The organism is Patulibacter brassicae (genome assembly GCF_033949425.1).
GTDB lineage: Bacteria > Actinomycetota > Thermoleophilia > Solirubrobacterales > Solirubrobacteraceae > Patulibacter > Patulibacter brassicae.
In genome coordinates this window covers 392,107-447,906 of sequence record NZ_JAXAVX010000002.1, presented here as the reverse complement: position 1 = coordinate 447,906, position 55,800 = coordinate 392,107, and the positions used below count along the sequence as shown (strand labels likewise).

The 55,800-nt window shown below is 75.6% G+C and carries 52 protein-coding genes (1 of these 52 only partly in view); 20 read left to right on the top strand and 32 right to left on the bottom strand.

Features of this window, described 5'->3' with window-relative positions:
- Both SK069_RS07155 and SK069_RS07150 read left to right on the top strand, forming a co-directional pair.
- On the top strand, positions 1 to 658 hold the 3' portion of the coding sequence (locus SK069_RS07155; protein WP_319953510.1) for a 3-hydroxyacyl-CoA dehydrogenase. It extends 113 nt beyond the left edge of the window; only the last 658 of its 771 coding nucleotides appear in the window; its start codon lies off the left edge, out of view; the stop codon is at positions 656 to 658.
- 155 nt (positions 659 to 813) lie between these two features.
- Positions 814 to 1,185 (top strand): VOC family protein, encoded by a 372-nt coding sequence (locus SK069_RS07150; protein ID WP_319953509.1) that lies wholly within the window; start codon positions 814 to 816, stop codon positions 1,183 to 1,185.
- 111 nt (positions 1,186 to 1,296) lie between these two features.
- On the opposite strand, the gene wecB is transcribed toward SK069_RS07150, so the two are convergent.
- Positions 1,297 to 2,391: a non-hydrolyzing UDP-N-acetylglucosamine 2-epimerase gene (wecB, locus tag SK069_RS07145; protein WP_319953508.1), complete on the bottom strand. Its 1,095-nt coding sequence runs from the start codon at positions 2,389 to 2,391 to the stop codon at positions 1,297 to 1,299.
- A 108-nt stretch (positions 2,392 to 2,499) separates the two neighbouring features.
- Positions 2,500 to 3,534 carry a 6-phosphofructokinase gene (locus SK069_RS07140; RefSeq protein WP_319953507.1) on the bottom strand — a complete coding sequence of 345 codons (1,035 nt, stop codon included), beginning with the start codon at positions 3,532 to 3,534 and terminating at the stop codon, positions 2,500 to 2,502.
- Between the two features lie 174 nt (positions 3,535 to 3,708).
- Here SK069_RS07140 and SK069_RS07135 point away from each other — a divergent pair, with 174 nt between their 5' ends.
- The gene (locus SK069_RS07135; RefSeq protein ID WP_319953506.1) at positions 3,709 to 4,095 is read left to right on the top strand and encodes a universal stress protein; all 387 of its coding nucleotides are present in this window, start codon (positions 3,709 to 3,711) and stop codon (positions 4,093 to 4,095) included.
- A 6-nt stretch (positions 4,096 to 4,101) separates the two neighbouring features.
- Here the strand turns inward: SK069_RS07135 and SK069_RS07130 are convergent, their stop codons facing one another.
- Positions 4,102 to 5,622: a DHA2 family efflux MFS transporter permease subunit gene (locus tag SK069_RS07130; protein WP_319953505.1), complete on the bottom strand. Its 1,521-nt coding sequence runs from the start codon at positions 5,620 to 5,622 to the stop codon at positions 4,102 to 4,104.
- Between SK069_RS07130 and SK069_RS07125 the strand changes: the two genes are divergently transcribed.
- Positions 5,621 to 6,244, top strand: coding sequence for a MarR family winged helix-turn-helix transcriptional regulator (locus SK069_RS07125; protein WP_319953504.1), 624 nt, complete (start codon positions 5,621 to 5,623; stop codon positions 6,242 to 6,244). The two genes, SK069_RS07130 and SK069_RS07125, sit on opposite strands and share 2 nt — an antisense overlap.
- Here SK069_RS07125 and SK069_RS07120 read toward each other — a convergent pair.
- From SK069_RS07120 to SK069_RS07095, 6 genes are all read right to left on the bottom strand, one after another.
- Positions 6,241 to 6,861: a metallopeptidase family protein gene (locus SK069_RS07120; RefSeq protein ID WP_319953503.1), complete on the bottom strand. Its 621-nt coding sequence runs from the start codon at positions 6,859 to 6,861 to the stop codon at positions 6,241 to 6,243. The two genes, SK069_RS07125 and SK069_RS07120, sit on opposite strands and share 4 nt — an antisense overlap.
- A 63-nt stretch (positions 6,862 to 6,924) precedes the next feature.
- The gene (locus SK069_RS07115) at positions 6,925 to 8,088 is read right to left on the bottom strand and encodes an acyl-CoA dehydrogenase family protein (RefSeq protein ID WP_319953502.1); all 1,164 of its coding nucleotides are present in this window, start codon (positions 8,086 to 8,088) and stop codon (positions 6,925 to 6,927) included.
- Between the two features lie 112 nt (positions 8,089 to 8,200).
- Positions 8,201 to 8,641 carry a Fur family transcriptional regulator gene (locus tag SK069_RS07110; protein ID WP_319953501.1) on the bottom strand — a complete coding sequence of 147 codons (441 nt, stop codon included), beginning with the start codon at positions 8,639 to 8,641 and terminating at the stop codon, positions 8,201 to 8,203.
- Between the two features lie 72 nt (positions 8,642 to 8,713).
- On the bottom strand, positions 8,714 to 9,061 hold the full coding sequence (locus SK069_RS07105; protein ID WP_319953500.1) for a rhodanese-like domain-containing protein: 348 nt from the start codon (positions 9,059 to 9,061) through the stop codon (positions 8,714 to 8,716).
- A 70-nt stretch (positions 9,062 to 9,131) separates the two neighbouring features.
- Complete coding sequence (locus SK069_RS07100) at positions 9,132 to 9,908, bottom strand: LOG family protein (protein WP_319953499.1); 777 nt, start codon at positions 9,906 to 9,908, stop codon at positions 9,132 to 9,134.
- 134 nt (positions 9,909 to 10,042) lie between these two features.
- Positions 10,043 to 11,203 (bottom strand): M20/M25/M40 family metallo-hydrolase, encoded by a 1,161-nt coding sequence (locus SK069_RS07095; RefSeq protein ID WP_319953498.1) that lies wholly within the window; start codon positions 11,201 to 11,203, stop codon positions 10,043 to 10,045.
- Positions 11,204 to 11,325: 122 nt separating this feature from the next.
- On the opposite strand from SK069_RS07095, the gene SK069_RS07090 reads away from it, so the two are divergent.
- Positions 11,326 to 11,793: a peroxiredoxin gene (locus tag SK069_RS07090; RefSeq protein ID WP_319953497.1), complete on the top strand. Its 468-nt coding sequence runs from the start codon at positions 11,326 to 11,328 to the stop codon at positions 11,791 to 11,793.
- 238 nt (positions 11,794 to 12,031) lie between these two features.
- Here SK069_RS07090 and SK069_RS07085 read toward each other — a convergent pair whose 3' ends face one another.
- The 4 genes from SK069_RS07085 to SK069_RS07070 form a co-directional block, all read right to left on the bottom strand.
- Positions 12,032 to 13,183 carry an acyl-CoA dehydrogenase family protein gene (locus tag SK069_RS07085; RefSeq protein WP_406628269.1) on the bottom strand — a complete coding sequence of 384 codons (1,152 nt, stop codon included), beginning with the start codon at positions 13,181 to 13,183 and terminating at the stop codon, positions 12,032 to 12,034.
- Between the two features lie 82 nt (positions 13,184 to 13,265).
- Positions 13,266 to 15,365, bottom strand: a complete 2,100-nt coding sequence (locus tag SK069_RS07080) for an ATP-binding protein (RefSeq protein ID WP_319953495.1) — start codon at positions 15,363 to 15,365, stop codon at positions 13,266 to 13,268.
- Entirely contained in the window at positions 15,362 to 16,906 is a 1,545-nt protein-coding gene (locus SK069_RS07075) for an acyl-CoA carboxylase subunit beta (protein WP_406628268.1), read from the bottom strand. The genes SK069_RS07080 and SK069_RS07075 overlap by 4 nt, the downstream gene beginning before the upstream one ends.
- A gap of 147 nt (positions 16,907 to 17,053) precedes the next feature.
- Positions 17,054 to 18,298 carry a PucR family transcriptional regulator gene (locus SK069_RS07070; protein WP_319953493.1) on the bottom strand — a complete coding sequence of 415 codons (1,245 nt, stop codon included), beginning with the start codon at positions 18,296 to 18,298 and terminating at the stop codon, positions 17,054 to 17,056.
- Positions 18,299 to 18,479: 181 nt separating this feature from the next.
- On the opposite strand from SK069_RS07070, the gene SK069_RS07065 reads away from it, so the two are divergent.
- On the top strand, positions 18,480 to 19,400 hold the full coding sequence (locus tag SK069_RS07065) for a BKACE family enzyme (RefSeq protein WP_319953492.1): 921 nt from the start codon (positions 18,480 to 18,482) through the stop codon (positions 19,398 to 19,400).
- A 33-nt stretch (positions 19,401 to 19,433) separates the two neighbouring features.
- On the opposite strand, the gene SK069_RS07060 is transcribed toward SK069_RS07065, so the two are convergent.
- From SK069_RS07060 to SK069_RS07040, 5 genes are all read right to left on the bottom strand, one after another.
- Complete coding sequence (locus SK069_RS07060; RefSeq protein WP_319953491.1) at positions 19,434 to 21,077, bottom strand: glycoside hydrolase family 5 protein; 1,644 nt, start codon at positions 21,075 to 21,077, stop codon at positions 19,434 to 19,436.
- Positions 21,078 to 21,153: 76 nt separating this feature from the next.
- Positions 21,154 to 23,085, bottom strand: coding sequence for a hypothetical protein (locus SK069_RS07055; protein ID WP_319953490.1), 1,932 nt, complete (start codon positions 23,083 to 23,085; stop codon positions 21,154 to 21,156).
- Complete coding sequence (locus SK069_RS07050; protein ID WP_319953489.1) at positions 23,082 to 24,539, bottom strand: HAMP domain-containing sensor histidine kinase; 1,458 nt, start codon at positions 24,537 to 24,539, stop codon at positions 23,082 to 23,084. The genes SK069_RS07055 and SK069_RS07050 overlap by 4 nt, the downstream gene beginning before the upstream one ends.
- Positions 24,540 to 24,563: 24 nt before the next feature.
- Entirely contained in the window at positions 24,564 to 25,247 is a 684-nt protein-coding gene (locus SK069_RS07045; protein WP_319953488.1) for a response regulator transcription factor, read from the bottom strand.
- Complete coding sequence (locus tag SK069_RS07040) at positions 25,244 to 25,672, bottom strand: calcium-binding protein (RefSeq protein ID WP_319953487.1); 429 nt, start codon at positions 25,670 to 25,672, stop codon at positions 25,244 to 25,246. The genes SK069_RS07045 and SK069_RS07040 overlap by 4 nt, the downstream gene beginning before the upstream one ends.
- Positions 25,673 to 25,886: 214 nt before the next feature.
- Between SK069_RS07040 and SK069_RS07035 the strand changes: the two genes are divergently transcribed.
- Complete coding sequence (locus SK069_RS07035) at positions 25,887 to 26,768, top strand: calcium-binding protein (RefSeq protein ID WP_319953486.1); 882 nt, start codon at positions 25,887 to 25,889, stop codon at positions 26,766 to 26,768.
- Between the two features lie 115 nt (positions 26,769 to 26,883).
- Here the strand turns inward: SK069_RS07035 and sufD are convergent, their stop codons facing one another.
- The 6 genes from sufD to SK069_RS07005 form a co-directional block, all read right to left on the bottom strand.
- Complete coding sequence (gene sufD / locus SK069_RS07030; RefSeq protein ID WP_319953485.1) at positions 26,884 to 28,152, bottom strand: Fe-S cluster assembly protein SufD; 1,269 nt, start codon at positions 28,150 to 28,152, stop codon at positions 26,884 to 26,886.
- Positions 28,149 to 29,600: a Fe-S cluster assembly protein SufB gene (gene sufB, locus SK069_RS07025; protein ID WP_319953484.1), complete on the bottom strand. Its 1,452-nt coding sequence runs from the start codon at positions 29,598 to 29,600 to the stop codon at positions 28,149 to 28,151. Before sufB ends, sufD begins: the two co-directional genes overlap by 4 nt.
- A 3-nt stretch (positions 29,601 to 29,603) precedes the next feature.
- A complete protein-coding gene (locus tag SK069_RS07020; RefSeq protein WP_319953483.1) occupies positions 29,604 to 29,918 on the bottom strand; it encodes a Rieske (2Fe-2S) protein in 315 nt (104 codons plus the stop codon).
- A gap of 281 nt (positions 29,919 to 30,199) precedes the next feature.
- Positions 30,200 to 30,724 carry a cysteine dioxygenase gene (locus SK069_RS07015; protein ID WP_319953482.1) on the bottom strand — a complete coding sequence of 175 codons (525 nt, stop codon included), beginning with the start codon at positions 30,722 to 30,724 and terminating at the stop codon, positions 30,200 to 30,202.
- Positions 30,721 to 31,716, bottom strand: coding sequence for an amidohydrolase family protein (locus SK069_RS07010; RefSeq protein ID WP_319953481.1), 996 nt, complete (start codon positions 31,714 to 31,716; stop codon positions 30,721 to 30,723). Before SK069_RS07010 ends, SK069_RS07015 begins: the two co-directional genes overlap by 4 nt.
- A gap of 38 nt (positions 31,717 to 31,754) precedes the next feature.
- Positions 31,755 to 32,381, bottom strand: a complete 627-nt coding sequence (locus tag SK069_RS07005) for a TetR/AcrR family transcriptional regulator (RefSeq protein ID WP_319953480.1) — start codon at positions 32,379 to 32,381, stop codon at positions 31,755 to 31,757.
- A gap of 132 nt (positions 32,382 to 32,513) precedes the next feature.
- On the opposite strand from SK069_RS07005, the gene SK069_RS07000 reads away from it, so the two are divergent.
- Complete coding sequence (locus SK069_RS07000; RefSeq protein ID WP_319953479.1) at positions 32,514 to 33,965, top strand: MFS transporter; 1,452 nt, start codon at positions 32,514 to 32,516, stop codon at positions 33,963 to 33,965.
- A gap of 58 nt (positions 33,966 to 34,023) precedes the next feature.
- Positions 34,024 to 34,605 carry a TetR/AcrR family transcriptional regulator gene (locus SK069_RS06995; protein ID WP_319953478.1) on the top strand — a complete coding sequence of 194 codons (582 nt, stop codon included), beginning with the start codon at positions 34,024 to 34,026 and terminating at the stop codon, positions 34,603 to 34,605.
- A 70-nt stretch (positions 34,606 to 34,675) separates the two neighbouring features.
- On the opposite strand, the gene SK069_RS06990 is transcribed toward SK069_RS06995, so the two are convergent.
- Positions 34,676 to 35,410 (bottom strand): iron dependent repressor, metal binding and dimerization domain protein, encoded by a 735-nt coding sequence (locus tag SK069_RS06990; RefSeq protein WP_319953477.1) that lies wholly within the window; start codon positions 35,408 to 35,410, stop codon positions 34,676 to 34,678.
- A gap of 117 nt (positions 35,411 to 35,527) precedes the next feature.
- Between SK069_RS06990 and SK069_RS06985 the strand changes: the two genes are divergently transcribed.
- The 8 genes from SK069_RS06985 (at position 35,528) to SK069_RS06950 (ending at position 44,699) form a co-directional block, all read left to right on the top strand.
- Positions 35,528 to 36,352, top strand: a complete 825-nt coding sequence (locus SK069_RS06985) for a HugZ family pyridoxamine 5'-phosphate oxidase (RefSeq protein ID WP_319953476.1) — start codon at positions 35,528 to 35,530, stop codon at positions 36,350 to 36,352.
- 124 nt (positions 36,353 to 36,476) lie between these two features.
- Complete coding sequence (locus SK069_RS06980) at positions 36,477 to 37,949, top strand: prenyltransferase/squalene oxidase repeat-containing protein (RefSeq protein WP_319953475.1); 1,473 nt, start codon at positions 36,477 to 36,479, stop codon at positions 37,947 to 37,949.
- Positions 37,950 to 38,022: 73 nt separating this feature from the next.
- Positions 38,023 to 38,979, top strand: a complete 957-nt coding sequence (locus SK069_RS06975; protein WP_319953474.1) for an ABC transporter substrate-binding protein — start codon at positions 38,023 to 38,025, stop codon at positions 38,977 to 38,979.
- A gap of 4 nt (positions 38,980 to 38,983) precedes the next feature.
- On the top strand, positions 38,984 to 39,979 hold the full coding sequence (locus SK069_RS06970; RefSeq protein WP_319953473.1) for a FecCD family ABC transporter permease: 996 nt from the start codon (positions 38,984 to 38,986) through the stop codon (positions 39,977 to 39,979).
- Positions 39,976 to 40,833: an ABC transporter ATP-binding protein gene (locus SK069_RS06965; RefSeq protein WP_319953472.1), complete on the top strand. Its 858-nt coding sequence runs from the start codon at positions 39,976 to 39,978 to the stop codon at positions 40,831 to 40,833. The genes SK069_RS06970 and SK069_RS06965 overlap by 4 nt, the downstream gene beginning before the upstream one ends.
- On the top strand, positions 40,830 to 42,008 hold the full coding sequence (locus SK069_RS06960; RefSeq protein ID WP_319953471.1) for an HtaA domain-containing protein: 1,179 nt from the start codon (positions 40,830 to 40,832) through the stop codon (positions 42,006 to 42,008). The genes SK069_RS06965 and SK069_RS06960 overlap by 4 nt, the downstream gene beginning before the upstream one ends.
- 8 nt (positions 42,009 to 42,016) lie before the next feature.
- Complete coding sequence (locus SK069_RS06955; RefSeq protein ID WP_319953470.1) at positions 42,017 to 43,147, top strand: HtaA domain-containing protein; 1,131 nt, start codon at positions 42,017 to 42,019, stop codon at positions 43,145 to 43,147.
- Positions 43,148 to 43,352: 205 nt separating this feature from the next.
- A complete protein-coding gene (locus tag SK069_RS06950) occupies positions 43,353 to 44,699 on the top strand; it encodes a hypothetical protein (protein ID WP_319953469.1) in 1,347 nt (448 codons plus the stop codon).
- Positions 44,700 to 44,787: 88 nt separating this feature from the next.
- Here the strand turns inward: SK069_RS06950 and SK069_RS06945 are convergent, their stop codons facing one another.
- The gene (locus SK069_RS06945; RefSeq protein WP_319953468.1) at positions 44,788 to 45,240 is read right to left on the bottom strand and encodes an iron-sulfur cluster assembly scaffold protein; all 453 of its coding nucleotides are present in this window, start codon (positions 45,238 to 45,240) and stop codon (positions 44,788 to 44,790) included.
- Positions 45,241 to 45,349: 109 nt separating this feature from the next.
- Here SK069_RS06945 and SK069_RS06940 point away from each other — a divergent pair, with 109 nt between their 5' ends.
- Positions 45,350 to 46,165: an enoyl-CoA hydratase/isomerase family protein gene (locus tag SK069_RS06940; protein WP_319953467.1), complete on the top strand. Its 816-nt coding sequence runs from the start codon at positions 45,350 to 45,352 to the stop codon at positions 46,163 to 46,165.
- 30 nt (positions 46,166 to 46,195) lie between these two features.
- On the opposite strand, the gene SK069_RS06935 is transcribed toward SK069_RS06940, so the two are convergent.
- The 3 genes from SK069_RS06935 to SK069_RS06925 form a co-directional block, all read right to left on the bottom strand.
- The gene (locus tag SK069_RS06935) at positions 46,196 to 47,434 is read right to left on the bottom strand and encodes an aminotransferase class V-fold PLP-dependent enzyme (protein ID WP_319953466.1); all 1,239 of its coding nucleotides are present in this window, start codon (positions 47,432 to 47,434) and stop codon (positions 46,196 to 46,198) included.
- 5 nt (positions 47,435 to 47,439) lie between these two features.
- The gene (sufC, locus tag SK069_RS06930; protein WP_319953465.1) at positions 47,440 to 48,210 is read right to left on the bottom strand and encodes a Fe-S cluster assembly ATPase SufC; all 771 of its coding nucleotides are present in this window, start codon (positions 48,208 to 48,210) and stop codon (positions 47,440 to 47,442) included.
- An 84-nt stretch (positions 48,211 to 48,294) separates the two neighbouring features.
- On the bottom strand, positions 48,295 to 48,801 hold the full coding sequence (locus SK069_RS06925) for an RrF2 family transcriptional regulator (protein ID WP_319953464.1): 507 nt from the start codon (positions 48,799 to 48,801) through the stop codon (positions 48,295 to 48,297).
- A gap of 111 nt (positions 48,802 to 48,912) precedes the next feature.
- Between SK069_RS06925 and SK069_RS06920 the strand changes: the two genes are divergently transcribed.
- Entirely contained in the window at positions 48,913 to 49,113 is a 201-nt protein-coding gene (locus SK069_RS06920; RefSeq protein ID WP_319953463.1) for a hypothetical protein, read from the top strand.
- Between the two features lie 187 nt (positions 49,114 to 49,300).
- Here SK069_RS06920 and SK069_RS06915 read toward each other — a convergent pair whose 3' ends face one another.
- Positions 49,301 to 50,530 carry an NAD(P)/FAD-dependent oxidoreductase gene (locus tag SK069_RS06915; protein WP_319953462.1) on the bottom strand — a complete coding sequence of 410 codons (1,230 nt, stop codon included), beginning with the start codon at positions 50,528 to 50,530 and terminating at the stop codon, positions 49,301 to 49,303.
- A 105-nt stretch (positions 50,531 to 50,635) separates the two neighbouring features.
- Positions 50,636 to 53,050 carry a putative bifunctional diguanylate cyclase/phosphodiesterase gene (locus SK069_RS06910; RefSeq protein ID WP_319953461.1) on the bottom strand — a complete coding sequence of 805 codons (2,415 nt, stop codon included), beginning with the start codon at positions 53,048 to 53,050 and terminating at the stop codon, positions 50,636 to 50,638.
- Positions 53,051 to 53,290: 240 nt separating this feature from the next.
- Here SK069_RS06910 and SK069_RS06905 point away from each other — a divergent pair, with 240 nt between their 5' ends.
- A complete protein-coding gene (locus SK069_RS06905) occupies positions 53,291 to 54,484 on the top strand; it encodes a peptidoglycan-binding protein (protein WP_319953460.1) in 1,194 nt (397 codons plus the stop codon).
- A 58-nt stretch (positions 54,485 to 54,542) separates the two neighbouring features.
- Here SK069_RS06905 and SK069_RS06900 read toward each other — a convergent pair whose 3' ends face one another.
- Positions 54,543 to 55,649 carry a mechanosensitive ion channel family protein gene (locus SK069_RS06900; protein ID WP_319953459.1) on the bottom strand — a complete coding sequence of 369 codons (1,107 nt, stop codon included), beginning with the start codon at positions 55,647 to 55,649 and terminating at the stop codon, positions 54,543 to 54,545.
- Positions 55,650 to 55,800: the final 151 nt, after the last annotated feature.

The following is a 55,800-nucleotide window of genomic DNA, read 5'->3' as shown; positions in this document are numbered from 1 at the left end:
CCAGGAGGAGAAGGGGCAGGCGCTCGTCGCCGAGCTCGGCTCGCGCGCGACGTTCGTCAAGACCGACGTCACCGACGAGGAGGCGGTCGGCGCCGCCGTCGAGGCCGCCGCCGCGGCCGGGCCGCTGCGGGTGACCGTGTCGTGCGCGGGCACCGGCTGGCCGCAGCAGATCTTCCACCACAAGAAGGGCCCGCACCCGCTCGAGATCTTCCAGAAGGTCATCGAGATCAACCTCTTCGGCACGTTCAACGCCCAGCGCCTGTCGGCCGCGGCGATGGCCGAGAACGAGCCGAACGCCGACGGCGAGCGCGGGGTGCTCGTGAACACCGCCTCGGTGGCGGCGTTCGACGGCCAGATCGGCCAGGTCGCCTACTCCGCCTCGAAGGGCGCGATCGTCGGCACGACCCTGCCGGTCGCCCGCGACCTCGCGCGCTACGGCATCCGCAACGTGACGATCGCCCCGGGCCTGTTCGACACGCCGCTGCTCGCCGCGCTGCCCGAGGACGCCAAGGCGTCGCTCGGCGCGCAGGTCCCGTTCCCGCCGCGGCTCGGCGATCCGGCGGAGTTCGCCGACCTCGCCGCCCACATCGCGACGAACCCGCTGCTGAACGGCGAGACGATCCGCCTCGACGGCGCGATCCGCATGTCGCCGAAGTGAGCCGCTGATCACGACGCGTCGCCGCCGCTTCCCACGGGCGCGGCGGCGCGGAGGCGGCTCGGCCCGCGGGACCCACCGAGCTGCTGGCGCAGTCGCGGCCGACGCCGTTCCCGGAAGTGCAAGACGCCGGTGCCGGCGCTGCGTAGGTTGCGCGCATGGCCCAGACGCTGTTCCCCACCATCCGCTTCCGGGACGCCCGCGCGTCGATCGCCTGGCTCGAGGCGGCGCTCGGCGCCGAGACCCTCGCCCTCTACGAGGAGGACGGGCACGTCGCGCACGCCGAGGTCCGGATCGGCGAGAGCTCGCTCATGTGCGGCGACCGCCCGGAGGGCACCGCCACGCCGCCCGGCGCGAGCGTCGTCTACGTCGTCGTGCCGGACGCCGACGCCGCGCACGCCCGCGCGCAGGCGGCCGGAGCCGCGCCGAGCGCCATCACCGAGCAGGACTACGGCTCCCGGGACTTCACGCTGACCGACCCGGACGGCAACCGCTGGGCGATCGGGACCTACGGCGGCGCCGCGGCCTGACCGCGCGCCGCACGGTAGCTCCCGCGACGGCGCGGGCGGGGCCGGCGCCCGTCGCCGCGGTCGCCGGCCTCGCTCGGCGTCGCCGGCCGTCGCCCGGTCGCGGGCCGCGGATCAGCCGGCGAAGCGCTGCTCGAGCGCGGCGACGACCCGCTCCCCCGCGCGCCCGTCGCCGAAGAGCGGCGGCCGCTCGCCGGACGGGACGGGCTGGGCCAGCGCGTCGAGCGCCGCCTGCGGGTTGAGGTCCACGAGCCGGTTCCAGCCGACCTGGACCGTCTCGGTCCACTCCGTCGTGTCGCGCAGCGTCACGCAGCGCACGCCGGCGAGGTAGGCCTCCTTCTGCACGCCGCCGGAGTCGGTCAGCACGCCGTCGGCGGCGACGAGCAGCGTCGCGAAGTCCAGCGGCCCGACCGGCTCGACGAGCCGGACTCCGGGCGCCGCGCGCAGGCGGGCGTCCTCGCCGTGCTCCCGCAGGCGCGCCGCGGTCCGGGGGTGCAGCGGCAGGACGAGCGGGCGCTCGGGCCCGGCGGCGGCGATCAGGACGTCCACGAGGGCCGCGAGCCGCTCCGGCTCGTCGACGTTGCCGGCGCGGTGCGCGGTCGCGAGCAGGAAGCCGCCGGGGACGAGGTCGCGCTCGGCGAGCCACCCGGCGGCGCGCTCCCGGGCGCGGGGATGGACGTGGAGCGTCACGTCGGTCATGACGTCGCCGACGTCGACGGCGAGGTCGGCCAGGCCCTCGCGCTCGAGGTTGCGCGTCGCGGTCGGCGTCGGGACGAGCAGCAGCTGCGCGAGGTGGTCGGTCACGACGCGGTTGCGCTCCTCCGGCATCCGGCGGTCGAACGACCGCATCCCCGCCTCGACGTGCGCGATCGGGATGCCGAGGTCGGCGGCCACGAGCGCGCCGGCGAGGGTCGTGTTCGTGTCGCCGTAGACGAGCACGACGTCGGGTCGCTGCGCCGGATCGGCGAGCAGCGGCTCGAGCTCGGCGATCATCCGTGACGTCTGGGCGAGGTTCGTCCCCCCGCCGAGGGCGAGCTCGACGTCCGGCGCCGGCAGGTCGAGCTCCCGGAAGAACACCGCCGACAGGGCGTCGTCGTGGTGCTGCCCGGTGTGGATCAGCCGCTCGTCGTGCCGCGCGCGCAGCGGGCGGGAGACCGCCGCCGCCTTGACGAACTGGGGCCGGTTGCCGACGACGGTCGCGATCCGCATCGCGCGGCATGCTCGCAGGTCGCTCCGCGGCGGTCGGCGCCGGCCGCGCCCGCGGTGCGCACGGGGCGGCGGGCGCCCGGCCGGGGACGCCGCGGAGCACCCCGTCGCTCAGAAGAAGACCTTCGCGAGCTCCAGCAGCCGCATGTCGATGCCCTTCACCCCGACGACGTCCGAGAGCGGGATCGTCGTGATCTCGCCGCGCTGCAGGGCGACCATCTTCCCCAGGTCGCCCGCCAGGACGGCCTCGGCGGCGGCGACGCCGTACTGGGTCGCCAGCACGCGATCGTTCGCCGTCGGGGTTCCCCCGCGCTGGATGTGGCCGAGGACGACGACGCGCGTCTCGTAGCCCGTCTCGCGCTCGAGCTCGGCCGCGAGCGCCGCGCCGATCCCGCCGAGGCGCTCGTAGCCGTACTCGTCGGTCTCCTCGTTGGCGACGATCTTCTCGCTGCGCCCGTCGGCGAAGCACAGCCGCGCGCCCTCCGAGACGACGATGATCGAGAAGTCCTTGCCGCGGTCGTGACGGCCGCGGATCGTGGCCGCGATCTCCTCGACCGGCGTCTCGACCTCGGGCACGAGCACGCCGTCGGCGCCGCCGGCGATCGCGGCGGTCACCGCGATCCAGCCGGCGTTGCGCCCCATGACCTCGACGACCATCACGCGGTCGTGGGACTGCGCGGTGGAGTGCAGCCGGTCGATCGCCTCCGCGGCGACGTGGACGGCGGTGTCGAAGCCGAACGTCCGGTCGGTCCCGACGATGTCGTTGTCGATCGTCTTCGGCACGCCGACGACCGGCAGCGCCAGGCGCTCGTGCAGCCGGCGCGTGATGTCCATCGTGTGCTCGCCGCCGATCGCGATCACCGCGTCGACGTCGCCGCGCGCCATCGCCGCCTCGATCCGGGCGGGTCCGTCGTCGTGGCGGTACGGGTCGTAGCTCGACGTCGAGAGGATCGTGCCGCCGAGCGGCAGCAGGCCCGACAGGGCGGCGTGGTCCAGCGGGCGGTGGTCCTGGTGGGCCAGCCCCCGGTAGCCCCGCAGCAGGCCGACCGGCTCGTGTCCCTCCCGCAGGAGCTTGCGCCCCGCGGCCCGGATCACGGCGTTCAGCCCCGGGCAGTCGCCGCCGGCGGTGAGGATCCCGATGCGCACGGCCCCGACGATAGGCGCGATCGGCGCGGGGTCCAACCCTCCACCCGGCCCATGGGCGACCACCGGCGTTGGACCGGGTGGCACCCCGCCAGGCTGCCGGTCGGGTGCCCGGCCAGCGAATACGATGGCCGCGACAGGCGGCGCGCCGCGCCGCACGACGGAGAACCGACACGCATGTACGAGAAGATCCTGGTGGGCACCGACGGCTCGGCGACGGCCGCCCAGGCCGTGCGCAAGGCGATCGAGCTGGCGCGGATCAGCGACGCCGCGCTCGACATCGTCACGGTCCGCGGGACCGACCAGAGCGAGGAGTCGGCCAAGCAGCTGCTGGAGCCCGCCACCGCCGAGGCCCGCGACGCCGGTCTGCAGGCCGTCAACGGCCTCGTGCGCGGCGGCGATCCCTCGGAGGCCCTCGTGTCGGCCGCCGAGCAGCGCGGCAGCGACCTGCTCGTCGTCGGCAACAAGGGCATGACCGGGACGAAGCGGTTCCTCCTCGGCTCCGTCCCGGACAAGATCAGCCACCACGCGCCGTGCGCGGTGCTCATCGTCCAGACGAGCTGAGCGCGGCTACAGCTCGTTGACCGCGGCGGCGGTCGCGCGCTCGACCGGGCTCACGGGGCCGCCCCCGGCGGCCCGCGCCCGACGCGCGCGCCGCTCCACGACCGCCAGCACGACCGCCGGGATCACCGACACGACGGTGATGACGACCGCCCAGGTGAACGCGTCGCCGAAGGCGCCGGCCAGGCCGTCGGCGACCTGCGGCGGCACGGTGCCGACCGGCGAGTGCTCGCCGACGCTGCCGGAGTAGCCGCGATCGTCGAGGGCCCGCGTCAGCGCCACCGTCAGCAGGGCGGTGCCGATCGCGCCGCCGCAGCGCTGCAGGACGTTCAGCGCGGTCGTCGCGCGCGGCACGTCGGCGGGCGAGAGCGTCGCGTACGCCGCCGCCATCGAGGGCATCATCGCGAAGCCGATGCCGAGGCCGCGGACGAAGAGGACCGCGCTCAGCAGCACGTAGGAGGTGTCGCCGCCCACGCCGGCGAGCACCAGCGACGTGACGATGAGGACGGCCACGCCGGCGAGCGTCGGCACGCCGCCGCCGATCCGGTCGGTCAGCGCGCCGCTCGCCGGCATCGCGAACGCCATGCCGAGGCCCTGCGGGATGAGCAGCAGGCCGGCGGTGGTGGCGTCCTCCCCCCGCGCGACCTGGAAGTACAGCGGCAGGAGGATCATCGACCCGAACATCGCCGCGCCGAGGACGAACGTCGTCGCCGAGGCGCTGCTGAAGCCCGGCTTGCGGAAGAGGCCGACGTTGATCAGGGCGTGCGGCGTGCGCCGGGCGTGCAGGACGAACAGCACGATGAGCGTCAGGCCGACGACGATCGGGGCCCACGTGATCGGGCCCTCGAAGCCGCCCTTCTCCCCCGTCTCGGCGAGCCCGAAGACGAGCGCCGCCGCGCCGATGCTCGAGAGGATCGCGCCGAGCCAGTCCAGCCGCATGCCGCCGTGCCCCTCCGAGGCCGGCAGGACCCGCAGCGCCAGGGCGACGCCGATGATGCCCACGGGGACGTTCACGAAGAAGATCCACCGCCACGAGAGGTGGTCGACGATGAGGCCGCCGAGCGTCGGGCCGAAGATCGGCGCCAGGAGCATCGGCACGGCGATGATGCTCATGACCCGCCCGACGCGCTGGGGCCCGGCCTTCTGCGTGAGCATGATCTGGCCGATCGGCATGATCATCCCGCCGCCGACGCCCTGCAGCACGCGCAGGGCGATGAGCTGCTCGACGTTCTGCGCGGCGCCGCAGAGCGCGGAGGTGAGCGTGAAGAGGACGACGGCGATGATCCACACGCGCTTGCCGCCGAACTGCTCCGACGCCCAGCCCGTGAGCGGGATGACGGCGGCCAGGGCGAGCATGTAGCCCGTCGCGACCCACTGGACGGTCTCGATCGGGGCGTCGAGGTCCCGGGAGAGGTCCTGGAGCGCGACGTTGATGATCGTCGTGTCGAGGATCGACATGATCGCGCCGACGATCACGACGGCGGCGACCGCCATGAGCGAGCGGTCGCGCAGGAGCGAGGTGCTGGACATGAGGGAGGAGGTCGCCGCCGGGGGCCTCCCGGGCGCGCGAGCGACGCGTATTGTTAGCACCCTCATGACCTCGGGGCCCGAGCGCGCGACCGACCGACCCGCCGCCGCGCCGAGCGACGATCCGGCGACCGACGAGCTGGCCGAGCAGCTGCGGCAGCTCTTCCGGGCGACGCGTCGCCTGCGCGGCTACGGCAACCAGCACCAGGGCGGTGGCCTGTCGCTGCCGCAGTACCACCTGCTGGAGCCGCTCCTGCGCTGCGAGGCGGAGCTCCCCGTCGGGCAGCTCGCGGAGCGCGCCGGGCTGTCGCCGCCGACGGCGACGACGATGATCCGCAAGCTCGTGGACCAGGGGATCGTCGAGCGCCGACCGGACCCGAGCGACCGGCGCGTCGTGCGCCTCGCGCTGTCGCCCGCGGGTCGCGAGCGCGTCGCGGAGCGGCGCGACGTCGTCGAGGGCTGGCGCACGGCGATCGCGCGCCGCATCGACGCCGCCGATCGCGCCGCCGGGGTCCGGGTCCTCGCCGCCGTCGTCGCCGGGCTGGAGGAGACGGCCGACGCGCTCGCCGCGCTCGTCGAGGAGGAGGCGCGCGCCGGCGGCGCGCGCGACGCGACCGAGCGCTAGAGCCCGAGGTCGCGCACGCCGAGCTCGTCGAAGCCGACGTGGTGGGCGAGCTCGTGGCGGACCGTGATGAGGACCTGCTCGCGCAGCAGCTCCGGGTCGTGCCCGAAGTCGCGGCGCAGCGTGTCGCGGAAGATGAGGATCTGGTCCGACGTCGTGTCGTGCACGGCGCCGTCGCCGCGGTACAGGCCGTAGGCGTGGTGGCGCCGTCCGTCGTCGGAGATGACCACCGCGACGTTCGTGTCGAGCACGCCGCGCAGGAGGTCCGGCAGCTCGTCGAGCGCCTCGCGGACGAGCTCCTCGAAGCCCTGGTCGGCGTACGGGTCGTGCGCGAGGAACTCGGACTCCTCGGGGTCGACCGCGAGGCCCTCGGCGGCCAGCCGCTCCGCGCGCTCGACGACCCGCTCGAAGTCCTCGTCGCTGGCCGGGCTGCGGTAGTCGCTCAGGCGACCGACGCCCCAGCCGACGACCGCCGAGATCGCGCCGAGGGCGGTCAGCGCGGTGCCGAGCGTCTGCACGCCCCGCAGCAGCGGCTCGCCGGCCCAGGCCCCGAGCACCACCGTGATCGTGCACGCGACGCAGAGCCCGACGGCACCGGCCAGCAGGGTACGAGCAGCCATCGTGCAACTGTACGCAACCGCGCCGGGCGGTCGTGCCGGCCGACGCGGAGCGCGAGCGCTCGGTCAGCCGAGCATCGACCGCGCGATGACGACGCGCTGGATCTCGTTCGTGCCCTCGTAGATCTGGGTGATCTTCGCGTCGCGCATGAAGCGCTCCATCGGGTAGTCCTTGACGTAGCCGTAGCCGCCGAGGATCTGGAGCATGTCGACGGTCACGGCCATCGCCGTGTCGGAGGCCATGAGCTTCGCCATCGAGGTCCACTTGCCGACCTCGCGCGAGCCGCGCGGGACGTTGTCGACGACCGAGCAGGCCTTGTAGAGCAGCTCGCGAGCGGCGGCGACGCGGGTCTCGGCGTCGGCGAGCTTCCACTGCAGGCCCTGGAACGTCGCGATCGGCTTGCCGAACGCGATCCGCTCCTTCGCGTACGCGGTCGCGTAGTCGATCGCGCCCTGGGCGATGCCGACCGCCTGGGCGGCGGCGCCGAGGCGCGTGCGCTCGAGCGTGCCGAGCGCGACGGAGAGGCCCTTGTCGACCTCGCCGATGACGTTCTCGTGCGGGACGCGGACGTCCTCGAGCACCGGGGAGCCCGTCGGCGAGCCCTTGATCCCGAGCTTCTTCTCCAGCGGACCCCACGAGAAGCCGGGGCGGTCGGACTCCACGACGAAGGCCGTGATCCGGTTGCTCTCGGGGTTCGTCTTCGCGAAGACGACGTAGAAGTCGGCGATCGACGTGTTCGTGATCCAGTTCTTCGAGCCGTTGATGACCCACTCGTCGCCGTCGCGCACGGCGGTCGTCTTCATCGACGCGGGGTCCGACCCGGCCTCGGGCTCGGAGAGCGCGAACGCCGGCGAGTGCTCGCCCGTGGCGATCTTCGGGAGGAAGCGCTGCTTGAGCTCCTCGGAGCCGAAGAGCGTGATCGGCAGGGAGCCGAGCTCCTGGATCATCTGGATCAGGGCGGAGGAGGCGCAGACCTTCGCGATCTCCTCGACGGCGAGCTGCTGCATGAGCGTGCCCATGTGCATCCCGCCGTACTGCTCCTCGATCGGGAGGCCGAGGATGTCGGCCTCCGCGAGCTGCTTGCGGACGTCCCAGGGGTACTCCCCCCGCTCGTCGATCTCCGCGGCGCGCGGCGCGATCTGCTCCTGCGCGATCTGACGGACCGCGTCCCGGAACTCGAGCAGCTCCTCCGGGATGGTGTAGAGGCCGGAGGACAGATCGGTCGACATGCCGATGATCGTACTTCCTCGCATCTCCCCGGCGGCGCGGGCAGCGGGGCGGGCGCCCCCTGTTCGGGCCGGCCGGGCGGCGCCCGGCGATCCGGATCCCCCGAAACGGGGGTCAGGTCGCCACGCAGGCGGCGCAGAGGCCGCTCACGACGACCGTCGCGGCGTCGACCTGGTGGCCCGCGTCCTCGGCGGCCTTGCGGGCCGCGGCGCGCCCGGCCCGGGTGTCGAGGTCGATGAGCGCCCCGCAGCGGGTGCACGTGAAGTGGTCGTGCGGCGTGGCGTTCGTGTCGTAGCGCGCGGCGCCCGGTGCCGCGACGCGCCGCACGATCCCGAGCTCGGCGAAGAGCTCGAGCGTCGAGTAGACCGTCGGCAGCGCGAGGCCCGGCAGGTCACCGGCGGCCTCGCGCAGCAGCGCCTCGGCCGTGACGTGGCGGGGGGCGCCGTCGAGCAGGCGGTGCAGCGCCAGGCGCTGCGGCGTCACGCGCAGCCCCGCCGCGCGCAGCCGCGCGACGAGCTGCTCGTCCGCGGTGGGCGTGGTCGGGACCGTCTCCATGACCCCATGGTACTAGGACGACCTAAGCTGTAGTCCCTAGCAACAAGGAGCGGCTAGCCGCCAGCCACGCGGTCAGTGCTCGGCGACCGTGCCGCCGTCGGGCTCGAGCGCCCGTCCCCCGGCCGCCCAGTCGAGGATCCCGCCCTGCAGCGACGCCGCCGGATAGCCGTGCTGGCGGAACGCCTGCGCCGCGAGCAGCGAGCGCCCGCCCACGCGGCACTGGAACACGATCGGCTTCTCCCCGTCGAGGGGCGGCCGACCGGAGCGCGGGCCGAGCTGGTCCAGCGGGACGTGGTGCGCGCCGGGGATCCGGCCGGCCTCCCATTCGTACGGCTCGCGGACGTCGACGAGCACGACCTCGTCGCGCGCCAGGGCGTCCTCGAGGGTCGCGGCGTCGATCTCGATCGGCAGCTCGGCCATGCGGATCACGGTACCGCCCCCCGCGCGCCGTGCCCGGGACGCGACGCGACGGCGCGCTCGCGGGCCGGGCTCAGCGCCGCCAGAGCCCGGGAGGCCAGTCCTCGCCCATCGCCCCGTGGAGGTCGCCGGGGCCGCCGGCCTCGCGCACGTCGGCGGCCGCGCGGCAGATCGCGACGATCTCGTCGACGTCGTCCGTGACCCGGAACAGCCGCTCGTCCCCGTCGGAGATCAGCCCGTCGGCGAGCATCCGCTCGCGCAGCCACTCCACCAGCCCGCCCCAGTACGCGGTGCCCCAGAGGACGACGGGATAGCGCCGGATCTTCTGGGTCTGGACGAGGCAGAGGACCTCGAACAGCTCGTCCATCGTGCCGAAGCCGCCCGGCGTGGCGACGAACGCCCCCGAGTAGCGCACGAACGCGACCTTCCGGGTGAAGAAGTAGTGGAACTCGATCGCGAGGTCGAGGTACGGGTTGCCGTGGGTCTCGAAGGGCAGGTCGATGAGCAGGCCGACCGTGCGCCCGCCGCCGTCCTGCGCGCCGCGGTTGGCCGCCTCCATGAGCCCCGGACCGCCGCCGGTGACGACCGTCGCGCCCGCGTCGGCGGCGAGCCGGCGCCCGAGCTCGACGGTCCGCTCGTACTCCGGCGTGCCGGGGCCGAGGCGAGCCGAGCCGAAGACGGTGATGCCGCGGCGGACGTCGCGCAGCGCGGTGAACGCCCGCGAGAGCTCGGCGCGGATCCGGTCCAGCCGCTCCTCGTCGCTGAGCTCGACCACGACCTCGCCGAGGTCGGCGTTCAGGAGCTCCTCGTCGGGGTTGTCGGGGTGGTGCGGTCGGGGGGCCTCGCTCACGGCTGACGAGCCTACGGGGCGTGCGGCACCGGGGTGCGCGGCCCGGAGGCGCCGGCGCGCGGCGCGTCCGGCGACGAGGCGCGGGTGCGCGGTCGCCGGGCCGAGGTGCCGACGGGGCGCCGTGGCCGCGTCCGTCAGCGGTCCAGGAGCGCGGCGGCGACGGCGAGCGCCACCTCGGCGCGATCGCCGACGGTCCGGCCGTCGACGTGCTCGTCGACGGCGTGCGCGCCGCCGCCGAGCGGTCCGAGCCCGTCGATCGCGACCTGCACGTGCTGGGCGAGGTGGCTCGCGTCGGAGGCCCCGCCGCGCGCCGCCGGGACGATCGCGCGCCCGAGCAGCGATCCCGCGCGACGGAGCGCGGGCGCCGCGACCGACCGGTGGTCCATGCCTGGCCACCGGCGACCGAGCCAGGACTCCAGCGCGACGCCGTCGACCTGCTCGGGGATCGTCGCCAGCACCCGCTCGACGCTCGCGAGGTCGTCGGCGCGCAGGTCGCAGATGAGCTCGCCGGCGTCCGGGACGACGTTCAGCGCGCCGCCGGAGCGCAGGATCGTCGGCACGACGCTCAGGGCCTCCGGCCCCCGCGGGTCGTGGCGCCCGGCGAGGTGGGTGGCCACGCGCGCGAGGGCGACCAGCGCGTTGCGCCCGTCGTCCGGACGGCTGCCGGCGTGGGCGGCGCGGCCGGTCGCCGCGACGTGGATCGTCGAGGCGGCTTTCCGGCGGACGACGACGGCCTCGTCGCCGGTGTCGGTCCGCTCGCCGCCCTCGAAGCAGAGGCAGCCCTCCCAGCCGGCGAACCGCGCCCCGTGGGCGAACGGCGCGGAGCGCCACTCCTCGTCGGACACGAGCAGCAACGCGACCTCGGCGTAGCGCTCGCGGACCGCCGGCGCGGCGAGCGCGCCGAGCACGCCGACCGCCAGCGCGTCGCCGCCCTTCATGTCGAAGGTCCCCGAGCCGTCCCAGCGGGGACCGTCGACGACGAACGGCCGGTGCTCGCCGTGCGCGACGACGGTGTCGAGGTGACCGAGCAGGACGAGCCGCGCCCGACCGGTGCCCCGCACGCGCACGAGGAGGTCGGGCGGGAAGCCCTCGGTCGAGCACGGGATCCGCTCGACCGACGCCGCCGCCGGCAGCGCACCGGTCACGAGCGCCGCGCAGCGCTCGAACCCGGCGTGGTCGCCGGAGGGCGAGGAGACGTCGACCAGCGCGGGGAGCAGCGCGGTGGTCGTCGCCGCGACGGCGGGCGCCGCGGCGAGCAGCGGATCGACGGGCGGTGCGGGGACGGCCGGCGCCATCCCGCGACCCTCGCAGGTCCGCTCGACGCCGTGCGTGGCGGGGCCTCGAAGGGCGAGGGAATCGACGGCGCTCCCGCACGCCAGACGCATCCGCCCGGCCCGGGGGACCGTAGGCTTGGACGATGGCCAGCTCTCCGAAGGTCGGCGACCCCGCCCCCGATTTCACCCTCGAGGGGACCGACGGGTCCTTCACCCTCTCCGCGCACCGCGGCACGCGCGTCGTGCTCGCGTTCTACCCCGGCGACGACACGACCGTCTGCACGAAGCAGTTCTGCTCCTACCGCGACCGCGCCGAGGACCTGGCGGCGCTCGACGCCGTCGTCGTGGGCATCAGCGGCAAGGGCGTGGAGAGCAAGGAGGCGTTCCGCGACCACCACGGCCTGACCGTCCCGCTGCTGGCGGACGCCGACGGCGAGGTCGCGCGGCTCTACGGGGTGAACGCCCGCCTGCTCGGCACGAAGCGCGCGACGTTCGTCATCGACGAGCAGGGCACCGTCGCCTGGTCGAAGGTCAACCCGCTGGCGATCAGCTTCGTCACCGTCGACGAGCTGCGCGACGTCCTCGCGAAGCTCCCCGCCCCCGCCGCCTGACGGACGTCGCCGCGGCCGCTCGCGACGGCCGACGTGCGGCCTGGGGCCCGCCCCCCAAGAGCCCAGCGGTCACGGCGGGACGGCCGCACCCGGCCGACCCGTGCCCGAGCGCCGAGACGGCCGACGTGCGGCCTGGGGCCCGCCCCTCAGAGCCACAGCGGTCACGGCGGGACGGCCGCACCCGGCCGACCCGTGCCCGAGCGCCGAGACGGCCGACGTGCGGCCTGGGGCCCGCCCCTCAATAACTCTTCGGCAGGCCGAGGGAGTGCTCGGCGACGTAGTTCAGGACCATCTCGGCGCTGACCGGGGCGGTGCGGGCCAGCCGGGCACCCCACCAGAGGTCCGACATGCCGTACTCGATGCTCAGGCCGTTGCCGCCGAGGGTCTGCATGCCGCGGTCCACGCAGGCGATGCCGGCCTCGGCGGCGGCGTACTTCGCCATGTTCGCGGCCTCGCCGGCCTGGGCGCCGGCGTCGTAGAGGGCGGCGGCCTTCTGGGTCATGAGCCACGCGAGGTCGAGGTCGATCTTCGCCTTCGCCAGCGGGTGGGCGACGCCCTGGTGGGCGCCGATCGGCGTCTTCCACACCTGGCGCTCGCGGGCGTAGGCCGACGCCTTCTCCAGCGCGAGGCGCCCGCCGCCGCAGGCCAGCGCGGCGCCGATGATCCGCTCGGGGTTCAGGCCGTCGAAGATCGGGCCGAGGCCGCCGTTGAAGCCGCCGACCAGGCGGTCTTCGTCGATCTCGACGTCGTCGAAGAACAGGGTCCACTGGTGGTCCGGCCCGAGGTAGGGCATCGGGATCCGGTCGCGGGTGAAGCCGGGCGCGTCGACGTCGACGATGCAGAGCGACGGCAGCCCGAGCGAGCCGTCCTCGTTCACGCCGCGGGCGACGACGAGCACCTGGTCGGCCTGCTCGACGCCGGAGATGTACGTCTTCTGGCCCTTCAGCAGGAGCTTGCCGCCCTCGCGCCGCAGCGACGTGCGGAGGTTGTGCGAGTTCGTGCCGGCGTCGGGCTCGGTGATCGCGAAGGCGATCCGGGTCGTGCCGGCGGCGACGCCGCGCAGCCACCGCTCCTTCTGCTCCGTCGTGCCGTGGCGGGCGAGGATCGAGCCGTTGATCGCCGGCGAGACGACGAGCAGCAGCATGTTGAAGCCGTAGGCGGCGAGCTCCTCGCCGACGGTGATCAGGCCCTGCATGCCGAGACCCCCGCCGCCCCACTCCTCCGGCACGTTCACGCCGATGAAGCCGCCCTCGGAGAGGGCCTGCCAGAGCGCGTCGGGCGACTCGCCCCGCTCGTGGGTCTCGCGCCAGTAGCCGTGGCCGAACCGCTCGCAGATCTCGCGCACGGCCGCGCGGACGGCGCGCAGCTCGTCGCTCTCCAGCAGGGGCAGGACGGGGACGTCGGGGTCGATGGTGCTCATGGCGTCGTCCGGGGTCGGGTGTCGGTGGTCGTGCGGGTCCTCGGGCGCCGCGTCACGCGGCGTCGTCGACGACGGCGAGGACCTGCCCGCCGTCGACCTGGTCGCCGGCGGCGACCGGGAGCTCGGTGACCGTGCCGTCGACGGGCGCGGTGACCTCGTGCTCCATCTTCATCGCCTCGAGGACGACGAGCGCCTGACCGGCGCGCACCGCGTCGCCGGCGGCGACGAGGACCCGCAGGACGGTCCCGGGCAGCGGGGCGGTGAGCGAGCCCGCGGCGAGCTGTCCGGCGTGGTCGGGGAACCGCGGCCGCTCGCGCAGGCCGACCTCGCCCTCGGGCGTGGCGACCCACTGCGCGTCGCGGCCGGCGTGCACGGCGTAGCGGTGCCGGACGCCGTCGATCCGCAGCTCGACGACGTCCGGGTCGGCACGGACGAGCTCGGCGACGAGCGGCGTGCCGTCGACCGCGAGCTCGGCGAGCCGGCCGCGGCGGTCCAGGCGGTAGGCGACGGCGAGGCCCTCCCCCGGGGGCGCGCCGACGACGTCGTAGGCGACGGACTGGGCGACGGCCGGGACGTTGCGCCAGCCGCTCGGCGCCAGGCTCCCGGCGTCGGCGGCCGCGCGTCGGGCGGCCTGGCCGGCGAGCGCGGCCGCGGCCGCGAGCGGGCGCAGCGCCTCCCCGCCCAGCAGCGGGACGGCGAGCGCGTCGCGGACCGGGCCGTCGAGCAGCTGCGTGTCGTGCTCGACCGCGGCGAACGCCGGGTGCTCGAGCGTCCGCACGAGCAGGTCCCGGGCCGTCCGCGGACCGGCGAGCCGGGCGCGGCGCAGGGCGTCCGCCAGGCGGGCCGTCGCCGCCGCGCGGGTCGGCGCGTGGACGACGACCTTCGCGAGCATCGAGTCGTAGTGCGGCGAGACGACGCTGCCGGCCTCCACGCCGCTGTCGAGCCGCAGCACGGTCGAGGCGTCGCCGCGGTCCTCGGCGGGTCCGACGGCGCCCTCGAACGAGAACCGCTCCACGAGGCCGGTCTGCGGCAGCCAGCCCGCCGCGGGATCCTCGGCGACGAGGCGTGCCTCGATCGCGTGGCCGCGGGCGGGCGGGTCGACGGCCTCGGGGGGCAGCGGCTCGCCGCCGGCGATCCGCAGCTGCAGCTCGACGAGGTCCAGGCCGCAGACGAGCTCGGTCACCGGATGCTCGACCTGCAGGCGGGTGTTCACCTCGAGGAAGAACGCCTCCTGCGGGTGGCCGGGATCGGTGTCCGGGCCGCCGGCGAGGACGAACTCGACGGTCCCGGCGCTGACGTACCCCAGCGCCGCGGCGGCGTCGCGCGCCGCGTCGGCCAGCGCCGCCCGGACCTCCGCGCCGAGGGCGGGAGCCGGGGACTCCTCGATGAGCTTCTGGTGGCGACGCTGGATCGAGCAGTCGCGCTCGGGCAGCGCGCTGACGGTCCCGTGATGGTCGCCGAGGATCTGGACCTCGACGTGCCGGGGCCGCGTGACGTAGCGCTCGAGGAAGACCGTGCCGTCGCCGAAGGCCGAGGCGGCCTCGTGACGGGCGGCGGCCACCGCGTCCGCGAGCGCCGTGGGGTCCTCGACGAGCCGCATGCCGCGTCCGCCGCCGCCGGCCGACGCCTTCACGAGCAGCGGGAAGCCGATCGCCGCGGCCTCGTCCGCCAGCACCGCCGGATCGACGTCCTCCGGCACCCGGGCGCCGGGCAGGACGGGCACGCCGGCCTGCTCCATGAGCTCGCGAGCGCGGAGCTTGGAGCCCATCGCGGCGATCGTCTCCGGCGCCGGTCCGACCCAGGTGAGGCCCGCGTCGATCACCGCGGCGGCGAAGCCGGCGTCCTCGGAGAGGAAGCCGTAGCCGGGGTGGATCGCGTCGGCGCCGGTGGCGCGAGCGGCGGCGATGATCGCGTCCGCGCGCAGGTAGGACTCGCCCGGCGCCGCGCCGCCGAGGGCGACGGCCAGGTCGGCCTCGCGCGCGAACGGCGCGTCGGCGTCGGGGTCGCTGTGGACGGCGACGGTCCCGATCCCGAGCCGGCGGCAGGTCGCGAAGATCCGCCGCGCGATCTCGCCGCGGTTGGCGACGAGCAGCCGGCGGACCGGGCGCGCGTCCGCGGGCGGCACGGACCCGGGCGTCGCGGCCGCGCTCACGGGCGGAACACCCCGAAGCCGTCGGTGCCGCGGACGGGCGCGGAGTGGCAGGCCGAGAGCGCGAGGCCGACGACGGTGCGCGTGTCGCGCGGATCGATGATCCCGTCGTCGTAGCCGCGGCCGGAGATCATGAGCGCCACCTGCTCGTCGGAGATCTTCTTGCGGACCATCGCCTTGACCACCGCGTCCTGGTCCTCGTCGTACTCGCGTCCCTTGGACTCCGCCGCCTGCCGGGCGACGATCGACAGGACGCCCGCCAGCTGCTCGGGCCCCATCACCGACGAGAGCGCGGAGGGCCAGGCGAAGAGGAACCGCGGGGCGTACGCGCGCCCGCTCATCGCGTAGTTCGCCGCGCCGTAGGAGGCGCCGACGACGACCCCGACGTGGGGCACCCGGGAGTTCGAGACGGCGTTGATGAACTGCGCGCCGTGCTTGATGATCCCGCCCTGCTCGTACTCGCGACCGACCATGAAGCCGGTCGTGTTGTGCACGAAGAGCAGCGGGACGTCGCGCTGGTTGGCGAGCTGGATGAACTGCGTGGCCTTCTGCGCCTCCTCGCTGAAGAGGACGCCGCGGACGTTCGCGAGGATCCCGACGGGGTGCCCGTGGATCTCGGCCCAGCCGGTCGACAGCGCCGTGCCGTAGCGGGGCTTGAACTCGTCGTAGCGCGACCCGTCGACGATCCGCGCGACGACCTCGCGCGTGTCGAACGGGACCTTCAGGTCGGCGGAGACGATCCCGAGCAGCTCCTCGGGATCGTGCAGGGGCTCCTCCACGAGCGCGGCGGGGGTCCGTGGGCCCGGCCCCTGCTTGCGCCAGTTGAGGCGGCGGACGATGTCGCGGCCGATCCGCAGCGCGTCGGGCTCGTCCTCGGCCAGCGCGTCGGCGAGCCCCGAGACGGTGGCGTGCATCTCCGCGCCGCCGAGCTCCTCGTCGCCGGAGACCTCGCCCGTGGCCATCTTCACGAGCGGCGGACCGCCGAGGAAGACCTTCGCGCCGCCCTTCACGAACACGGTGTAGTCGCACATCCCGGGGATGTAGGCGCCACCGGCGGTCGAGTTGCCGAAGACGATCGCCACCGTCGGGATCCCGGCCGCCGAGAGCCGCGTGAGGTCGCGGAACATCTGCCCGCCGGGGATGAAGATGTCCAGCTGCGTCGGCAGGTCCGCGCCGCCGGACTCGACGAGGTTCACGAGCGGCAGCCGGTTCTCCAGCGCGATCTCGCTCGCGCGCAGGACCTTGCGCAGCGTGAACGGGTTCGAGGCGCCGCCGCGGATCGTCGGGTCGTTGGCGGTGATGACGCACTCGACGCCCTCGATCACCCCGATCCCGGTGACGACGCTGCCCCCGACGGCGAAGTCGCTGCCGTGGCCGATGAACGGCTGGAGCTCGAGGAACGGGCTGTCGCGGTCGACGAGCAGCTCGATCCGCTCCCGGGCCAGGAGCTTGCCGCGCTTCCGGTGCCGGGCGACGTACTTCTCGCCCCCGCCGCCGCGGACGCCGTCGAGGATCGCCTCGAGCTCCTCCAGCCGCTGCTCCATCGCCGCGCGGTTCGCGGCGTGGCTCTCGGAGCGCGGGTCGATCGCGGTCGCCGTCACGCCGCCAACCTAGGCCAGCGGTGGGCCCCCATCCTGTCCGAGTTCCACAGCCTCCGCCGGCCGTGTTGGCCCTCCCCCACGCCGGGGCCGTCAGCGGTCGGGATCGCCGTGGCGCAACCCGTCGCGGACGAGCAGCGCGGCGTGGAGCTCGACGCGCCGCTCGTCGAGCGGCCGGCCGAGCGCCGCCTCGCACTGGCGCAGGCGGTTGCCGACCGTGTTCGGGTGCACGCCGAGCCGCTCGGCGGTCCGCCCCACGTGGGAGCCCTCGCGCAGGAACGTCGCGAGCGTCGCCCGCAGCCGCACCGTGGCGTCGTCGTCGACGTCGAGCCGGCCCAGCTCGCGGCGGGCGAACCGCCGGGCGAGCGCGGGCTCGGCCGCCAGCAGGCCGAGCAGGCCCGAGCGCTGCCACGCGACGACCGTCCCGCTCGGGCGGCCGGCGGCGCGCGCGAGCCGGCGTCCGGCGACGGCCTCCTCGTGCGTCTCGCGGAAGCCGGTCACGCCCGGCCCGGGCTCCCCGAGCGCGACGCTCACCCCGTCGCGGCGCAGGACCCCGCCGCGTGGCGCCGTGCCGCCGGCCGCCGGCGTGATCCACGCCCACGCGACGCGCTGGCTCGCCCGTAGCACGAGCGGGCGGCCGTCCCCGTGCTCGGCGGCCACCTCCTCGGCCGCGCGCTCGAGCCGCGCCGGCGCGGTCGCCGCGTCGTCGCCGTCGGTCCAGAGGACGACGCCCAGGTGGCGCCCGGCGAGATCGCGGCCGAGCGTGCGCCCCGCGGCGTCGACGTCGACGGGCTGGCCTTCGAGGAGGTCCCGCACGACGTCGGCGCGTCGCGCGTCGAGGCTGCGGCGCCAGCGGTCGCGCTCGGCGTGGTACTCCTCGACGATCCGCCCGACGATGACGTCCATGTAGGCGAACAGCAGCTCGCCGGCGGCGTCGCGCGCGGCGAGGCGCACGTCCCGGTCGGGCGTCCGCTCGTCGAGCGTCCGCATCCACAGGCGCCAGAGGACCCCCTGGCCGACGCGGTAGGTCCGCAGCAGCACCGGGAGCTCGATCCCGCGGCGGACGTACATCCGGGCGTGCTCGAGCGTCGCCTCCGGGACGTGGACCTCGTGCGGCGGGATCCCGCGGCGCACCGCCCGTGCGTGCGCGGCGAGCAGCTCCTGCACGCCGCTGGTGCTCTGGCTCGTCACCGCGGCGGCGTCGGGCAGCTCGGGCACGCCCTCGTGGATCTCCGCCGCGGTGCGCGGGGCCAGCTCGGCGGCGGCGTGCTCGAGGAACGCGGCGGCATCGTCGATCGCGCGCTGCACCTGACCGGGCCCGATCGTCGCGTCGCTCACGGCGCGCAGCGTACCGGCGGCTGGGCAGGTGCCACACGCGCACCGGCTCGCGCTGTGGACCTTCGCGGCCGTGCGGGGCCCCGGCGGACGTATCGTCGACAGCGCCGACGCCCCGCGCGCCCGAACCTCCCGGTCCCGCGGCGCGGCCATCGCGATCGTCCGCCGACGTCCTGGAGCCCCGATGAGCACCGACCATCCCGCGATCCTCACCTGCGCGATCTCCGGGTCGCTGGCCGACCGCGACCAGTGCGCGGCGATCCCGTACACGCCGGCGGAGTACGCCGCCGAGGCGCGGCGGATCGTCGACGAGGGCGGCGTGCACATCCACATCCACGCCCGCTCCCCCGACGGCCGGCCGAGCTACGAGATCGAGGACTTCGGCGCGATCTCCCAGGCGATCCGGGACGAGGTCGGCGACGCCGCGATCATCAACTTCTCGACCGGCACGATCGGCGTCCCGGTCGAGAAGCGGATCGCGTACCTCGAGGCGTGCCGGCCCGAGGTCGCCGCGCTGAACATGGGCTCGATGAACTACGCGAAGTACTCGGCGCGGCGCAAGGACTTCGTCTTCCAGACGATCTTCCCGAACCCGTTCGACGAGATCGTCGCGCTGCTGCGGGCGATGCGCGACCTCGGCATCAAGCCGGAGCACGAGTGCTTCGACGTCGGGCACGTCGGCAACCTCGCCCCCCTCATCGACATGGGACTGCTCGAGGGCCCGCTGCACGCCGACTTCGTCATGGGCGTCACCGGAGGCATCCCGCCGACGGCGCGCAACCTCGCGGCGATGGCCGACAACCTCGCGGTCGTCGGCGAGGCGCTGCCGGTCGCCGACGGCCCGGCCGGGGAGCGGCGGGCGCACCACTGGGGCGTGATCGGGATCAGCCGCGTCCAGTGGACGATGCTCGCCGCGGCGCTCGCGCTCGGCGGCTCGGTCCGCGTCGGGCTGGAGGACAACTTCTACCTGCCCGACGGGACGATGGCCCGCTCCAACGGCGAGCTCGTCGCGAAGGCCCGCGGCCTGATCGAGGACAGCGGCCGTCGCCCGGCGACGGTCGCCGAGGCGCGCGCGGCGCTCGGCGTCCCCCAGCGCGGCGCCTGACCCGACCGCCGGTCCCGCGGCCGGGCGCGCCGCTCAGCGGGAGAGCCGCAGGACCGTGCGCCCGCTCGGCACGGTCACGCGGATGCGGCGCCCGCCGATCGTCGCGTTCGGGAGCTTCGTCGTGCTCGTGCGCACGATCGCGCCCTGGGCGGGCGCGCCGTCGACGGTCAGTCGCCAGGCCCGACCGCGCTCGGCCTGCCCGCCGGTCGCCATGCCGGTCCAGAGCTCCACGATCCCCTTGCCGGAGGTCTCGACGACGAGCCGGTCCTCGCTCGCGCTGACCTCGCGGATCGCCGGGACCGCGGCCATCACGCGCGGGCGGCCGAGGTCCTGGGCGATGCCGGTGCCGCGACGGAGCCCGCCGTCGGCGGCCAGGACGCCCCAGCCGTAGTCCTTCGTCGCGTGCTGCTTCCAGACCCAGATGATGCCGCCGGCCCGCGTCCGGTCGAGCTCGTCGAGCTGCCAGCGCCGGTAGCTCTCCCAGACCCCGCCGCCGGCACCGGCGAACTCGCCCGGCACGAGCGCGGCGCCGAGCGCCTTGGCCTGGCCCTGGAGTCGCGCGTACTCGCGCTTCAGGGCGCCGGCGGTGGCCCCGGTCGGTCCGCCGCCCGTGTAGACGTCGGTGTAGACGTGGGGGGCGAGGACGACCTGGTCGTCGCCGAGCGCGGAGACGGAGCCGCCGACCGGGTCCAGCCAGACCGGCCCGGTGTAGCCGTCGGCGCGCAGGCGCTGGATCATCCGCCGGTAGAACGGGAAGAGCTGGTTCGTCGCCCACGCCGCCTCGGTGCCGGGGCGGGGCGTGCGGGGCTCGTTGTAGAGCTCGATGCCGGCGAAGGCCGGGCCGATCCGGCGACCGGTCGCGGTGACCGCCGAGACGACGTCGGCGTACCAGGACTGCAGCGGCCGTCCGGCGACGGTGCGGTTGGAGAAGAACGAGTCCGCGGCGGCGGCCGCGCACGGGGTGAGGTAGTACGACTGGCCCTGGAGCGCGCCGGAGACGGTGTCGCACGAGGCGCCCTGGGTCGCGACGGCCCAGCGCGGCGCGCCGTCGGCCTCCGCGCTGAAGGGCTGGCCGAGCGCCGCGGCGTAGCGGTCCTGGTGCATGTCGAGCAGGACGTAGACGCCGCGCTCCGCGTACGCCTTGCCGACGCGCTCGACCTGTGCGAGGTACGCCTGGTCGATGACGCCGGCGCGCGGCTGGATCCGCGACCACGAGAGGCCGAGACGGACGACGTTCAGGCCCAGCGCCTGCGCCTGCGCGGCGTCGGCGGCGCCGACCGGCACGGTGCCGTGGGCCCCGGCGTAGTCGATGAGCGCGGCGACGTTCGCGCCGCGCAGCTCGACGCGCCGGCCGTCGGCGGTCTGGAGCATCCGGTGCCCGCCCTGGGCCGGCCCGACGGTGAGCGCCTCGGGCGCGCCGATCCGGCCGACGCCGCTGCGGAGCTTCGACTCGCGCCGGGCACGGCTGCCGAGTCCGCTGACCGTCGCGTGGCGCCGCGACGCGGCGCTCGCGGCGACCGAGCTCGCCAGGCGCCGCTCCTTCGCGCTCGCCGCCGCAGCCGTCGCCGTCTGCGCGTCGAGGGCGGGGAACGTGGCGGCACCGGCGAGGACGAGCCCCGCGAGAGCCCAGGGCGCGGTCGCCCGCCGACGCGGGCGCAGGGGGACGGACGAGCGCACGAGCCTCATGCTGGCAGACCGGGAAGCCCCGCGCGACGGACGTCGACGGATCTCGGGCCCGCCTCCCCGGCCCCGGTCAGGACGGGCCCGCGGACGGTCCGACGGCGACCCGCAGGTCGATCCGCCGGCCGCGCGGCAGCGCGAGGGTCGCGACCCGCCGGACCGTCGGGTCGAGGCGGTCCCGCCCGACTCGCGCGATCCCGACGCGCGCGGTCCCGGCCACCGACGCGCTCCAGGAGGCGCCCCGGGCGGGGCTGACGCGCAGGATCGTCCGCCCGCCGCGGTGCTCGACGGTCGTCGTGGCGTCCTCCCCGAGCGGGATCCGCCACCGCGGGACGGCCGCGCGCATCGACGTCCCCGCGATGCGGAAGCCCTCGACGCCGAAGCGCAGGCGCAGCCGCGCGCCCGCGGTGCCGCGCCGGACGACGGCCCGCAGGCTCCCGCGGCCCGTGAGCGGGCCGCTGCCGCGGCGCGCGGACAGGCGCACGCGCGTCCCGCTCGCAGGACGACCGCCGAGGTGCAGGTCGCCCAGGACGAGGTCGAAGCCGCTGCGGCGGCCGCCGAGGCCGCCGATCGCCCGACCGTCGCCGTCGAGCAGGCGGACGGGCAGCGCCCCGGAGGACAGGTCTCGCGACCAGCCCACGACCGCCGTCGTGTAGCGCGGCGTCGTCACGGCGTAGCGCTGCTGCTCGCGGTCGAAGCTCGCCGCGGAGCGCGGGATCCCCGCCTCGGGGCAGCTCGACACCGACCAGAGCATCCGCAGGCTGCCGAGCGCGCGGTCGCGGCCGGCCGCGGCGAACGTCGTCGCCGCGCCGTAGAGCACCTTGGGCAGCAGCCCGCGGGCGTCCTGCAGGTCGAGGACCCGCTGCTGCGCCCGGCGGCAGAGCGCCCGCGCCCGGCGCCGGTCCGCGGCCGGCAGCACGCCGTCGGCGCCGGCCAGCGCCTGCAGCGCGGTGCTCGCCCAGCCCCAGTACTGGACGAGATAGCGCCGGTCGGCGCCCCAGGCGGTGTCCCAGTTCAGGAGCCCGTCGTTGCCGAAGGCGCCCCAGACGACGCGTCGGCCCCACCGCCGGTAGCGCGCCAGCTCGCCGCGACGCAGCGGCATCCCGTCGGCCCGGGCCTGCGGCAGGAACTGGATCCCGGCCAGCGCGATGAGGCTGTACTCCGGGGTGTCCATCCGGTTCAGGGCGTCGCCCCGACGGCCCTTCACCTGGTAGCGGTAGCCCCCGTCGCGGGTCAGCAGCCGCGGCAGCAGCCGGTCCTCGGTGTCCAGCGCGCGCCGCATCGCGCGGGCGAACGCGCGGCGGTCGCCGTCGACGAGGCGCTTGGCCCAGAGCATCTGGGTCGTCCACAGGAGCTGCCCGATCCGCACGTGGCGCGGGGAGAACATCGGGTGCCCCGCCGTGCGCAGCACCGCGCGCCGCGCCCGAGCCACGGCGGCGGGGCGCAGGCCGAGGACGGCGCGGGCCCGAACGGCCTCCGCCAGCGCGAGCGCGACCTCGGGGTCGATCGCGATGTGCTGGTGGCTCGGCCGCTGGCCGCGTCCGGTGGTCTGGGTGAAGCCGGGACGGTGCGACTGGTCGCGATCGTCGGGGTCGTAGCGCGTCGTCCGCCCGTCGACGAACGCCGGGGACCGCGAGAGCGCGTCGACGAGCTGCCGCGCGCGCTCGGGCGCGGCGAGCCGCGGGGAGAGCGGGCTGTCGGCGCCGAGCACGAGCGCGCGCACGTGCAGGCGCAGCAGCAACGCGTTGGCGCGCGTGCGCGGGGACCCGGGGAACCCGCGGTAGGCCCCCGCCGCGGGGCTCCAGAGGCGGTCGATCGTCTCGACGAGCGGCCCGTCGGCGGGCAGCTGCGACCCGGAGACCGGTCGCGGGCCGTCCGACGGCGCCGGTGCCGCGTCGGCGGCGGCCCCCGGCGGTCCGCCGAGCAGCGCGAGCGCGAGCAGGCCGGCGAGCGCGCCGACGCGTCGCCGTCGGCCTGTGGGTGATCGGGACGGCGGGGTGCTCACGGTCGGCGGCTCCAGCGGCGGCGGGGCTCGGGTGGCGAAGGCGGTGCGGCGGCGTGCCCCACCGCGTCGGGCGGCGGGAACTCGACGGTGAAGCGGGCGCCCCCGAGCGGCGAGTCGTCGATCCGGATCGTCGCACCGTGGTGCCGGACCTGCTGGGCCACGAGCGCCAGGCCGAGGCCCGAGCCCGGCCGCTCGACGTCGCGACCGCGGACGAACGGCTCGAACAGCCGCTCGCGCTCCTCGACCGGGATCCCGGGACCGTCGTCCTCGACGACGAGCGCCGCCCGGCCGCCCTCGATCCGTCGCGCGGACGCGCTGATCGTGCCCCCCGGCCGCCCGTGCCGGGCGGCGTTCACGAGCAGGTTGTCGGCGAGCACCCGCAGCCCCGGCTCCCAGCCCCGCACGACGAGCCGCTCGGGCAGCGTCGTCCGCAGCGCGACGTCGGGGTGGCGCGCGGCGATCGCCCCCGCGGCCTCCGCGACGACGCCCGCGAGGTCGACGTCGACCTGGTCGACGGGGTTGGCGTCGCCGCGCGCGAGCGCCTGCAGGCCGTCGAGGAGGGTCACGAGCCGCCGCTGCTCGGCGAGCGCGTCGCCGATGATCGCCGTGCGGGTCTCCGGGTCGATCGACGGATGCCGATGGACCGTGGAGAGCGCCGCCTGGACCGAGGTCAGGGGCGTGCGGAGCTCGTGCCCGGCGTCCGCGGCGAACCGCCGGGTGGCGGCGAGCGCCTGCTGCCGCTCGCCGCTGGAGCGCTCGAGCCGGCCGAGCATCGCGTTGAACGAGCGCGCCAGCGCGCGCAGCTCCTCGGGCCCCTGGACGGGCACCCGCTGCTCGAGGTCGTCGTCGGACTCGATCCCCCGTGCCGCCCGGCGCAGCCGCCGCAGCGGGCGCAGCACGAGATCGGCGGCGAGCCACGTGGCGAGCCCCGTCGTCACGAGGACGAGGAGGCCGATGAGCAGCAGGCGCCGCTCGAGCCGCTCGCCGCGCCGCTCGAGGATCCGGAGCGTCGAGGAGACCTCGACGCGCCCCTCGAGCACGTCGCGGCCGGCGTCCGACAGATCGACGGACTTGACGTAGATGCGGTACCGCTGTCCGCCGGACTCGTGCGAGCTGTAGCCCAGCGGCAGCCGTCCCACGCGCGGGAAGGGGCGGCCCGCCTCGCCGCCGTCGACCGCCGCTCCCTGGATGACGATCCGCAGCGAGCTGCCCGTCACCCGCAGGGTCTGGTCGAGGCGCTGGCGATCGAGGTCGTCGAGCTGCCCCTGCTGGACGACGTCCCGCGCGGTGACGTCGAGCAGCTCGGCCGTGCGGCGCAGGCGGTCGTCGAGCGCCTCGCGCTCCGTCCGATCCGCGGCGTCGGCGACGAGCGCGCCCGCGATCACGAGGACGACGGAGAGCACCGCGACGACGCCGACGGTGAGCCGCGACCGGAGGTTCCGCAGGACCAGCACCGGAGCGGCAGGCTCGCAGACGGCTCAGACGCGCAGCACGAAGCCGACGCCGCGGACCGTGTGCAGCACCCGTGGCTCGCCGTCGGCCTCGAGCTTGCGGCGCAGGTAGCCGACGAACACGTCGTCGATGTTCGTCCCGGGGTCGAAGGTGTAGCCCCAGACCTCCTCGTGCATCGTCGCGCGGTCGACGACCTCGCCGGCGCGGCGGAGGAAGAGGTGCAGCAGCGCGAACTCGCGCTGGGTCAGCTCGAGGTCCCGCCCTCCCCGGGTCGCGGCGTGCCCGACCGGGTCCAGCGCGATGTCGCCGACGACGAGGCGCTCGTCCTCGCTCGGCGGCCGGCGGCGCAGGAGCGCGTGCAGCCGGGCCGCGACCTCCTCCAGCGCGAAGGGCTTCACGACGTAGTCGTCGGCGCCGGCGTGCAGCCCGAGGACGCGATCGTCGACCTCGTCACGGGCGGAGAGCACGCAGACCGGCGTCTCGTCGCCGTCGGCGCGCAGCCGGCGCAGGACCTCGAGGCCGTCGAGGTCGGGCATCGTGAGGTCCAGCAGCATCGCCGCGGGGCGGACCCGCGGCACCGCCTCGAGCGCCGCCCGGCCGCCCGACGCCGGGACGACCTGGAACCCCTCGAGCTCGAGACCGACCGCCAGCGTGCGGCGGATCGCGGCGTCGTCGTCGACGAGCAGGACGATCGGTCGGGCGTCGGTCACTTCAGCTGGACAGTCTCGCAGTCGCCCGCGATCCGATCGATCCGGTCGGCGACCACGGTGTCCCGCCCCGGCCCGCACGAGACGATGTCGACCACGCGGTTGCGCGAGATGATCGTGTCGTTGCCCGCGCCCCCGACGAGGACGCCGATCGGCTTGCCCCGTCGTCCCGACCCCGCGTCGATCCGGTCGTTGCCGCCGCCGCCGTAGATCGTGTCGTTGCCGCCGCGCCCGTACAGGCGGTCGTTGCCGCCGTTGCCGTAGATCACGTCGTTGCCGTTCGTGCCGCGGATCGTGTTGCCGCGGGCGTTGCCCTTGAAGGTCTTCGCGTCGGCGTGGATCGCGACGCCGCCAGCGACGATCGCGAAGATCGCCAGCAGCACCGGGAGGACCCGGGCGGGGTGCATGCGGGAGAGCAGGTACGACATGGGACGGTGAGGGGAGCTGGTGGGGCGATTCGATCCTGGCACGCCCCGGGCCCGCCGGGTCGCGGCGGCGCGCGTTCTCTCACGGGGCTCTCATGATCGGTGAGGGACCGGTGAGAGCGCCCCCACGGCGAGGCCCCGGTCGGCGACAACTCCCTCTCGACGCAGCCGACACCGTATGCGGCGGCGCTTCCGAACCCCCGACTCAGGAGCACCCATGCCCGTCCCCACCCGCTTCCGTCGGCCGCGCCTCGTCGCGGCGCTCGCCATCACCGCCGCCGCGGCCGTGCCGGCGACCGCGATGGCCGCCACGATCGACGGCTCGCCCCGCGGCGAGCGCCTCGTCGGCACGAACGCCGTCGACACGATCAAGGGCAACGGCGGCAACGACCGGATCTTCCTCCGCGGCGGCGACGACCGCGGCGAGGGCGGGTCCGGCAAGGACCGGATCTTCGGCGCCTCCGGCAAGGACTGGATCCACGGCGGCCCCGGCAACGACTGGCTCAACGGCGGCAGCGGCGACGACACGGTGATCGGCGACGGCAACGGCGTCGGCGACCGCAGGTCCCGCGATCGGATCTACGGCGCCTCCGGCAACGACGAGCTCTACGGCGGCGACGCCGCCGACCGCGTCTTCGGCGGCTCGGGCAACGACGAGGTCCACGGCCAGAACGGCCACGATCGGCTCGCGGGCGGCACCGGCGACGACGTCGTCGAGGGCGGCGCGGGCAACGACGTCCTGTTCGCCAACCGCGGCGTCGACACGCTGCGCGGCGGCGACGGCGACGACACGCTCTGGGCGCTCGCGCGCAAGGACGTCGCCCCCGCCGTGAACGGCGTGCCGGACCAGGTCGGCGACACGCTGGACGGCGGCGCCGGCGACGACACCTTCCGCACCCGCGACGGCGAGGTCGACCGGATCACCTGCGGCGACGGCCGCGACCGCGCGCTGCTGGATCCCGTCGACGTCATCACCGACGCGACGGCCGAGAACCCCAACGGCTCCTGCGAGGTCGTCGTGCGGGCCGCGCCGAAGGCGTCGGAGTCCAAGGGCGAGGACGCCCAGGAGGCGCCCGCGTCGGAGGACGTCGCGAGCTGAGCCCCCTCCCCGGCCGGCCTCGGGCCGCCGCGGAGACGACGAAGGCCCGGACGCGCGTCCGGGCCTTCGTGCTGCCGGACCGCCGGCGGCGGCCGCCGCCGGCGTCGGGGTCGGCTCAGTCGAGGACGGCCTCGAGGCGGCGCTGGAGGACCTCGCCCAGGGCCTCCCGGACCGGGCCCTCCTCGAACCGCGTGACGAGCTCGGCGAGGAAGCCCTCGATCACGAGCCGCTTCGCCCGTCCGACGGGCAGGCCGCGCGAGCGCAGGTAGAAGAGCTGCTCCGGGTCGATCTGGGCGATCGCCGCGGCGTGCGTGCACCGCACGTCGTTGGCGGCGATCTCCAGGCCGGGGATCGCGTCGGCGTGCGCCTTGCGCGTGAGCAGCAGGTTGCGCGACTCCTGGAACGCGTCGGTCTGCTGGGCGCCCTCGTCGACCTTGATCATCCCGCGCCAGACGGCGTGGGACTTGTCGGCCAGGATCCCGCGGAAGGCGAGGTCCGAGGTCGTGTTCTCCGCCGCGTGCGTCTGCAGCGTGTCGAAGTCGAGGTGCTGCTTGCCGTGCGTGGCGTAGCCGCCGGTGACGCGCCCGTGCGCGCCCGGGCCGTCCAGCGAGGTCTCCTGGAAGACCTTGCCCTTCGCCGAGCCGAGCCCGAGGGTGATCCAGTCGATCCAGCCGTCGCGGTCGATCGTCGCGCGCTGCGCGCCGAAGATCCACGTCCGCTCGGAGAGGTCCTGCACGTCGACGAACCGCAGCCGGGCGTTCGCCCCGACGTGCAGCTCCACGACGCCGTTGACGAGCGCGTCGAGCGTCGGGTCGGCGGAGACCGCCTGCGACCAGACCTCGGCCTGGGCGCCCTCCTCCAGCACGATGAGCGTGCGCGGCGCGGCGGTCGTGCCGGCCTGCGACTGCACGAGCGTCAGGAGGACCGGCGCGTCGAGGTGGACGTTGCGCGGGACGTAGACGAAGAACCCGCCCGTCCAGTCGCGGTCGTTGCGCGCGGTGAACGGCGTGCGCTGCGTCTCGATCCGGCCGAGGTACGGCTCGACGAGGTCGGCGTGGCGCTCGGCGGCGACCGCCAGCGGCAGGACGATCGGGCCTTCGGTATCGACGCTGTCGGCCGCCTCGACGATCGTCCCGTCGACCTGCGTCAGGCGCTTCGTGCCCTCGGGCAGGTGGTCGAAGACGCGGGGCGCGCCCTCGGCCACGCCGCTGGCGTCGGCGTCGCCGCCGGCGAGCGGGTAGGCGTCGAGGTCGAGCTCCGGGATCTCCGTGAACTCCCAGCCCGCGGTGCCGCGGAAGGTCGGCAGCTCGAGCGTCTCCAGCTCGGTGCGGGCGGCGTCGCGGCGCTCGGCCAGCCAGGTGGGGTCGGTGGCCAGCGCGGTCATCCGATGGAGCCCTCCATCTGCAGCTCGATGAGCCGGTTCATCTCGACGGCGTACTCCATCGGGAGCTCCTTGACGATCGGCTCGATGAAGCCGTTCACGATGAGCTTCGCGGCCTCGTCCTCCGGGATCCCGTGGGACTGGAGGTAGAAGAGCTGCTCCTCGCCGACCTTCGTCACCGAGGCCTCGTGGCCGATGTCGACCTGGTCCTCGTCGATCCGGATCGTCGGCCAGGTGTCGGTCTTCGACCGCTCGTCGAGCAGCAGCGCGTCGCAGACGACCTTCGACTTCGCGCCGACGGCGCCCTTGCCGACGTCCAGCAGGCCGCGGTAGCTCGAGCGCCCGCCGTCCTTGGAGATCGACTTGGCGAAGATGTTCGACGTCGTGTTCGGCGCCGCGTGGACGATCTTCGCGCCGGCGTCCTGGTGCTGGCCGTTGCCCGCGAAGGCGATCGAGAGCACCTCGCCGTGGGCGCGCTCGCCCATGAGGTAGACGGCCGGGTACTTCATCGTGAGCTTCGAGCCGAGGTTGCAGTCGACCCACTCGACGGTGGCGTCCTGCTGGGCCACGGCCCGCTTCGTCACGAGGTTGAAGACGTTCTGCGACCAGTTCTGGACGGTCGTGTAGCGGATCCGGGCGCCGGGCTTGGCGATCAGCTCGACGACGGCGGAGTGCAGGGACGAGCTGGAGTACGTCGGGGCGGTGCAGCCCTCGACGTAGTGCACGTAGGAGCCCTCGTCGGCGATGATGAGCGTCCGCTCGAACTGGCCCATGTTCTCCGTGTTGATGCGGAAGTAGGCCTGCAGCGGCATCTCGACGTGGACGCCCGGCGGGACGTACACGAACGAGCCGCCCGACCACACGGCGCTGTTCAGCGCGGCGAGCTTGTTGTCGTTCGCCGGGATGACCGTCGCGAAGTACTCGCGCACGAGGTCCTCGTGCTCGCGCAGGCCGGTGTCCATGTCCATGAACACGACGCCCTGCTTCTCGAGCTCCTCGTTCACCTGGTGGTAGACGACCTCGGACTCGTACTGCGCGCCGACGCCGGCGAGGAACTTCCGCTCCGCCTCGGGGATGCCGAGCCGGTCGAAGGTGTTCTTCACGTCCTCGGGGACCTCGTCCCACGAGCGCGACGCCTTCTCCGACGCGCGGACGAAGTAGTGGATGTCGTCGTAGTCGACCTCGGCGAGCATCGGGCTGCCCCAGGTCGGCTGCGGACGCGACTCGAAGTGCTCGAGCGCCTTGAGCCGGAACTCCCGCATCCACTGCGGCTCGTCCTTGAACTCGGAGATCTTCTCGACGATCTCGCGGTTGATGCCCTTCGGCGCCTTGTAGAGGTAGTTCTCGGCGTCGCGGAAGCCGTACTTCTCGGTGTAGTCCGAGTTCAGGTCGGCGAGCGACGCCTCCTCCTCGTTCAGGAGGCTGGCGGAGGTCTCCGGGGGCGTGGTCATGGGTCAGTCCACCTCGAGCTTGATGGTGTCGCCGTCGAGCACGACGGGGAAGGTGTCGACCGGCTCGTAGGCCGGAAGGGTGAGCGGGCGACCGGACCGCAGGTCGAAGCGCGCGCCGTGACGCGGGCACTCGATCTGGCAGGCGGCGACGTCGAGCTCGCCGTCGGCGAGGTCCCCGTCGTCGTGGCTGCAGCGGTCCTCCATGGCGAGGATCTCCCCGTCGCAGTTCACGACGAGGATCTCGACGTCGTCGTGCTCCAGGGTCCGTCGCGCCCCGGTGGGGAGCTCGGACAGCGGGCAGACGTCGATCAGCGGCACGGCAGGTCTTCGGAGGGTCACCGACGGCACCGGGACCGAGCGCGCACCCTGCGCGCCGGAAGTCCGATGCCTTCGGAAGGAATTGTATCGCGCCGCCCCTCCGGGCTCGCGCCCCATATTTGAGGAACTTCAAATAGGGACGCCTAAGTCGTCCCGGCGGACGCGCCCGCCCGACCGGCGCCGCACCGCTCCGGACGCGACGCGATCGACGCGTCGCCGCCCGCCGGGGACGGCGTCCCGATCGACCGGGCGCGTCGGCCGAGGCGGGATCCGGGCCCGGGTCAGTCCTCGCGCACCGGCGCGAGGTCGGCCTCGCCCGAGCGCGGGTGGCGCAGCAGCCGGCCGTCGTCGGCGACCTCGTAGGCGCCCATCCGGTCCAGCGGGGGCGAGTACGCGTGGACGGTCACGGCCGGCGCGCCGCCCGGGTGGTGGACGCGATGGATCTCCGCCGGGTCGATCGTCGTCGATCCGCCGTCGGCCAGCCGCCGCGCGATCGGCCCGCCGAACGCCGTGAGCCGCTCGTCCACGACCGCGCCCTCGGCGATGGCGACGCCCGCCCCGGAGTGCTCGTGGTCGTGGAACCCGGTGTCGTGGCCCGGGCCCCAGCAGATGAGCCACACCGTGACGTCGGCGTCGTCGTGGAGCAGCTCGTACGTCCGCCGCTCGGGGTCGTGGCGCACGAGATCGCCCCAGCGCTCGGGGCGCGCCGCGATCGCGCGGGCGAGGCGCTCGAGCTCGACCGGGTCGAGGACGCCGGCGCGCGGCAGGAGGTCCGCGATCCAGGACGCGGCGACGGGCGCGCTCACGCCGCCTCCGCCACCAGCTCGAGGGCCGGCGCGACGGGAGCGCCGGCGGCGACGGACTCGCCGAGCAGTCGCGCGGCCGCGACCGTCGTGAGGCGCGCCGGGTCCAGGCCGGCGACCGCGGGCGGATGCTGCTCGCCGGGCGCGACGACCGGCCGGTCGCTGCCGAACCCGAGGCGGTCGGCCCCGACCGCCTGCGCGGCCGCGGCGAGCGCCCGTGGACCGAACGACGAGGTCTCGTAGACGAGCCGCTCGTCGCGCGCGCGATCGACGGGACCGCCGCGCGCCGCGAGGCGCTCGAGCAGCAGCGGCGCGCCGCCGGCGAGCGCCGCGAAGGCGACCCGCAGGTCGGGGTGCTCGTCCAGGCCGCGCTCCAGCCACGTCGCCCAGGCGGCGAGGAGCTGCGCGGGGTAGTCCACGAGGGCCGGACGCCAGGCCGCGGTCGCCGCGGCGGCGTCGGCCGCGGGCGGCGCCGGATGCACGAGCAGGGGCCGGCCGGCGCGCGCGAGCGCCTCGAGCACCGGACCGACCCGGTCCAGCGCCGCCGCGTCGGCGAGCGCCGGGGCCGGCAGCGCGAGGCCGACCGCGCCCTCGGCGAGCTGCCGCTCGAGGTCCCGCGGGTCGGGGTCGGCGGCGGGCACCGCCGCCCAGGCGGCGAACGACGAGCCGTGCGGCGTGGCGAACCCCCGCACCGCGGAGGACCACGTCGCCAGCAGGGCGCGCGACTCGTCGACGTCGGGCAGGGCGTCGAGCCCGATCGCGAGCGGCGGCACGAGCAGGGCGCGGTCCAGCCCGGCGGCGAACAGCGCGCCGCTGCGCCGGTGGAGGTCGATCTGCCGCTCGTCGAGCGGGTGGTCCGGCTCGCCCTGCAGCTCGAGGACCCAGGTGCTGTCGCCCTCCTGCCGCGCGCGCGGCCCCGGACCACAGCGCTCCGCGAGGGCGTCGAGGAGCTCGACGGGCCAGGCGTGCTGATGGAGGTCGGTCCGGGCGGTCACGCCTCCCAATATAGGGAAATCCAGTCTGGTTTTCAGGTTTACGCCGGATCGCCCGTGTGCGACGGGCGCTCGGGCGTCCCGGACCAGTCGCCCAGGAGGTGCGCCAGCGCCGCCTCGACGACCTCCGCGCCCGCAGGGCGGTGCGCGAGGCGGTCGAGCAGCAGCCCGTCGACCATCGCCGCCATCGCGCGGCCGTCCCGCTGCGGGTGCCGCGACCCGGCGGCGACGACGATCGGCTCGCAGAGCCGCCAGAAGACGAGCGCCGCGTCGGTCATCCGCTCGGCCAGGCGCGGATCGCGGACGGCCGCGAGCTCGAGCTCGAGCCGCGCCACGTGCTGCTCGCGCCCGTCGTCCATCCACCCCATGAGCGCCCGCGCGAACGAGCCCACGTCGATCGCCGGGCCGCGGCGCGCCGCCGCCAGGGCGACGTCGTGCGCGAGGTCCCGGACGCGCCGCTCGCAGTCGGCGGCGAGGCGGTCGACCATCGCCTCCACGAGCCCGTCGCGGGACGCGAACCAGTACGTCACCGAGCCGTGGGGCACGCCGGCGGCGGACTCCACCGCCCGGTGCGTGACGGCCTGCAGCCCGCCGGCCGCCAGCAGTCGCAGCGCCTCGTCGAGGAGGCGATCGCGGCGGTCGGTCGCGGGCTCGGTCGTGCGTGCCACCCCGCCATCATGGCACGCCGTCTTGACATGCGGAGCAGATTCTTCTACAACCGGAGAAGTTCTCCGACTGGAGAACGTCCTACGCCGATCGGCGCGGCGCCGTCCGGCCCCGTCCCACCGAGGTCCCGTCCCATGTCCCGCACCTCCTCCGTCCCCATCCGGCCCGTCGCGATCCTCGCCCTGGCGTGCGTCGCGCAGCTCATGCTCATCGTCGACGACACGATCGTGAACGTCGCCCTCCCGACGATCGGCGAGGAGCTCGGGTTCTCCGAGTCCTCGCTGTCCTGGGTCGTCAACGCGTACTTCCTGACCTTCGGCGGCTTCCTGCTGATCGGCGGACGGGTCGCGGACCGGGTCGGTCCCCGCCGCGTCTTCCTGCTCGCGCTCGCCGCCTTCGCCCTCGCCTCCGCCGCCTGCGGCCTGGCGACCGACGACGTGATGCTCGTCGTCTCGCGCGCGATCCAGGGCATCGCGGCCGCGATGCTCTCCCCCGCCGCCCTGGCGCTCATCCTCGGCAGCCACGCCGAGGGCCCGGCGCGCGCCCGCGCGCTCGCCGTCTGGACGAGCCTCCTGGGCATCGGGGCGGCCACGGGGCTGCTCGCCGGCGGCGCGCTGACGGAGCTCCTCGACTGGCGCTGGATCTTCTTCATCAACCTGCCGGTCGCCGCCGTCGCGCTGCTGCTCGTGCCGCGGATGGTCCCGGCCGACGACCTGCGGTCCGCCCGGACCTCCCCGAACGTCGCCGGCGCGACGCTCGGGACGCTGGCGCTGCTCGTCCTCGTGTTCACCGTGGTGGAGACCGAGCACGCCGGCTGGACGTCGGCACGGACGCTCGCCGGCTTCGGCGTGGCCGCGCTCCTGGCGGCGCTCTTCGCCGCCGGCGAGCGGCGCTCGGCGTCCCCGCTGCTGCCGCCCGCGCTCCTGCGCCGCCGGCGGCCGATGATCGCCAACGGCGCCGTCTTCCTCGGGGCCGCCGGCCTCATGGCGATGTTCTTCTTCCAGACGCTCTACCTGCAGCGGGTGCTCGGCTGGGGCGCGCTGGAGACCGGTGCGGCGTTCCTGCCGTTCAGCATCGCCATGGGCACCGTGTCGGCGCTCATGGGCAAGGTCGTCGGGCGCGTGGACATCCGCGTGCTCGTCGGCGCCGGGATGGGCGCGGCCGCCTCCGGGCTCCTGTGGATGAGCTCGCTCACGCCGACGAGCGACTACGTCACCCACGTCGCGCCGTCCCTCGCGCTCACGGCGGCAGGCCTCGGGGCGGCGTTCATGCCGCTCATGGAGCTCGCGACCGGCGGGGCGGAGGACCGCGACGGGGGACTCGCCTCCGCCCTGCTGACCACCGGCCAGCAGATCGGCGGCGCGATCGGGATCGCGGCGATGGTGACGATCGCGACCGCCACGACGCGCGACGAGCTCGCCGCCGGGACGGCCCCGCCCCAGGCGCTCACCGACGGCTTCACGCACGCGTTCCAGCTCCAGGCGGGCGTCCTGGCCGCCGCCGGCGTGCTGGCCGTCCTGCTGCTCGGTCGGGCGACGGCGCGGCGGGCGACCGCCGACGTGGCCGACGTCCCGTCCCCGGCGTGAGGCCGACCGCCGCGTCCCGGTCCGGCGATCGGGACGCGGCGGTCGTAGGATCGGCCCGATGCCGCGGATCGAAGCCGACACGGTCGCCGAGCACCGCGCCCGCCAGCACGAGGCGCTGCTCGAGGCGGCCGAGGCGGTGCTCGTGGAGCGCGGCCACGAGGGGCTGACGTTCGCGGCGCTCGGCGAGCGGACCGGCCTCGCGCGCAACTCCGTCTACCGCTACTTCTCCTCGCGCGAGGACATCGTCGCCCAGGTCCTCGAGCGCCCCCTGCCCGGCTGGCTCGAGCGCCTGCGGGACGCGATGGCGCGCGCCGACGACCTCGACGGCCGCGTCGCGGCCTTCGTCGGCGCGCAGCTCGCGCTCGTCTCCGGGGTGCGGCCGGAGCTCGCGGGCGCGCTGGCGCAGTCCTCGTTCAGCCCCGAGCTGCGCTCCCGGATCTCGGCGATGACGTTCCAGCCGGCCGCGCTGCTGGAGGAGGCGCTCGTCGCCGCGGGCCATCCGCACGCGGCCGTCACCGCGCAGCTCGTCCAGGGGATCGTCAACGCGGCGATCCGCGTGCTGCACCAGTCCGGGAGGCCGCTCGACGACGTCACGGCGATCGCCGTGGCGACGGCGCAGCGCGCCGTCGAGGCGCGCTGACCCTGCTCGAGCCGGGACGCGGTCGCGACCCAGGGGGCGGGCCCAGACGGAGCGCGTCGGCGGGGCGCGGTCAGCGGGCGTCGACGGCGCGGAGCCAGACGCCCCCGGCGAGCGCCTCCGGCAGCGGCCGCCGCGCCTCGCCGTCCCCGAGCAGCCACGCCGGACGGCCCCCGAGGCCGGCGACGACGCGCAGCGACCGGCCGGGCACGCATCCGGCGTCGTGGAGCTCCGCCACGAGCGACCGCGGATGGCGCGACAGCCGGGCGACGACGCCGGCCGTGCCGATCGGCGCGTCGAGGGCGCGCACGAGCGACGGGGCCTCCGCGCGGTCGCGCTCGAGGTCGATCGGCCAGCCGCTCGGGTCGCGGTCGGGGGCGCCGATCCGCGCGAGCATCCGCTCCGCGGTGCGCGCGCCGATCGAGACCCCGAGCGGCACGCCGTCGACGTAGGCGTCGGCGACGGGGAAGGCGAGCTCGTCGACGAGGAACCGCACGACGATCCGCTGGCGCCGCACGACCTCGTCCGCTCGCGCGAGGCCCCCGTCGGTCAGCGCCCAGCGGCGACGCAGGGCCCGCTCGACGAGCCCGTCCCGCTCGAGCCGCAGCAGCACCTCGCGGGCGGAGACCGGCGCGACGCCGAGGACCTCCGCGAGCCGCGCGTTCTCGAACGGCCGGCCGAGCGGGCCGCAGGGCCGGCCGAGCGGGAACGCGAGCGCATGGATCGCGGCGACGTACCGGTCGGTCGCGGTGATGCCGGAGCGACGTGGCGCGACCCCGACGGGACGCAGCGACCGAGCGGAGCCCATGGGCCGATGATAGCGACAGCCGTCGACAAGTCGACCCCGCGACGAGGCCGAGCGGCCCGTCGAGTTAGGGTGACCAGCGCAGATTAGGCAGTCCTAAGGGTTGCTACGCTGCGCGTCATGCCCGCCGCCGACACGCAGAGCGACCACCAGGCGCCGGCCGCCGTCCTGGCCACGCCGGATCCGACCGCCCCCGTCCGCACGCCGCAGGACCGCCCTTCAGCCGCCGAGGAGGCCCGGACCATCGTCGCCGCGACGAAGACCGGCACGCTCGCCTCCCTCAGCGAGGACGGCACCCCGTGGGCGTCGATGGTCGCCTTCGCGACGCTCGCGGACGGGCGCCCGGTGCTCATGGTCTCGACGCTCGCCGAGCACGGCCGCAACCTCGAGCGCGAGCAGCGGGCGAGCCTCTCGGTCGTCACCGCCGGGGAGGAGGGCGCCGACCCGCTCGACAACGGCCGCGTGACGCTCGCCGGCGTCGCGGAGCGCGTCGAGGGCGCGGAGGCCGAGGCGGCGCGGGCGGCGTACGTCGCCGCGGTCCCGCCGGCCGCGCTCTTCTCGACCTTCGGCGACTTCTCGACCTGGGTCCTGCGGGTCGACCGCGTGCGCTGGGTCGGCGGCTACGGCCGGATGGACTCCGTGACCACCGAGCAGTACCTCGCCGCCGAGCCGGACCCCGTCCTGCCCCGCGCCGCCGGGGCGGTGCGCCACCTCAACGATGACCACGCCGACGCCCTGCTGGCGATGGCGCGGGCCCTCGGCGGCCATCCCGACGCGACGAGCGCACGCTGCGTCCGCGCCGACCGCTACGGCCTCGACCTGCGCGCGGACACGCCCGCCGGGCGCGCGAGCGTCCGCGTCGGCTTCGCGGCGCCCCTCGACGACGCGCAGGGCCTCCGGGCGGCGACCGTGGCCCTGGCGCGCCAGGCGCGCGCGGCCGACTGACCGGCGGATCGGGATCCTGCGCCGACCGCCGATCGGAGCGCCGTCCGGCGAGCGCCGTGGGCCGTCGCGCGGCGACGGGCGGGCGGCGAGCCGCCGCGAGACCCTGTGGTACGTTGGCCGACCCGTGGTTCGGTCACCCAAACTCCGCGTGTCGGCGGTGGCCGCGCTCGCGGTCGCGGCGACCGGGCTCAGCGTGGGTCCGCTCGTCGGCGGGACCGCCCTCGGCCCCGCGCCGGCCGCCGCGGCCCAGGAGCTCGGGCCGCTGGACCGCGCGGTGCGCCGCCTGCAGGCCGCGCAGCGCGCCGACGGCGGGTTCGCCCCCACGGTCCGCGACCGCCGCTCGGACCCGTCCGTCACCGTGCTCGCGGCCCTGGCGCTCGCGTCGGTCGGCGTCCATCCGGCCGACCAGCCCGCGAAGGGCACGACGCTGCTGGCCTACCTCGACCGCCACGCCGACGCGCTGACCCGCACGGAGGACCTCGCGCGGCTCGTGCTCGTCCTGCGCGCCGCCGGCGAGGCCGATCGCCCCTCCGGGTCCGCCGCGCTCGCGACCCTCGTCGCCCGCCAGCGCACCGACGGCAGCTTCCCCGCCGGATCGGCCGGCGGCGCGCGCACCGCGCCGACCGCCCTCGCGGCGATCGCGCTCGCCGGCGGCGACGAGGCGCAGCGCGCGACCGCGGCCCGCGCGGTCGCGTGGCTGCGCACCGCCTACCGCCGCACCGGTTCCGGCCTCGGGTGGGGCACGACGGCGGGCAGCACGCCGCGCCCGGACGTCACCGGCCTCGTGCTGCAGGCGCTGCAGGCCGGACCGGACCCCGAGTTCGAGCTCTCCGGCGGCGCGCAGGCCTACCTCGTCGACGCGCTGACCACGAGCGGGGGCTACGCGGGTGCGCGCGCCGGGCGGCCGACCCCCCAGGCGACCGCGACGGTGCTGCAGGGGCTGCGCGCCGTGGGCTTCGACCCGCGGCAGTTCTCCAGCCAGGACAGCTCGCCGATCCGCTACCTGCGACGGCAGCAGGACGACGAGGGCGGGTTCGGCGACACGGCGGCGACCGCGGCCGTCCTCCCGGGCCTCAACGGGGTCGCCTTCCCCGTGCGCGCCGTCCCGCGCGGGAGCCGCCGGGCGAGCGCGGAGGCGTCCGAGCCCGAGCGCGCCGGCGCGGCGGCGGGCGGCGGGGGCGGCGGGGGCGCGGAGGCGCAGTCCCAGGCACAGGCGTCGGGGAACAGCGATCGCGACGCTCCCGGCCGAGCCGGCGGCTCGGGCTCGGGCCCGGGCGGGTCGTCGCCCGCACCCGGCACGAGCGCACCGGGCGCCGCCGCCGTCCCGCCGGGGACCACGACGTCGGCGACGCCGCCGACGACGACCACCACGACCACCGGCCCGACGCCGCCGGCCGGCGCCGCCGACGAGGTCTCGGGGCAGGTCGTCGGAGCAGGGGCCGCGCCCCAGACCGCCGGCGTGGCGGCCGGTGGTGCCGGCGGCGAGGGTGACGGCGACGGCCCGACCATCGCGCTCGGGGGGCTGCTCGTCGTCGCGGCGCTCGGCGGAGCGGTCCTCGAGGGCCGCGGTCCGCGCCGCCGGGACCGCGTGACCTGAGCCCGGGAGCGTCCGGCGGGACGGGCCTGGAGGCCGGAGTGTTCGGGTTGCCGAAGTTGGTACGATCGCCCGCATGCTCGACGCCTCCCACGGTCGTCCGAACCGCGCGCCGTCAGCCGGCCGCCGCTCGCGCCGGAGCCTGCTGGCCACCGCCACGGCGGTCGCGCTGGCGACCGCGGCGGGCGGCGTCCTGGCCCCGGCCGCCGGGGCCGCGAAGCCCCCGAAGCGGGTCGTGGCGCTGACGCCGTTCACCGCGAACGTCACGTCCCGCCTCGGCGTTCGTCCGATCGCCGTCGGCCAGCAGATCGACAGCAGCAAGCTGACGTTCGACTCGCGCCTGCGCGGGGTCCGTCGGATCGCCCTCTCGCATCCGGACGGGCCGAACCTCGAGCAGCTCATCCGGCTGCGCCCGGACTACGTGCTCTCCTCGCCGAACTGGCGGTCGGGCACGCCGAAGATCAGGCGGCAGCGGATCACGATCTCCGACTCGCTGGAGCCCGTCCGGCTCGCGACCGTCCCGATCGGCATCCGCAAGATCGGCAAGGTCCTCGGTCGCGAGAAGCAGGCCCGCCGGCTCGCCGATCGCTCGGTCGCCGGCCTGCGGGCCGCCCGCAAGGGGATCACCGTCCGCCCGCGCGTGCTCCTCGTGCTCGGCATCGGCCGCAACACGATGGCGTTCCTGCCCAACAGCTGGGGCGGGGACATCGTCTCGGCGGCCGGCGGATCGATGCTCACGAGCGGCCTCAAGCCGTCCTTCGGTGCCGGCCTCCCCGGCAGCTTCGCGCCGCTGAGCGACGAGGAGGTCCTCGTCCGCGACCCCGAGGTCATCATCGTGGTGCCGCACGGCAACGCGAAGGACATCCCCGCGACGGTCGAGTACTTCAAGAGCAAGCCCGGCTGGTCGTCGACGACCGCCGCGCGCACGAACCGGATCCGGATCGTCGACCCGCAGCGCCTGCTCGAGGCCTCCGACGACCCCGGCAAGATCGTCCGCTGGGTGCGCAAGGACCTCCTGGGCAACTGGAAGTAGCGCGGTGACCCTGCGCCAGGCCGGGGTGCTCGGCACCTCGGCCGTCGTGCTGGTCATCGCCGCGCTCGCGTCGATCGCGGTCGGCTCCACGAGCATCCCGCTCCGCGACGTCGTCGACGCCCTGCCGCTCGTCGGCGGCGGCGACGTCTCGCCCGCGATCGACCAGATCATCACCGACCTGCGGATCCCCCGCACGGTCACCGCGATCCTCGTCGGCGCGGCGCTCGGCGTGGCCGGAGCGCTGCTGCAGGGGGCGCTGTCCAACCCGCTCGCCTCGCCGGACGTCATCGGCGTGACGGCCGGCTCGGGGTTCGGGGCGATGATCATCCTCCTCGCCTCGCCGGGCGCCGTCGCGCTCGTGCCGCTGAGCGCCCTCGTCTTCGGCCTCGTCGCCACGTCGCTCGTCTTCCTCGTCGCGTGGGCGGGCGCCGGCGGCGGCAGCATCGCCCGCCTGATCCTCGCCGGCATCGCGATCAACGCGATCTTCACGGCCCTGACGACGGCGCTCATGACGGCCTTCCCGGAGCGCGTCTCGTCCGCGATCTTCTTCATCGCGGGCTACCTGAGCAACGACGGGTGGGGCGTCCTCACGGGGGTCTGGCCGTACCTCGTCGTCGGCTTCCTCGCCGCGGCGTTCCTCATCCGGCCGCTCGACCGGCTCGCCCTGGGCGACGACGTCGCGCAGTCCCTCGGGCAGCGCCCGCGGGTCGTGCGGCTCGTCGCCGCCGGGACCGCGGCGCTGCTCGCCGCGTCGGCCGCGGCCCTCGCGGGGCTGCTGGGCTTCCTCGGCCTCGTCGTCCCCCACGCCGTGCGCCTCGCGGGCGGCACCGCGAGCCACCGCTTCGTCGTGCCGACCTCCGCGGTCGCCGGCGCCGCGCTGCTGCTCGTCGCCGACACGGTCTCCCGCAAGGTCGCCGCGCCGTACGACTTCCCGGTCGGCCCGTTCATGGTCGTGCTCGGGGTGCCCCTGTTCCTCTGGCTCCTGCGGAGGGCGGTGTGACGGTCCTGCTCGAGGCCGAGGGCGTCGCGGTGCGCCTCGGCGGGCGCGAGATCGTCCACCACGGCGACCTCGCGCTGCGCGCGGGCGAGCTCCTGGCGATCGTCGGTCCCAACGGCGCCGGCAAGTCGACGCTCGTGCGCGCCGCCGGGGGGATGCTGCGTCCGTCGGCGGGCACCGTCCGCTGGGGCGGCGAGGACCTGCGCGGCCTCGGACCACGGCGCCTCGCCCGCCTGCGCGCGTTCGTGCCCCAGCGCCCCCACGTGCCCGCGGGCGTCACCGTCCGGGACGCCGTGACGATCGGGCGCTCGGCCCAGCTGCGTCCGCTGCAGCGCCCGACGGCCGCCGATCGCGCCGCCGTCGATGAGGCGCTCGAGCGCGCGCAGGCCGCCGTCTTCGCCGACCGGGAGCTCACGACGCTCTCGGGCGGCGAGCTCCAGCGCGTGCAGCTCGCGGTCGGGCTCGCCCAGGGCGCGCCGACGCTCATCGCCGACGAGCCGACGTCGGCGCTGGACCTCGGCGCGACCGCGACGATGGCGCGCCTGCTGCGCGGTCTCGCCGACGACGGCCTCGGCGTCCTGCTCGTCGTCCACGACCTCGCCCTGGCGTCGGCGATCGCCGACGCCGTGGTGGTCGTCGAGGCCGGACGGACGGTCGCCACCGGACGTCCCGACGCGGTGCTCACCGCCGACCGGCTGGCGCGCACCTGGCAGGTCGACGCCGCGCTCACCGCCGACCCCGGCGGCCGGACCGCCCTGCACGTCGACTGGCTCGGCGACCGCGCGCCGAGCCCGGACCCCGACGCCGCCGCCCCCGGCGGCCCCCCGCCCCCCAACGGAGAAGGAGCCCGACCATGACGGTCGTCCGCCGCCTCGTCACCCCCGCCGCGGCGCTGCTCGTCAGCGCCGCCGCCGCCGGTCCCGCCACCGCCGCAGCGCCGTCCACCGTCACGGCCGGCACGACCGCCGTGCGACCGGCCGGCACGAGCTTCCGCGCCCTGGACCGGGCCGGGGTGCGCGTGCTGCCGCTCGGGGACGCCGTCCGCCGCGGCCCCCGGATCGAGCTCGCCGCGACCGGCGGCCGCGTCGGCGCCGTCGCGGCGGTCGAGCACCACGCCAGCGACGGCCTCGCGCTCGTGCGCGGCGCCCGCACCGTCCGCCTCAGCGACCTGCAGCTGCGCATCGGCCGCGGCAGCGCGCGCGTCACCGGCCGGATCGACGGCGGTGCCCGCCACGCGGTGCTGCGGATCGCGCGCCGCGCCTTCACCGTCGCGCCCGGCGGGCGGGCCGCGACGACGCGCCCGTCGACCTGGACGCTCACCGGACGCGCGGCCGCCGCCCTGCGCCGGCGACTGGCCGTCCCCGATCTGCGCGCCGGCGGCTTCGCGGTCGCCTCGGTCGGGTTGCACCTCGTGCCGCCGGGGACCGGCGCCCCGACCGTCCCGACGCCGATCCCCGTCCCGGCGCCCGCGCCGCCCGCGCCCGACCGGCCCGCGGGCACCGTGCTCGGCGGCGCCGCCGACTGGGGCCTGCGCGCGTCGTTCCGCAGCTACATCGAGCACGGCATCGCGCACGGGCGGATCGAGACCTCCGGCGGGGCGACCCGCAACCCCGACGGCACGATCCGCTTCGGCACCGCCTCCGGGACCGTCGACCCGGCGTCGGGGGCGGTCGACGTCCGCTTCGGCGGCACGGTCTACGCCGAGGGCCACGGCGCCGGCGAGGCGGCCGCCCTGCGGCTCTGGATCACGAACCCCCGGATCGTGGCCGCCTCCGGGGCCACGGAGGGCGAGATCCGCGGCGACGTGCGCAGCAAGAGCCTCGATACGAACGAGGTCGTCGCCTATCCTGACGTCGCGTTCGCGCGCCTGGACCTCACCCGCGGGCAGCGCACGAGCGCCGGCGGCGTCGTCACCTGGACCGGCGTCCCGGCCACGCTGACCGAGCCCGGCGTCCCGGCGTTCGCCGGCTTCTACCCCGCGGGCTCGGAGCTCGATCCGGTGAGCTTCTCCATCACGACCACGACCCCGTGAGCCTTCCGATGACCGTTCGCCTCCCCGCCGTCCTCACCGGCCTCGCCGCCGCGCTGGCCCTCCCGGGCGGCGCGCTCGCCGCCGACGCCACGCCGACCACGAAGGTCACCGGCGGCACGACCACCGCGACGCTCTCCGGCGTCGCCGCGCGCCAGCTCGCCGCCGCCGGCGTCCGCGTGTCGCCGGCCGGCAAGGTCACGCGCCGCAGCGGCGGGTTCCGGCTGCGCATCGCCGGCGGCTCCCTGAGCACGACGAGCAAGATCGACCATGCCCGCCGCGACGGCCTGACCTTCCGGCGCGGCGCGCGTCGGGTGACGATCTCCGACATCACGCTGCGCCTGAGCGACAAGCCGACGCTCCGCGCCCGGATCGGCGGCGGCCCCGCGCTCATCGTGGCCCGGGCGAAGCGCGGCCGGCTCGCGCTGAGCGCCGACGGCTCGACCGGCCGCCGGTCGCGGATCACGTGGGTCCTCGCCCCGACCGCCGCCGGCAAGCTCCGCAGCGCGCTGGGCGTCCGGAAGCTCGCCGCCGGCGGCATCCTGCGGACGGCGGTGTCGGCCACGGCGACGCCGAGCGGCACCCCCGCCCCGCAGGACCCCACGGCCCCGGCGGCCGACGCCGTCGTCCAGACGGGCACCGCCGACTGGGGCGTGCGCGCGTCGTTCCGCCGGTACATCACGGGCCCGATCGCCGGGGGCACCGTCGGATCCGCCGACGGCGCCATCCGCACGCAGGACGGCGGCTTCCGCTTCATCGGCGGCAGCGGCTCGATCAACCGCGGGACCTGGGCGACCGACGTCCGCTTCAAGGGCACCGCCGTGTTCGACGGCCATCAGGGCGACCTGCAGGTCCGGATCAGCAATCCGCGGGTCGTCATCGCCGCCGGCGCGAAGCGCGGCGTGCTCCACGTCGACGCCACGAGCAAGGACCGCGAGAGCGGGCAGGTGAAGACGTACGTCGACCTGATCGTCGCCGACCTCGACCTCGCGAAGGCGACGCGGAAGCTCGACGGGACGAACGTCACGTGGAGCGGCATCACGGCGAAGCTCACCGAGTCCGGCGTCCCGGCGTTCGGCGGCTTCTACAACCCCGGCGCCGAGCTCGACCCGATCAGCTTCACGGTCGTCGCGGCCACCTGAGCGGCGCTGCTCGCCGGTCGCCCGCGACCGGGCGAGCACCCGCCGGCTCGGGAGCTCCGAGCCGCTCCTCCGTCCCGACCCGCCTGGTCTTCGGGTACCCGAAGACCAGGGCCCCTGCGCAGCGGTCTTCCTGATAGGTTCGCCTAACCTTTAGGCGACCCTACATCGACGTGCGACGTCGCGTCGAACGAGGAGGAATCACCGCATGTCACTCTCGATCCGCTCCCGGCGGTCTGCGACGCTCGCCGCGCTCGGAGCGCTGATCCTCGCGCTCGCGCTGCTCGGCGGACGCACCGCCGCCGCGTCCGCCGCCGGCCCGACGCTCACGTGGCTGGGCAACGAGGAGATCCAGTCCCAGCCGCCGTTCGGCGGCAGCAACTACCTCTCGGCCGGCGCGTCCGACGGCACCGAGGCGACCTACAAGGCGATCGACGGCGACGTCCGCGTCGTCCAGCTCGTCGGCGGCGCCGAGCAGACCCCGACGTGGGCCACGCGCACCGCGCACATCGCCGGGACGAACGAGCAGCGCGGGCTGTTCGACGACGGCGCCGTCACCCAGGGCGGCGGCAGCACCGTCGTGCAGTGGACCGGCGAGCTGTCGGTGAACTTCTACGGCGGGCTGGTGCCGTTCACCATCAAGGACCCGAAGCTCACCGTCGCCGCGGACGGCACCGGCACGCTCGAGGCGATCCTCTACGGCTGGGCGGCCAGCATGGAGGACCCGACCGTGAAGGAGCCCCTGCCGGAGGTCCCCGGCGTCCAGGTCGCGACCTTCCGGAACGTCACGTTCGACGCCGCCGGCTTCACCGTCGAGCCGGACTACGCGGGCGTCGAGGTGGAGACCGGCACGTCGACCCCGCAGAACCGCACGAACCCCGGGTGGGGGGCGTGGCCGCAGTCCTTCGTGGACTTCCAGCTCGACTCCGGCCTGAGCTCGTACTGGTACACGTCGGGCGGCGCCGCCGACGCGAAGAAGCCGCCGCTGCCGTTCACGGTCGGCCCCACCACGACGCAGCCCGGCGGTCCCGGCACCCCGGATCCCGGGACGCCCGACCCGGGGACGCCGAACCCCGGCACCCCCGACCCGGGCACGACCGGCCCGGTGACGCCCACCCCGGGCACCCCCGACCCCGGTACGCCGAACCCCGGCACGCCCGACCCGGGCACGGCGCCGACGGGGACGAGCACGCCCGCGACGACGATGCCGTCCGTCGCCCTGCCGAAGCAGCGCACGCGGACCCTCGACGCGCGGCGCCGCTTGGCGGTCGCGACCGTCACCTGCGCGAAGGGCGGGCCTGCCTGCCGGATCGTCGCGCCGAAGTCCGTCAAGGTGACGATCGGTGGCAAGCGCTACACCGCGCGGGTCGTCGCCTCGCGCTCCGTGCGGGCCGGGAAGCAGGCCGCCGTTCGCCTGCAGCTGACGAAGGCCGCCGCGAACCGGCTCAAGGGCCGGACCCTCAAGGCGAGCGTGAAGCTCCGCATCACCGCCGGCAAGGCGACCGTCAGCCGGACCGTCAAGGTCACCGGCAAGGCGAAGGCGAAGACGCGCTGAGCGACCGACGACGGACCGCGGAGCGCGGTCCGTCGTCCCGCGCCACGGCGCACCGCGCGGACCGTCCGAGCGGACGGCCCGTCCTCGTTCAGAAGCCGGCGGCGGAGCCCGTGCCGCCGGCGGGGGGCGCCGCCTCCGGCACGTCGTCGTCCCAGTCCACCGCGCCGCCGAGCGCGGCCGAGCGCACGACCTTCAGCGACAGCAGCGCGCACTTGATGCGCGTCGCCGAGATGTCGATGCCCAGCAGGTCCAGGACGAAGTCGCGGTCGAGGCGGACGAGGTCGTCGACGCTCTTGCCGGCGAGCTCCTCGGAGACCATCGACGCCGCCGACTGGCTGATGGCGCAGCCGTGGCCGTCGAAGCGCACGGCCGCCACGCGGCGCTCGTCGTCGAGCTCGATCGTCACGCGCAGCTGATCGCCGCAGGACGGGTTCTTGTCCTCGAACTCCAGGTCGACCCGCTCGAGCGGCTCGAGCGGCGGGGACCAGTTCCGCGGACGCTTGTAGTGGTCGAGGATGTTCTCGCGGTACAGCTCGTCCATCCCCTCCATCGTCGCAGGTGCGTCGCTCCGGCCCCGGCCCGCGGCGCTCGCACGACCGCCACCACCGCGCCTCGTGGGCCGGGCCTGGCACCATGCCGTGCTCGCGACCATGACCGACGACCGCGGAACCGCCCCCTCAACGCCCGCCGACGACGCGCCGCTCCGCGTCGCGCGCCCTGCCGACGGCGTCCTCGAGCTCGTCCTCGACCGGCCGGCGCGGCGCAACGCCCTCGACGGCGGGCTGCAGGCCGCGATCGCGAAGGCGCTCGCGCGGCTCGACGGGGCGCGGTGCGTGCTGCTGCGCGGCGAGGGCCCGGCCTTCTGCGCCGGCTACGACCTGCACGATCTCGACGCGTCGAGCGGCGGGGCGCTCGCCGTCTCCGCGGACACGGGCGTCGTGCCGCACGAGCCGGTCGCGGCCCGCGCCCTGGACCGCTGCCCCGTGCCGATCGTCGCGGCCCTCCACGGCCCCGTGCTCGGCGGCGGCCTCGAGGTCGCCCTCGCCTGCGACCTGCGCGTCGCCGCCGACGACGCCCGGCTCGGCGCGCCCGCGGCCCTGCTCGGCCTCGTCTACTCCCACGAGGGGCTCGCCCGGATGCACGCGGTGCTCGGCGCCTCGCTCGCGCGCGACCTGCTCCTCACCGGCGAGGCGCTCGACGCCGACCGCGCCCACGCCGCCGGGATCGTGCACCGCCGCTGCACCGGCGAGGAGCTGCGCGCGCACGCGCTCGACCTGGCGACCGCGGTCGCCGCCCGCTCGCCGACGGCCCAGTACGCGAACCGCGCGATCCTGCGGGCGCTCGAGCGAGGTGGAGGCCGGCTCACCGACGAGCAGCGCTCGTGGGCCGTCGACGCCCGTCGGATGGCCCTCCGCTCGCCCGAGCTGCTCGAGGGCGTCCGGCGGTTCCAGGATCGCGTGCGCTAGCTGCGGACCGGGGCGCCGCCCGGAACCGGCTCAGCCGAAGATCTCGAGCACGCGTCCGATCGAGGTCACGAGGGCGTCGATCTCCTCCGGCGTCGTGTGCGCGGCGAAGCTCGCGCGGGTCGTCGCGGGGATGCCGAGGGCGCGGTGCAGCGGCTCGGCGCAGTGCTGGCCGGCGCGGACGCAGACCCCGTCGCGCGCGATGATCTCGGCCACGTCGTGCGGATGGACCCCGTCGACGGCGAAGGCGACGAGCGCGCCACGGTCCTCGGCCCGCTCCGGGCCGACGATCCGGATCCCGTCGACGGCGCCGAGCCGCTCCAGCGCGTAGGCGGTGACCTGCTCCTCGTGGGCCTGGATCGCGCCGATGCCCCCGACCCCGTCGACCCAGTCGCACGCGGCGCCGAGACCGACCGCCTCGACGATCGGCGGCGTGCCCGCCTCGAAGCGGTTGACGCCGTCGGCCCAGCTCGTCTCGTGGAAGTCGACGATCCGGATCATGTCGCCACCGGTGAGGAACGGCGGCATCTCCGCCAGCAGCTCGCGGCGCACGTGCAGCACGCCGATGCCGGTCGGGCCGTAGAGCTTGTGGCCCGTCCAGCCGTAGAAGTCGGCGCCCAGCGCGGCGACGTCGACCGATCGCTGCGGCACGGCCTGCGCGCCGTCGACGGCGACGAGCGCCCCGGCGGCGTGCGCGCGCTCGATGACCTCGGCGACCGGGTTGACCGTGCCCAGGACGTTCGAGACGTGCGCGATCGCCACGAGCTTCACGCGGCCGCCGGCGAGGAACGCGTCGAGCTGGGCGAGGTCGATCGCGCCGTGCTCGTCGACCTCGAGGTACCGCAGCAGCGCCCCGTTGCGCAGGCAGAGCTGCTGCCACGGCACGAGGTTCGCGTGGTGCTCCATCTGCGTGATGACGACCTCGTCGCCGGCCTGGACGTTCGGCCGGCCCCAGCTGTGGGCGACGAGGTTCAGCGACTGCGTGACGCTGCCGGTGAAGATCGTCTCCTGCGGCGTGGAGCCGACGAACCCGGCGACCCGCGCACGCGCGGCGTCGTAGGCGGCGTCCGCCTCCCGCGCCAGCACGTGCTGGCCGCGGTGGACGTTCGCGTAGTGGCGCCCGCCGAACTCGTGCATCGCATCGAGGACGGCGCGCGGCTTCTGGGCGCTCGCGCCGCTGTCCAGGTAGACGACGTCGTCCTCGCGCTCCAGGTAGGGGAACTGGGCGCGGACGGCGGCGACGTCGAGCGCCGGGACGGCGGGCGAGGCCATGGGGATCAGGCCTGGCCGGCCGCGACCCGCTCGCGGATCTTCGCGTAGCCCTGGGTCTCGATCTCCTCGACGAGCTCCGGGCCGCCCTCCTGGACGATCCGGCCGTCGACGAGGATCGACACCCGGTCCGGCTTCACGAGGTGGAGGATGCGCTGGTAGTGGGTGATGATGAGGACGCCGAGGTCGCTCTCGGCCTTCACCGCGTTCACCGCCTGCGAGACGACGTTCAGGGCGTCGACGTCGAGGCCGGAGTCCGTCTCGTCGAGGATCGCGACGTCGGGGCGCTGGAGCGCCAGCTGCAGCATCTCCAGGCGCTTCTTCTCGCCGCCGGAGAAGCCGTCGTTGAGGTAGCGCGAGCCGAACTCCTTCGGCACGTTCGTCTGCTCCATCGCGCCCTGGACGACCTGCCGGAACTCCTTCAGGGAGATCTCGCTCTCGCCGCGCTCCTCGCGGTGGGCGTTCATGACCATCCGGAGGTACTTCACGATCGTCACGCCCGGGATCGCGACGGGGTACTGGAAGGCCATGAAGAGGCCCTTGCGCGCCCGCTCGTCCGGGTCGGCCTCGGTGATGTCCTCGCCCTTCCAGACGATCGAGCCCTCGGTCACGTCGAGCGCCGGGTTGCCCATGATGACGTTCGCGAGCGTCGACTTGCCCGAGCCGTTCGGGCCCATGAGGGCGTGGATCTCGCCCTTGTTCACGGTGAGGTCCAGACCCTTGAGGATCTGCTTCTCCCCCACGCTCACGTGCAGGTTCTTGATCTCGAGGTCAGCCATGGGGTCCGTGTCGGTCGTGTGAGGGGTGGTGGGTCGGCACCCGCACGCGGGCGGGGCCGGGCGACGCGTGGTCCGGCGCGCTCGTCAGGCGAGCGAGCCGGCCGCCGTCGTCGTGACGTCGATCGCCGCGGCGCGGCCGGGTCGGCCGTCCTCGCCGGGGCGCTGGAAGCGGACGAGCTCGGAGAGCGTCGTGCGCTGGAGGGCGTGGAAGACGCCACCCTGGACCCGGGTCCAGAGCAGCTTCGTCGCGCAGCCCGTGCCGTCGTCCTCGAGGTGCGAGCACAGCACGCGGTCGCCCTCGCGGTCGTCGACGAAGCAGGACATCGGCGCCACCGCGCCCTCGAGCGCGACGATCACCTCGTCCATCCGGATCTCCTCCGCGGGACGCGCGAGGCGGTAGCCGCCGTGCGCGCCGCGGGTGCTCTCGACGAGGCCGGCACGGCGCAGCAGCGCGACGATCCGCTCGAGGTACGCGAGCGGCAGCCGCTCGGTCTCGGCGACCGTCTTGAGGGAGACGGGCTCGTCGCCGGGCATCTCGCCCAGGCGGACCATCAGGCGGACCCCGTACTCGGCCTTGGTCGTGAAGATCACGGTGGAGAAAGCCTACCAGCGCGGTCGGAGTGGCCGGGCGCCGGGGGTCCCCGCCGGGAGGGCGTCGCGAGGCGGCCGCCGACGACGCGCTCCGGTAGGCTTGCGCGCGTCATGAACGTCCTCGCCGAAGCCAGCGCCACGAGCCTCAGCATCTGGCTGATCGCGCTCTGGTTCGTGATCGTCCCCGTGTTCGCGATCGTGCCGATCGTCTACGCCCTGGCGCAGGTCGCCGGCGAGCGGGCCGAGAACCAGGCCTACCTGCGCGGCGAGCGCGTCGAGGACGATCCGGACAAGATCGTCGTCGAGGTCTGACTCGCCCTCGGCGCTCGGCGCCGACCCCGGGCGCCGGCCGGCGCCCCTCCCACGGCCCCGCATCGCGGGGCCGTCGTCGTTCCGGGGCCGCTCCGTCCCGAAGGACGTCCGGGCGCACGCGCCGGGACCGGGGTCCGCGTCGCTGCGGCGCGCGGACCACGCACCGCAGCGAGGCAGGCGGTGCCGCTCAGGCCGCAGCGGCCTTCGCGAGCCGCGTGCGCGCCGCGTCGAGGTCGCCGCCCCCGTTGAAGGACGCGTAGCCGCGCGGCTCGTCCCCCGCGAGGAACCAGACCCCGAACGCGTCGTCCTCGAGCGAGCCCTCGAGGGCCGTCCGGTCCCAGCCGATGGCCGGCCCGAGCGCCTCCAGCGCGACCCAGTCCGCGAGGTCGCTGAAGAAGTACGGCACCTCCTGGAACGGGGCGTCCTCGCCGAGCCACTGCCGCGCGACGTAGGCGCCCTGGGCGGCCGCGTGCTCCTCGTGCTCGACCCGCAGGCGCTCGGGGTGCGCGTCGAGCACGGACGCGTACTCGCAGACGTCGCCGGCGGCCCAGATGCCCTCGGCGGAGGTCCGCAGCCGGTCGTCGCACGCCACCCCGCCGGTCTCGCCGAGCGCCAGCCCCGCTCGCTTGGCGAGCATGACGTCCGGGGTCGCCCCCACGCCGGCGACGACGAGGGCGGCCGGGATCCGCTCGCCGTCGGCGAGGACGACCTCCGCGACGCGCCCCTCGGAGGTGCTGCCGTCGGCGGCCGCGAACGAGGCGACGTCGACGCCCCCGCGCACCGTCACGCCGTTGCCCTCCAGGCGGGCGCGGACCCAGCGGCCGACGTCCTCGCCGAAGGTCCGCGAGAGCGGCTCGGCCTCCTGCATCACGACGGTCACCGGGTGGCCCTGCGTCGCGAGGCTCGCCGCGACCTCCGATCCGATGTAGCTGCCGCCGACGAGCACGATCGGCGAGCCGTCGGCGAGGCCGTCCAGGTCGCGGCGGATCGCGTCGCTGTTGCGCAGGGAGCGCACGTAGTGGATGCCCTCGAGGCCGGACCCGTCGACGTTCAGCCGGCGGACCATCGCCCCGGTCGCCACGAGCGCCCGGTCGAAGGTCAGCTCGTCCTTCGTCTGGAGCTTCACCGACCGGCCCTCCGCGTCGAGCGACAGGACGCTCGTGCGGATCCGCAGGTCGACGTCGTTCTCCGCCCACCACCCGGCCGGGACGATCAGCGCGTCGTCCTGGCCCTGCTCGCCGCGCAGGTGCTCCTTCGACCCCGGAGGCCGGTGGTACGGCGCGTCGAGCTCGCGGCTCACGAGCACGATCCGGCCCTCGAACCCGCCCTCGCGCAGGGTCCTCGCCGCGGTCGCCGAGGCGATCCCGCCGCCGATCAGGAGGACGTCGGTGTGCTCGCGGGGGGTCTCGTCGGTCATCGCGTGCGGACGCTACCCAACGCCGGGCGCACCGGGACGTCCCGGTCCCCCGGCCGTCCCCCCGGCCGGGTGCGCCGTCGCGGGACGGCAGGAGGCGGCGACGCGTCAGGCGGCCGAGCGGCGCGCCGGGCGCGTCCCGCGGCGCACGAGCGGCCCGCCGCCGCAGCTCGTGACGAAGGCGGCGGCGCGCTGCGGGTGGCCGAGCAGCCACCCCTGGCCGATCGTCACGCCGAGGTCGCGGACGGCGGAGAGCTGGTCGGGCCGCTCGATGCCCTCCGCCACGACCTGCAGGCCCAGCTGCTCGGCGACGTTCACGAGCGCCCGGACCATGACGCGGTCGTCGTCACCGGCCTCGGCCGTGTCGAGCGACCCGATGAACGAGCGGTCGATCTTCACCAGCGCGCCCGGGATCCGGCGCAGCTGCTTCAGCGACGACGCGCCGACGCCGAAGTCGTCGATCGCCACGCGGGCGCCGAGCGCCCGCAGCGCCTCGAGCACGCCGATCGTGCGGTCGTCCACGAGCACGTCCTCGACGACCTCGAGGCAGAGCCGGTCGGGCGCCAGGCCGTGCGCGGTCAGCGCGTCGCGGACCGTCGCCAGGAGCAGCGGATCGTGGAGCTGCCGCGCCGAGAGGTTCACCGACACGATGAGATCGGGCACGGCGGCGGCCGCCGCGCAGGCCTCGGCGAGCACGCGATGGCCGAGCGGCACGATCAGCCCGCTCTCCTCGGCGATCGCGAGGAAGCGCCCCGGAGCGAGCATGCCGCGCTCGGGGTGGCGCCAGCGCACGAGCGCCTCGGCGCCCCACAGCCGATCGCCCTCCAGCGCGATCAGCGGCTGGAGGTGGACCTCGATCTCGTCCTCGCGGGCGAGGGCGCGACGCAGGTCCTGCTCGAGCCGGACGCGGTCGGCGCTGCGCTCGCGCAGGCCCTCCTCGAACACCTGGACGCGGGCGCGGCCCCCCTGCTTCGCCTCGAACATCGCGAGGTCCGCCTCGCGCACGATCGTCTCGCCGTCGGCGAGGCTCGTCGTGGTCGTGAGGCCGACCGAGGCCGTCACGACGACCTCGCCGCCGTCGGCGAGCGGGATCGGCCGCTCGACGAGCTCGAGCACCTCCTGCGCGTGCCCGAGCGCGGCGTGCTCGTCCACGACGCCCGGGAGCACGAGCACGAACTCGTCGCCGGCGAACCGCGCCGCCAGCCCCGCCCGGATCGCGAAGCGCAGGCGCTCGCCGACGGCCCGCAGGACCGCGTCGCCGACCGCGTGCCCGAGCGTGTCGTTGATCGCCTTGAAGCGGTCGAGGTCGACGAACAGCAGCGCGGCCGGCCGCCCGGCGATCGGGCGATCGCCGCGCAGGGCGCTGATCAGGCCGCCGCGGTTCAGCAGGCCGGTGAGCTCGTCGTGCGCGGCCCGGTGCTCGAGCTCGCGGACGGAGCCGGCGAGCCGCTGCGCCAGCTCGGCGTTCTCGCGCAGCGCCACGACGTGACGGAAGCCGAGGACGGCGATGACGATCGCGGAGCCGGCGATCATCGGACCGTCGACGTCGCCGACGACCGCGCCGACGAGCAGGACCCCGGCGACCGGCATGAGGAAGAGGTACGGCAGCGCGAGCCACCAGAGCCACGCGCGGCGGGCTCGGGCGTCCGAGAGCGCCACGTGCTCGCCCCGCGGCCCCGGCCGCAGCCAGGCCCCGATCGCGAGCAGCGCCATCGCGAGCGCCCAGCCGATCTCGGTCACCGACGCCGGCGGCGCGACGCCGGGCAGGACCTCGAAGCCGCGCCCGAGGTCGGACGCCAGCAGCGCCCCGAGGCCGAGGGCCGAGCAGGCGACGGTGCCCCGGAGGTGGCGCTTCGCGCGCAGCAGGGCGAGGAGCCCGAGCCCGAGCGCGATCGCGTCGCCGGCGACGTAGGCGAGGGCGAGCTCCTGGGAGGGCTGCGCCGCGAGACGTCCGTCGACGAACGGCCGCACGACGAGGTACCAGCCGACGATCCCGACCGCGCAGCCCACGGCGATCGCGTCGAGGACGATCCGCCCGAGGTGCGCGGCGCTGCGGGTCGGACGGGCGAAGAGCAGCACCCCGAGCAGGACGAGCGGCGCCACGAGCAGCGACGGCAGGTCGAGCGGCGTCGGGGCGCCCAGGCGCGCGTCGAGGTGCGGGGCGAGCATCGCGGCGACCGTCGTCACGAGGACGGCGACCGCGGCGCCGACGAGGCTCGTCCAGCCCGCGCGCTCGACGGCGGTGGAGGCGGTCCGCCGACGACGCAGCGCGCCGACGACCGCCACGACGACGAGCGCGGACTCGACCTGGCGCAGCACGACGGTCGCCGCCGTGCCCCCGTCCGCCGTCGACCACGCGACCGCGGCCAGCGACGCGACCAGCAGCGCCCCGATCGTCGCCAGCGCGGGCGCCGGGATCCGGCGATCGATGCGCGCGACCAGGCGCCCTGCGGTCGTCCCGTCCGCGCCGCGGTCCAGCGATCGCGGGTACGCGCCGGCGACGCTGTCGGGACCCGAGGCCATCCAGGCGAGCATCGACCGCACGGGACGCTCGCCGCAGGGGAAACGGACGCACGTCCGAGCGCCGGGCGCGTCGGCGCCACCGCGCCGCGCGGCGGCGGTCCGCGGGGCCGCAGCTCGCGCTCCGTCCGGCCGACGGGTAGGGTTGGCTCCCGGATGCCGCCGTGGCGGGTCCCGCGCGTCGGAGTTGCCGCCGGACGCCGGGTGCCTCGGTGGCCGGACCCGTAGGCCCTTGCACGCCCCGTGCACCGACCGAACGACGCTCCATCCCGGACCTCTCGTGCCGCGCGCCCACGCGCGGTCACCCTCCCGACCGCGATCGCGCTGCTCGCGGCCGGCATGGGCCTGACGGCCGCGCCGGCCGGCGCGCAGGACGGCGGCGGGGTCTCCGTCGGCGGGACGACGAGCGCCGCGCCGGCCACGACGTCCGCCGCCGGCGAGGCGGCCGCCCCGGCCACGAGCGCCGCGGCGGTCCGCTCCGGGGCGGTGCTGGCGCTCGGCTCGAAGGGCAGCCGGGTCATGGCGCTCCAGCGGACGCTCTGGCAGCTCGGGCTGCCGGTCGCCCGCGACGGCGCCTTCGGCGCGGCGACCGAGGTCGCCCTCCGGCGCTTCGAGCACGAGGAGGGCCTGACGGTCGACGGCGTCGCCGACGCCGCGCAGCTCGCCGCGATGCAGCGCCGTGCCAGTCCCCGCGTCCAGGAGCGCGGGTTCGCGTCCCGGACGCTGCGGGTGGGCTCCGTGGGCACCGACGTGCGCGCCATCCAGCGGCTGCTGCTGGACCACGGCGTGCGGGTGCCGACCCACGGCAAGTACACCGCCGCGATCCGCACCCGGATTCGCAGCTGGGAGTCCTCGGCCTCGCTGCGCGCCGACGGCGTGCTGTCGCGCAGCGACGCCAAGCGCCTGCGCGAGTCCACGCCGGCCCCGCCCCCCGCCGACGCCGACGCGGCGGCCGCGGTGACCGCGGGCCGCGCGACGAGCGCGCGGGTCGGCGCCGACGGCTACACCTTCCCGATCCTCGGCGCGTGGCACTGGGGCGAGGCGGGCACGTTCTTCGGAGAGCGCGGCGGCGCGCACCAGGGCGTCGACGCGCTGGCCGACTGCGGCCTGCCGCTCGTGGCCGCCTCGAGCGGCGTGGTGAAGCACAACGAGGTCCAGTCCTCGGCGGGCAACTACCTCGTCATCACCGACACGCCGACGGGCGAGGACCAGGCGTACATGCACCTGCAGGCCCGGTCGCCGCTGAAGGTCGGGGCGAAGGTCCAGGCCGGCACGCCGATCGGGCTCGTCGGGCGATCGGGCAACGCGTCGGCCTGCCACCTGCACTTCGAGCTCTGGACCGCACCGGGCTGGTACAGCGGCGGCAAGCCCCGGGACCCGAAGCCCGACCTCACGCGCTGGGCGTCCGCCGCCGGGCTGCCGGCCGCGCGCCGCTGAGCGGGCCCGCGCATCCGCGCGCGCCGCGGCGGCGAGGCGGGCCGCGGCGTGGTCCGGCTCAGACGGAAGGCAGCGCCTCGCCGGCCGGGGACTCGGCGGCGGGCATCTCGATGCCGTCCTTGGCGAACTCCAGGAGCATCCGCTCGCGCACGACGCGGCAGATCCGCCACTGCTGCGACGGCGTCGTCTTCAGCACGAGCCGGATGACGACGCCGTTGGCGTTCAGCGCCTGGACGCCCCAGACCTCCGGCGGCTCGAGGACCCCGGGGTCGTTCTCGCGGACCTGCTCCGCGGCGCGCGCCATCGCGGCCTTCGCCTTGCCGATGTCCGTCCCGTGGACGACCGCGATGTCGAGGACGGCGCGCGACCAGTGCTGGCTCTGGTTGCCGACGGCGCGCATCTCGCCGTTCGGCACGTGCCAGACCGTGCCGTCGAGGGCGCGCATGCGGGTGTTGCGCAGCGAGAGCGCCTCGACCGTGCCGGTGACCGGCTCGCCGCTGGCGGACTTCGGCCGGAAGACGATCTCGTCGCCGACGCCGTACTGGTCCTCGACGAGGATGAAGATCCCGCTGAGGAAGTCGCCCACCAGCGTCTGGGCGCCGAAGCCGAGGGCCACGCCGAGGACGCCGGCACCGGCGAGCAGCGGCCCCGCGTCGATGCCGACCTCGCCGAGCGCCATGAAGAACGCCATCGCGTAGATCAGGCCGGTGACGATGCTGCGGAGGATCCCGAGCACCGCCTCGCGGCGCTGCTCGGAGCGGACGCTCATCTCCTGGGTCTCCATGAGCGCGGCCGGGGTGTACTTCCGCACCCGCGAGAGGCCCCGCGACAGCCGGCCGGTGCCGACGCGGCGGCCGACCTTCACGATGCAGCGGCGGGCGAGCCGGTTGACGACCCAGGCGACGACGAAGATCAGGATGATCTTGAAGAGCCCCGTCGTGAGCCAGTGGACCGTCTCGGCGGCGAGCTTGTTCCAGGTCTGGCCGGGATACCCGTCCCAGATCTTGCGGCAGAGGTCCGCCTGCCAGCTGTCGCCGGCCGCGCCGCAGGTCCGCTCGAGGCGGTTCGCGGCGCGCTCGGCGCGCGCCGCGGTGCGCTCCGCGGCACTCGTGGTGCCGGTCGAGGAGGCCTGGGCGAGGATCGTCGGAAGCGTCGTCAGGGCCACCCCACGACCGTAACGATCCGGCGGCCGGCCTCGTCGCGCCGCCGAGCGCCGAGCGGGTCCGGAGCATCGTCACGCACGAGGAGCCGCGGTTCCGTACCCTTTCGAGCAGTGCCGTCCGCGGCCGGCGTCCTCCGACGTCACCCGGATCGGC

What these genes read in the sequence shown, in the direction of transcription:
- SK069_RS07150 (WP_319953509.1), top strand. Translation starts at nt 814, where the DNA reads ATGGCCCAGACGCTGTTCCCCACCATCCGCTTCCGGGACGCCCGCGCG.
- wecB (WP_319953508.1), bottom strand. Translation starts at nt 2,391, where the DNA reads ATGCGGATCGCGACCGTCGTCGGCAACCGGCCCCAGTTCGTCAAGGCG.
- SK069_RS07135 (WP_319953506.1), top strand. Translation starts at nt 3,709, where the DNA reads ATGTACGAGAAGATCCTGGTGGGCACCGACGGCTCGGCGACGGCCGCC.
- SK069_RS07125 (WP_319953504.1), top strand. Translation starts at nt 5,621, where the DNA reads ATGAGGGAGGAGGTCGCCGCCGGGGGCCTCCCGGGCGCGCGAGCGACG.
- SK069_RS07130 (WP_319953505.1), bottom strand. Translation starts at nt 5,622, where the DNA reads ATGTCCAGCACCTCGCTCCTGCGCGACCGCTCGCTCATGGCGGTCGCC.
- SK069_RS07120 (WP_319953503.1), bottom strand. Translation starts at nt 6,861, where the DNA reads ATGGCTGCTCGTACCCTGCTGGCCGGTGCCGTCGGGCTCTGCGTCGCG.
- SK069_RS07115 (WP_319953502.1), bottom strand. Translation starts at nt 8,088, where the DNA reads ATGTCGACCGATCTGTCCTCCGGCCTCTACACCATCCCGGAGGAGCTG.
- SK069_RS07110 (WP_319953501.1), bottom strand. Translation starts at nt 8,641, where the DNA reads ATGGAGACGGTCCCGACCACGCCCACCGCGGACGAGCAGCTCGTCGCG.
- SK069_RS07105 (WP_319953500.1), bottom strand. Translation starts at nt 9,061, where the DNA reads ATGGCCGAGCTGCCGATCGAGATCGACGCCGCGACCCTCGAGGACGCC.
- SK069_RS07095 (WP_319953498.1), bottom strand. Translation starts at nt 11,203, where the DNA reads ATGGCGCCGGCCGTCCCCGCACCGCCCGTCGATCCGCTGCTCGCCGCG.
- SK069_RS07090 (WP_319953497.1), top strand. Translation starts at nt 11,326, where the DNA reads ATGGCCAGCTCTCCGAAGGTCGGCGACCCCGCCCCCGATTTCACCCTC.
- SK069_RS07075 (WP_406628268.1), bottom strand. Translation starts at nt 16,906, where the DNA reads ATGGAGCAGCGGCTGGAGGAGCTCGAGGCGATCCTCGACGGCGTCCGC.
- SK069_RS07065 (WP_319953492.1), top strand. Translation starts at nt 18,480, where the DNA reads ATGAGCACCGACCATCCCGCGATCCTCACCTGCGCGATCTCCGGGTCG.
- SK069_RS07040 (WP_319953487.1), bottom strand. Translation starts at nt 25,672, where the DNA reads ATGTCGTACCTGCTCTCCCGCATGCACCCCGCCCGGGTCCTCCCGGTG.
- SK069_RS07035 (WP_319953486.1), top strand. Translation starts at nt 25,887, where the DNA reads ATGCCCGTCCCCACCCGCTTCCGTCGGCCGCGCCTCGTCGCGGCGCTC.
- sufD (WP_319953485.1), bottom strand. Translation starts at nt 28,152, where the DNA reads ATGACCGCGCTGGCCACCGACCCCACCTGGCTGGCCGAGCGCCGCGAC.
- sufB (WP_319953484.1), bottom strand. Translation starts at nt 29,600, where the DNA reads ATGACCACGCCCCCGGAGACCTCCGCCAGCCTCCTGAACGAGGAGGAG.
- SK069_RS07000 (WP_319953479.1), top strand. Translation starts at nt 32,514, where the DNA reads ATGTCCCGCACCTCCTCCGTCCCCATCCGGCCCGTCGCGATCCTCGCC.
- SK069_RS06995 (WP_319953478.1), top strand. Translation starts at nt 34,024, where the DNA reads ATGCCGCGGATCGAAGCCGACACGGTCGCCGAGCACCGCGCCCGCCAG.
- SK069_RS06990 (WP_319953477.1), bottom strand. Translation starts at nt 35,410, where the DNA reads ATGGGCTCCGCTCGGTCGCTGCGTCCCGTCGGGGTCGCGCCACGTCGC.
- SK069_RS06985 (WP_319953476.1), top strand. Translation starts at nt 35,528, where the DNA reads ATGCCCGCCGCCGACACGCAGAGCGACCACCAGGCGCCGGCCGCCGTC.
- SK069_RS06975 (WP_319953474.1), top strand. Translation starts at nt 38,023, where the DNA reads ATGCTCGACGCCTCCCACGGTCGTCCGAACCGCGCGCCGTCAGCCGGC.
- SK069_RS06960 (WP_319953471.1), top strand. Translation starts at nt 40,830, where the DNA reads ATGACGGTCGTCCGCCGCCTCGTCACCCCCGCCGCGGCGCTGCTCGTC.
- SK069_RS06955 (WP_319953470.1), top strand. Translation starts at nt 42,017, where the DNA reads ATGACCGTTCGCCTCCCCGCCGTCCTCACCGGCCTCGCCGCCGCGCTG.
- SK069_RS06950 (WP_319953469.1), top strand. Translation starts at nt 43,353, where the DNA reads ATGTCACTCTCGATCCGCTCCCGGCGGTCTGCGACGCTCGCCGCGCTC.
- SK069_RS06945 (WP_319953468.1), bottom strand. Translation starts at nt 45,240, where the DNA reads ATGGACGAGCTGTACCGCGAGAACATCCTCGACCACTACAAGCGTCCG.
- SK069_RS06940 (WP_319953467.1), top strand. Translation starts at nt 45,350, where the DNA reads ATGACCGACGACCGCGGAACCGCCCCCTCAACGCCCGCCGACGACGCG.
- SK069_RS06935 (WP_319953466.1), bottom strand. Translation starts at nt 47,434, where the DNA reads ATGGCCTCGCCCGCCGTCCCGGCGCTCGACGTCGCCGCCGTCCGCGCC.
- sufC (WP_319953465.1), bottom strand. Translation starts at nt 48,210, where the DNA reads ATGGCTGACCTCGAGATCAAGAACCTGCACGTGAGCGTGGGGGAGAAG.
- SK069_RS06920 (WP_319953463.1), top strand. Translation starts at nt 48,913, where the DNA reads ATGAACGTCCTCGCCGAAGCCAGCGCCACGAGCCTCAGCATCTGGCTG.
- SK069_RS06915 (WP_319953462.1), bottom strand. Translation starts at nt 50,530, where the DNA reads ATGACCGACGAGACCCCCCGCGAGCACACCGACGTCCTCCTGATCGGC.
- SK069_RS06910 (WP_319953461.1), bottom strand. Translation starts at nt 53,050, where the DNA reads ATGGCCTCGGGTCCCGACAGCGTCGCCGGCGCGTACCCGCGATCGCTG.